Source organism: Martinezella calliandrae (assembly GCF_030272695.1).
GTDB classification, from domain to species: domain Bacteria; phylum Pseudomonadota; class Alphaproteobacteria; order Rhizobiales; family Rhizobiaceae; genus Rhizobium; species Rhizobium calliandrae.
The window spans coordinates 1-55944 of record NZ_JARFYN010000017.1; the positions used below are offsets into that span (position 1 = coordinate 1).

The 55944-nt window shown below is 59.7% G+C and carries 57 protein-coding genes and 1 pseudogene (1 of these 58 only partly in view); 28 read left to right on the top strand and 30 right to left on the bottom strand.

The genetic code is table 11. The features are described from left to right. Nucleotides 1-122 precede the first annotated feature (122 nt). On the top strand, nucleotides 123-299 hold the full coding sequence (locus PY650_RS14710) for a hypothetical protein (protein WP_285880070.1): 177 nt from the start codon (nucleotides 123-125) through the stop codon (nucleotides 297-299). A gap of 316 nt (nucleotides 300-615) precedes the next feature. Beyond that, nucleotides 616-1014: a DUF1236 domain-containing protein gene (locus tag PY650_RS14715; protein WP_285880071.1), complete on the top strand. Its 399-nt coding sequence runs from the start codon at nucleotides 616-618 to the stop codon at nucleotides 1012-1014. Between the two features lie 602 nt (nucleotides 1015-1616). Here PY650_RS14715 and PY650_RS14720 read toward each other — a convergent pair. Further along, nucleotides 1617-2273, bottom strand: coding sequence for a hypothetical protein (locus PY650_RS14720; protein ID WP_285880072.1), 657 nt, complete (start codon nucleotides 2271-2273; stop codon nucleotides 1617-1619). A gap of 413 nt (nucleotides 2274-2686) precedes the next feature. On the opposite strand from PY650_RS14720, the pseudogene PY650_RS14725 reads away from it, so the two are divergent. From PY650_RS14725 to PY650_RS14735, 3 genes and pseudogenes are all read left to right on the top strand, one after another. Next, nucleotides 2687-3064, top strand: a pseudogene (locus PY650_RS14725) (mannonate dehydratase); the annotation flags it as partial. 160 nt (nucleotides 3065-3224) lie between these two features. Beyond that, nucleotides 3225-4880, top strand: a complete 1656-nt coding sequence (locus PY650_RS14730) for an MFS transporter (RefSeq protein WP_285880073.1) — start codon at nucleotides 3225-3227, stop codon at nucleotides 4878-4880. A 200-nt stretch (nucleotides 4881-5080) separates the two neighbouring features. Further along, the gene (locus PY650_RS14735; protein WP_285880288.1) at nucleotides 5081-6085 is read left to right on the top strand and encodes an HlyD family secretion protein; all 1005 of its coding nucleotides are present in this window, start codon (nucleotides 5081-5083) and stop codon (nucleotides 6083-6085) included. A 345-nt stretch (nucleotides 6086-6430) separates the two neighbouring features. Here the strand turns inward: PY650_RS14735 and PY650_RS14740 are convergent, their stop codons facing one another. Then, nucleotides 6431-7342 carry a LysR family transcriptional regulator gene (locus tag PY650_RS14740; protein ID WP_285880075.1) on the bottom strand — a complete coding sequence of 304 codons (912 nt, stop codon included), beginning with the start codon at nucleotides 7340-7342 and terminating at the stop codon, nucleotides 6431-6433. Between the two features lie 96 nt (nucleotides 7343-7438). Here PY650_RS14740 and PY650_RS14745 point away from each other — a divergent pair, with 96 nt between their 5' ends. Both PY650_RS14745 and PY650_RS14750 read left to right on the top strand, forming a co-directional pair. After that, nucleotides 7439-8314, top strand: coding sequence for an aldo/keto reductase family oxidoreductase (locus tag PY650_RS14745; protein ID WP_285880077.1), 876 nt, complete (start codon nucleotides 7439-7441; stop codon nucleotides 8312-8314). A 163-nt stretch (nucleotides 8315-8477) separates the two neighbouring features. Beyond that, entirely contained in the window at nucleotides 8478-9152 is a 675-nt protein-coding gene (locus PY650_RS14750; protein WP_285880079.1) for an HAD family hydrolase, read from the top strand. An 8-nt stretch (nucleotides 9153-9160) separates the two neighbouring features. On the opposite strand, the gene PY650_RS14755 is transcribed toward PY650_RS14750, so the two are convergent. Beyond that, nucleotides 9161-10183, bottom strand: a complete 1023-nt coding sequence (locus tag PY650_RS14755; protein ID WP_285880080.1) for a LacI family DNA-binding transcriptional regulator — start codon at nucleotides 10181-10183, stop codon at nucleotides 9161-9163. Nucleotides 10184-10277: 94 nt separating this feature from the next. Between PY650_RS14755 and PY650_RS14760 the strand changes: the two genes are divergently transcribed. The 3 genes from PY650_RS14760 to PY650_RS14770 all read left to right on the top strand — a co-directional run bounded on the left by PY650_RS14760 (nucleotide 10278) and on the right by PY650_RS14770 (nucleotide 14936). Then, entirely contained in the window at nucleotides 10278-11471 is a 1194-nt protein-coding gene (locus PY650_RS14760; protein ID WP_285880082.1) for a phytanoyl-CoA dioxygenase family protein, read from the top strand. Between the two features lie 98 nt (nucleotides 11472-11569). After that, on the top strand, nucleotides 11570-12391 hold the full coding sequence (locus PY650_RS14765) for an SDR family oxidoreductase (protein WP_285880084.1): 822 nt from the start codon (nucleotides 11570-11572) through the stop codon (nucleotides 12389-12391). 367 nt (nucleotides 12392-12758) lie between these two features. Beyond that, a complete protein-coding gene (locus PY650_RS14770; RefSeq protein ID WP_285880085.1) occupies nucleotides 12759-14936 on the top strand; it encodes a CHASE2 domain-containing protein in 2178 nt (725 codons plus the stop codon). 42 nt (nucleotides 14937-14978) lie between these two features. Here PY650_RS14770 and PY650_RS14775 read toward each other — a convergent pair whose 3' ends face one another. The 4 genes from PY650_RS14775 to queC form a co-directional block, all read right to left on the bottom strand. Further along, nucleotides 14979-15998, bottom strand: a complete 1020-nt coding sequence (locus PY650_RS14775; protein ID WP_285880086.1) for a FecR family protein — start codon at nucleotides 15996-15998, stop codon at nucleotides 14979-14981. Nucleotides 15999-16260: 262 nt separating this feature from the next. Then, the gene (gene queE / locus PY650_RS14780; protein WP_285880087.1) at nucleotides 16261-16998 is read right to left on the bottom strand and encodes a 7-carboxy-7-deazaguanine synthase QueE; all 738 of its coding nucleotides are present in this window, start codon (nucleotides 16996-16998) and stop codon (nucleotides 16261-16263) included. Then, nucleotides 16995-17351, bottom strand: coding sequence for a 6-carboxytetrahydropterin synthase QueD (queD, locus tag PY650_RS14785; RefSeq protein ID WP_285880088.1), 357 nt, complete (start codon nucleotides 17349-17351; stop codon nucleotides 16995-16997). The genes queE and queD overlap by 4 nt, the downstream gene beginning before the upstream one ends. Next, nucleotides 17351-18061 (bottom strand): 7-cyano-7-deazaguanine synthase QueC, encoded by a 711-nt coding sequence (gene queC / locus PY650_RS14790; RefSeq protein WP_285880091.1) that lies wholly within the window; start codon nucleotides 18059-18061, stop codon nucleotides 17351-17353. Before queC ends, queD begins: the two co-directional genes overlap by 1 nt. Before the next feature lie 752 nt (nucleotides 18062-18813). Between queC and PY650_RS14795 the strand changes: the two genes are divergently transcribed. Beyond that, nucleotides 18814-19719, top strand: coding sequence for a hypothetical protein (locus PY650_RS14795; protein ID WP_285880092.1), 906 nt, complete (start codon nucleotides 18814-18816; stop codon nucleotides 19717-19719). A 141-nt stretch (nucleotides 19720-19860) separates the two neighbouring features. Here PY650_RS14795 and PY650_RS14800 read toward each other — a convergent pair whose 3' ends face one another. Next, complete coding sequence (locus PY650_RS14800; RefSeq protein ID WP_285880094.1) at nucleotides 19861-20022, bottom strand: hypothetical protein; 162 nt, start codon at nucleotides 20020-20022, stop codon at nucleotides 19861-19863. 222 nt (nucleotides 20023-20244) lie between these two features. Next, on the bottom strand, nucleotides 20245-21507 hold the full coding sequence (locus PY650_RS14805) for an MFS transporter (RefSeq protein ID WP_285880096.1): 1263 nt from the start codon (nucleotides 21505-21507) through the stop codon (nucleotides 20245-20247). A 224-nt stretch (nucleotides 21508-21731) separates the two neighbouring features. Here PY650_RS14805 and PY650_RS14810 point away from each other — a divergent pair, with 224 nt between their 5' ends. The 5 genes from PY650_RS14810 (at nucleotide 21732) to PY650_RS14830 (ending at nucleotide 26024) form a co-directional block, all read left to right on the top strand. Further along, nucleotides 21732-22637: a LysR family transcriptional regulator gene (locus PY650_RS14810; protein WP_285880098.1), complete on the top strand. Its 906-nt coding sequence runs from the start codon at nucleotides 21732-21734 to the stop codon at nucleotides 22635-22637. Nucleotides 22638-22796: 159 nt separating this feature from the next. Beyond that, a complete protein-coding gene (locus tag PY650_RS14815) occupies nucleotides 22797-23786 on the top strand; it encodes a zinc-dependent alcohol dehydrogenase family protein (protein ID WP_285880100.1) in 990 nt (329 codons plus the stop codon). A 26-nt stretch (nucleotides 23787-23812) separates the two neighbouring features. Next, complete coding sequence (locus PY650_RS14820; RefSeq protein ID WP_285880101.1) at nucleotides 23813-24922, top strand: alkene reductase; 1110 nt, start codon at nucleotides 23813-23815, stop codon at nucleotides 24920-24922. Nucleotides 24923-25239: 317 nt separating this feature from the next. Further along, nucleotides 25240-25536 (top strand): type 2 periplasmic-binding domain-containing protein, encoded by a 297-nt coding sequence (locus PY650_RS14825; protein WP_285880103.1) that lies wholly within the window; start codon nucleotides 25240-25242, stop codon nucleotides 25534-25536. Nucleotides 25537-25817: 281 nt separating this feature from the next. Beyond that, the gene (locus PY650_RS14830) at nucleotides 25818-26024 is read left to right on the top strand and encodes a type 2 periplasmic-binding domain-containing protein (protein ID WP_120704940.1); all 207 of its coding nucleotides are present in this window, start codon (nucleotides 25818-25820) and stop codon (nucleotides 26022-26024) included. A gap of 54 nt (nucleotides 26025-26078) precedes the next feature. Here the strand turns inward: PY650_RS14830 and PY650_RS14835 are convergent, their stop codons facing one another. Together PY650_RS14835 and PY650_RS14840 are read right to left on the bottom strand one after the other, a co-directional pair. After that, complete coding sequence (locus tag PY650_RS14835; RefSeq protein WP_120704941.1) at nucleotides 26079-26357, bottom strand: DUF1330 domain-containing protein; 279 nt, start codon at nucleotides 26355-26357, stop codon at nucleotides 26079-26081. 134 nt (nucleotides 26358-26491) lie between these two features. Beyond that, the gene (locus PY650_RS14840) at nucleotides 26492-27241 is read right to left on the bottom strand and encodes an SDR family NAD(P)-dependent oxidoreductase (RefSeq protein ID WP_285880105.1); all 750 of its coding nucleotides are present in this window, start codon (nucleotides 27239-27241) and stop codon (nucleotides 26492-26494) included. A gap of 211 nt (nucleotides 27242-27452) precedes the next feature. Between PY650_RS14840 and PY650_RS14845 the strand changes: the two genes are divergently transcribed. The 3 genes from PY650_RS14845 (at nucleotide 27453) to PY650_RS14855 (ending at nucleotide 29293) form a co-directional block, all read left to right on the top strand. Next, nucleotides 27453-27809 (top strand): hypothetical protein, encoded by a 357-nt coding sequence (locus PY650_RS14845; protein ID WP_285880106.1) that lies wholly within the window; start codon nucleotides 27453-27455, stop codon nucleotides 27807-27809. A gap of 227 nt (nucleotides 27810-28036) precedes the next feature. Continuing rightward, nucleotides 28037-28225 (top strand): hypothetical protein, encoded by a 189-nt coding sequence (locus PY650_RS14850; RefSeq protein ID WP_205587394.1) that lies wholly within the window; start codon nucleotides 28037-28039, stop codon nucleotides 28223-28225. 435 nt (nucleotides 28226-28660) lie between these two features. Further along, on the top strand, nucleotides 28661-29293 hold the full coding sequence (locus PY650_RS14855; protein ID WP_285880107.1) for a glutathione S-transferase family protein: 633 nt from the start codon (nucleotides 28661-28663) through the stop codon (nucleotides 29291-29293). Between the two features lie 230 nt (nucleotides 29294-29523). Here the strand turns inward: PY650_RS14855 and PY650_RS14860 are convergent, their stop codons facing one another. The 3 genes from PY650_RS14860 to PY650_RS14870 form a co-directional block, all read right to left on the bottom strand. Next, entirely contained in the window at nucleotides 29524-29721 is a 198-nt protein-coding gene (locus PY650_RS14860) for a hypothetical protein (protein WP_285880108.1), read from the bottom strand. Between the two features lie 102 nt (nucleotides 29722-29823). Continuing rightward, the gene (locus PY650_RS14865; RefSeq protein ID WP_162950176.1) at nucleotides 29824-30246 is read right to left on the bottom strand and encodes a nuclear transport factor 2 family protein; all 423 of its coding nucleotides are present in this window, start codon (nucleotides 30244-30246) and stop codon (nucleotides 29824-29826) included. A gap of 500 nt (nucleotides 30247-30746) precedes the next feature. Further along, a complete protein-coding gene (locus tag PY650_RS14870; RefSeq protein WP_285880110.1) occupies nucleotides 30747-31289 on the bottom strand; it encodes a hypothetical protein in 543 nt (180 codons plus the stop codon). A gap of 201 nt (nucleotides 31290-31490) precedes the next feature. Between PY650_RS14870 and msuE the strand changes: the two genes are divergently transcribed. From msuE to PY650_RS14885, 3 genes are all read left to right on the top strand, one after another. Then, nucleotides 31491-32081 carry an FMN reductase gene (gene msuE, locus PY650_RS14875; RefSeq protein WP_285880289.1) on the top strand — a complete coding sequence of 197 codons (591 nt, stop codon included), beginning with the start codon at nucleotides 31491-31493 and terminating at the stop codon, nucleotides 32079-32081. A gap of 65 nt (nucleotides 32082-32146) precedes the next feature. Further along, on the top strand, nucleotides 32147-32863 hold the full coding sequence (locus PY650_RS14880; protein ID WP_285880112.1) for a hypothetical protein: 717 nt from the start codon (nucleotides 32147-32149) through the stop codon (nucleotides 32861-32863). A gap of 310 nt (nucleotides 32864-33173) precedes the next feature. After that, complete coding sequence (locus PY650_RS14885; RefSeq protein ID WP_285880113.1) at nucleotides 33174-34133, top strand: helix-turn-helix domain-containing protein; 960 nt, start codon at nucleotides 33174-33176, stop codon at nucleotides 34131-34133. A 9-nt stretch (nucleotides 34134-34142) separates the two neighbouring features. On the opposite strand, the gene PY650_RS14890 is transcribed toward PY650_RS14885, so the two are convergent. Continuing rightward, entirely contained in the window at nucleotides 34143-34439 is a 297-nt protein-coding gene (locus tag PY650_RS14890) for a putative quinol monooxygenase (RefSeq protein ID WP_120704951.1), read from the bottom strand. Between the two features lie 88 nt (nucleotides 34440-34527). Then, on the bottom strand, nucleotides 34528-34884 hold the full coding sequence (locus tag PY650_RS14895; RefSeq protein WP_120704952.1) for a putative quinol monooxygenase: 357 nt from the start codon (nucleotides 34882-34884) through the stop codon (nucleotides 34528-34530). Nucleotides 34885-35124: 240 nt separating this feature from the next. Here PY650_RS14895 and PY650_RS14900 point away from each other — a divergent pair, with 240 nt between their 5' ends. The 3 genes from PY650_RS14900 to PY650_RS14910 all read left to right on the top strand — a co-directional run bounded on the left by PY650_RS14900 (nucleotide 35125) and on the right by PY650_RS14910 (nucleotide 38010). Further along, entirely contained in the window at nucleotides 35125-36318 is a 1194-nt protein-coding gene (locus PY650_RS14900; protein ID WP_285880114.1) for an MFS transporter, read from the top strand. 62 nt (nucleotides 36319-36380) lie between these two features. Further along, nucleotides 36381-37124 carry an SDR family NAD(P)-dependent oxidoreductase gene (locus PY650_RS14905; protein ID WP_120704954.1) on the top strand — a complete coding sequence of 248 codons (744 nt, stop codon included), beginning with the start codon at nucleotides 36381-36383 and terminating at the stop codon, nucleotides 37122-37124. Nucleotides 37125-37266: 142 nt separating this feature from the next. Further along, nucleotides 37267-38010: an SDR family NAD(P)-dependent oxidoreductase gene (locus PY650_RS14910; RefSeq protein ID WP_120704955.1), complete on the top strand. Its 744-nt coding sequence runs from the start codon at nucleotides 37267-37269 to the stop codon at nucleotides 38008-38010. A 655-nt stretch (nucleotides 38011-38665) separates the two neighbouring features. On the opposite strand, the gene PY650_RS14915 is transcribed toward PY650_RS14910, so the two are convergent. The 9 genes from PY650_RS14915 to PY650_RS14955 all read right to left on the bottom strand — a co-directional run bounded on the left by PY650_RS14915 (nucleotide 38666) and on the right by PY650_RS14955 (nucleotide 48335). Further along, nucleotides 38666-39940, bottom strand: a complete 1275-nt coding sequence (locus tag PY650_RS14915; RefSeq protein ID WP_285880115.1) for an ATP-binding protein — start codon at nucleotides 39938-39940, stop codon at nucleotides 38666-38668. A 202-nt stretch (nucleotides 39941-40142) separates the two neighbouring features. After that, nucleotides 40143-41123, bottom strand: a complete 981-nt coding sequence (locus tag PY650_RS14920) for a helix-turn-helix domain-containing protein (protein ID WP_285880116.1) — start codon at nucleotides 41121-41123, stop codon at nucleotides 40143-40145. A gap of 19 nt (nucleotides 41124-41142) precedes the next feature. Next, on the bottom strand, nucleotides 41143-41910 hold the full coding sequence (locus PY650_RS14925) for an AraC family transcriptional regulator (protein ID WP_162950178.1): 768 nt from the start codon (nucleotides 41908-41910) through the stop codon (nucleotides 41143-41145). 728 nt (nucleotides 41911-42638) lie between these two features. Then, nucleotides 42639-43757: an alkene reductase gene (locus PY650_RS14930; RefSeq protein WP_285880117.1), complete on the bottom strand. Its 1119-nt coding sequence runs from the start codon at nucleotides 43755-43757 to the stop codon at nucleotides 42639-42641. Between the two features lie 148 nt (nucleotides 43758-43905). Then, nucleotides 43906-44835 (bottom strand): ABC transporter ATP-binding protein, encoded by a 930-nt coding sequence (locus PY650_RS14935; RefSeq protein ID WP_120704961.1) that lies wholly within the window; start codon nucleotides 44833-44835, stop codon nucleotides 43906-43908. After that, nucleotides 44832-45470, bottom strand: a complete 639-nt coding sequence (locus tag PY650_RS14940; RefSeq protein ID WP_120704962.1) for an ABC transporter permease — start codon at nucleotides 45468-45470, stop codon at nucleotides 44832-44834. The genes PY650_RS14935 and PY650_RS14940 overlap by 4 nt, the downstream gene beginning before the upstream one ends. Nucleotides 45471-45480: 10 nt before the next feature. Next, nucleotides 45481-46098: an ABC transporter permease gene (locus tag PY650_RS14945; protein ID WP_120704963.1), complete on the bottom strand. Its 618-nt coding sequence runs from the start codon at nucleotides 46096-46098 to the stop codon at nucleotides 45481-45483. A 15-nt stretch (nucleotides 46099-46113) separates the two neighbouring features. Beyond that, a complete protein-coding gene (locus tag PY650_RS14950; protein ID WP_285880121.1) occupies nucleotides 46114-46986 on the bottom strand; it encodes a glycine betaine ABC transporter substrate-binding protein in 873 nt (290 codons plus the stop codon). 8 nt (nucleotides 46987-46994) lie between these two features. Next, nucleotides 46995-48335 carry an LLM class flavin-dependent oxidoreductase gene (locus tag PY650_RS14955; RefSeq protein ID WP_285880122.1) on the bottom strand — a complete coding sequence of 447 codons (1341 nt, stop codon included), beginning with the start codon at nucleotides 48333-48335 and terminating at the stop codon, nucleotides 46995-46997. A gap of 119 nt (nucleotides 48336-48454) precedes the next feature. On the opposite strand from PY650_RS14955, the gene PY650_RS14960 reads away from it, so the two are divergent. Then, nucleotides 48455-48847 carry a hypothetical protein gene (locus PY650_RS14960; protein ID WP_285880123.1) on the top strand — a complete coding sequence of 131 codons (393 nt, stop codon included), beginning with the start codon at nucleotides 48455-48457 and terminating at the stop codon, nucleotides 48845-48847. Between the two features lie 193 nt (nucleotides 48848-49040). Here the strand turns inward: PY650_RS14960 and PY650_RS14965 are convergent, their stop codons facing one another. From PY650_RS14965 to PY650_RS14980, 4 genes are all read right to left on the bottom strand, one after another. Further along, nucleotides 49041-50222, bottom strand: a complete 1182-nt coding sequence (locus PY650_RS14965) for an MFS transporter (protein WP_162950180.1) — start codon at nucleotides 50220-50222, stop codon at nucleotides 49041-49043. Between the two features lie 37 nt (nucleotides 50223-50259). Then, nucleotides 50260-51009 (bottom strand): SDR family NAD(P)-dependent oxidoreductase, encoded by a 750-nt coding sequence (locus PY650_RS14970; RefSeq protein ID WP_120704968.1) that lies wholly within the window; start codon nucleotides 51007-51009, stop codon nucleotides 50260-50262. A gap of 100 nt (nucleotides 51010-51109) precedes the next feature. Then, nucleotides 51110-51958, bottom strand: a complete 849-nt coding sequence (locus tag PY650_RS14975) for an alpha/beta fold hydrolase (protein WP_285880124.1) — start codon at nucleotides 51956-51958, stop codon at nucleotides 51110-51112. A 38-nt stretch (nucleotides 51959-51996) separates the two neighbouring features. Continuing rightward, on the bottom strand, nucleotides 51997-52743 hold the full coding sequence (locus tag PY650_RS14980) for an SDR family NAD(P)-dependent oxidoreductase (RefSeq protein WP_285880125.1): 747 nt from the start codon (nucleotides 52741-52743) through the stop codon (nucleotides 51997-51999). A 160-nt stretch (nucleotides 52744-52903) separates the two neighbouring features. Between PY650_RS14980 and PY650_RS14985 the strand changes: the two genes are divergently transcribed. Beyond that, a complete protein-coding gene (locus PY650_RS14985) occupies nucleotides 52904-53794 on the top strand; it encodes a LysR family transcriptional regulator (RefSeq protein ID WP_285880126.1) in 891 nt (296 codons plus the stop codon). A 269-nt stretch (nucleotides 53795-54063) separates the two neighbouring features. On the opposite strand, the gene PY650_RS14990 is transcribed toward PY650_RS14985, so the two are convergent. Continuing rightward, nucleotides 54064-54984 (bottom strand): VOC family protein, encoded by a 921-nt coding sequence (locus PY650_RS14990; RefSeq protein ID WP_285880127.1) that lies wholly within the window; start codon nucleotides 54982-54984, stop codon nucleotides 54064-54066. Nucleotides 54985-55199: 215 nt separating this feature from the next. Here PY650_RS14990 and PY650_RS14995 point away from each other — a divergent pair, with 215 nt between their 5' ends. Beyond that, nucleotides 55200-55944, top strand: partial view of an MFS transporter gene (locus PY650_RS14995; protein ID WP_285880128.1) — the 5' portion only. Its footprint extends 596 nt past the window's final position; the window shows 745 of its 1341 coding nt (coding positions 1-745); the start codon lies at nucleotides 55200-55202; its stop codon lies off the right edge, out of view.

The following is a 55944-nucleotide window of genomic DNA, read 5'->3' on the forward strand; positions in this document are numbered from 1 at the left end:
AGTCGTGGACTTGCGCGGGAAGCAGGAACCAGACAACAAGGCGGCGGCGTAGCTTTAATCAGCTATGCACTGGTTTGTTTAGGTTCTGGAGAGCGGTTGAAGGATGGACGATTGTATATAGCATGACCGTTTCTGAAGAACGGCTTGAGGATTGCCGCGACGTCATTGAGCCCGACTTACAGGACCTGATCGAACGAACGATCGGCTCTGGCTTCTCCCGTGAGGAGGTGTTGATCGCGATCAGCGAATTGGCGGCCGAGGATTTTGCCGCAGCCGCGAAGTTGCCAAGCGTTCACTAGGGCTTAGTGCTGCAGGAAACGCCGAATCTTCTTTAGATCCTGGGTAAAGGCCAATCGGCTCCTCTCGTTCTCATCCGGCTCCCTGATCCTAAGGCACGGGCATCATCCGCCCAACAGGCTGCGGTCAGCCAGGTCCATTCGTCATACAATCTGCAATAGGTCCTTTAATCGTTGTGGGACCTTAGTCCCAACGAGGTGAGACCAAGGTCCCAATACACTCCGACTGAAGCCTCAAACCCGGAACTGACACGGCTCCCAATTGTTTGTCTTAGACGCCGCTACCCGCGGACGAATAGGAAACTCAAAGGAGAATCTGATGAAAGCGAAGGTACTTGGTATAGCAGCCATCTCGCTTGTATTGGCGAGCGGCTCTGCTTTTGCACAGTCGTCGACCGTTACTGGCGCCGCAGGCGGCGCAGCAACAGGTGCCGTCGTGGGTGGTCCGGTTGGGGCCGCAATCGGCGGTGTTGCGGGCGCTATTGTCGGTACCGCTATCGATCCGCCGCCGCAGAGAGTTGTGACCTACGTAGAAGAGCAGCCAATTCCTGACGATTCCGTTGTCGTTCGGGAAAAAGTCGTAGTCGGCCGGCCGCTGCCGGAAAGGGTGGTGATAAGACAGATTCCGGAAAATCCGAAATACGCCTACGCTGTGGTCAACCATCAACGCGTTATCGTGGAGCCTCAGTCACGGAAAGTGATCCGGGTACTCGAATAATCAACTATTGGAGCGCCTGACTGCTCTCCAACCACCCTCCCAAGACGCGAGCCCGGCGCCTCCCGAGCGCCGGGCGGGCCCGCTGGCCAGAACGACGAAAGACTGAAGGCACGTCTTACAGCATGTGCGCCCGGATCGTGCGCGCTGACAACGATAGCAGGTCCGACCATGCGCAGGTTCCGACCATGCCTTGTCGGACATGCGCAGGTCCGACCATGCCTGGTCGGTTGCGACCACAACCAGCTACAGCTTCGGCTATGACAACGCCGACTATCACTCCAGATCGATGCATCGCGTCCGAGGCAATGTCCACCATCATCTCCATTGCAGGAGCGGCACCGCGCCAACACATCAAGCCCGGCTCATCGTAAAGCAACAGCGCAATTGCCGTGGATTGGCATATATCCTCGAGGCCTGATAAGGCCAACGGCATCGACGTCCATTGAATCGGCCATCAGGACGCAGGATGTCTCTCGCGCTCATTCAACAATGCTGAATATTGAAGCAACGGCTACGGGCTTACACTGGCCCAAAAACCAGTCGGCGCGCGCGAGTTCGGCCTTCCGAACGAACGGAGAGCCGCGTCTCGGGTGCCGCATCTGCTACCATTTGATGCGATAATCCACCCTGACGTCGCCGGTAGGCGTCAACGTCAGGGGATCGTTGAACGAAGCGCTTAGATTGAGATTGGGGGCGATCGGCTGGTTGAACCCCAGCGTGCTGGAAAAGGCGCCATCGCGGTCCTTCACTGCGCCGCTCGCCGAAATCGACGTCCCGGTCGAAGCAAAGATCATGGTCACCCCTTGCGACGCGGTGACGGAAGCTGGCTCTGCCCGCGTCGCCACATAGTTCAGGTTCAGCGAACCCAACGTCTGCATGTCGATATCTTTCGAGAAGATCCAGCTTTGTGAGCGGCCAAGGTACAATGTTCCATCGCCCTTTAGCGTATCCATCCTCAGCGCCACCTCGCTTCGCAATTGGCCCGCAAGACTGCGGCGATCGTCGACTGCTTTTCCCCACAGCGTGGCAAGCTCGGAACCGCGTAGGATCTTTCCGCCGGCCGCGCCTGCGAGGCCGAGATCGGCACCGGCGCTCATCTCCCAGGCCATCGGCAGTCGAAAGCCGATTGTCGTCTGATAGGTTCGCGGGGCAAGCTTCACTGGTGACCAGATCACCAGATCGCTGGCGCCGGCCGTCTCAAAAAGCGGCGTGGTGCATAGCTGAACACAAAGAAAAGTGCGTGTTAAAACAAGTCTCATCGCAAAACCCAATTGTGCTCATGTCAGCGCCGGCACGCGAGGGCGCTGTATCGACAGCCGAATACAATGCGAAAATCGCATTCCGGCCTCGGATTGGTTTGGTTGAAAAGCGCCTGTCTGACGGTGCATTTCCTGCCATTTAGGCATTTGCACCATCGCGCATGGCAAAGGGCCTGCGCGCATCAAGCAGCTTTCATCTGCAAGGTTCCCATTCAAGGGATGGCTTGTAAACCCCACGGACTGAAGTTTTTTGCTGCGGTGCACATTTGCCGCACCTGTCTCGTCTTGGTGACGCGGGCCGGGGCGAGAGCGGTTCTATCTCTGGTCTTCCCGAAGATAGACCCGGTCGGCGCCGGCCAGAAGGGATTCAGTCACGCCAGCATCGCCTCGCGGATCGCCGGGCGCCCAACACCGAGAATGCCGCCGCTGCCGGCATATCCTCCGTCAAATACAACCTCAATATTATCGGCATTCCCCACACCGCATTGGAAATTGGCCGCGGCTAGTCGATGAATGAAGCATTTCGCTGGGAAAATGCCGACCACGACCCGCCGCCCTCGATCGCCGGCATTCTCAGCCAGGAGAAGAATTGGGAGCGCATCGATTATTTTCTGTCGCGCGTCGTTCCGGTTGCCCAGTCCTGTAAGGTGCGGCTTGCCTGCCATCCGCACGATCCGTATGCGCCACCTGGTTATCGCGGGGTCACACATATTCTTGGAACCGTCGAAGGCTTGAAGCAACTCGTGCAGATGCACGAAATTCCCTATCACAGGTTGAACTTCTGCCAAGGCCAGACGGCCGTGCCGCGTGTTGATGATCGACGGGGTTGCCAGTGGCATCGTCTATGTCGTCAAGCATGGCCCGCCGGCATATCGCCCTGTGCTGGCCGTCATCCTAGTAATTCTTCGCATCTTGTATTAGCATTTAATACTCGGTTGGCTTGTCCCTAAAATGTCACGCTATCTGGAACCAATTCCGAACTGGACATCCGACGAGCGGCCGCGAATGCCAGGCTCGCCGTCGACGCCGTACCATTCGCCAACGGCGAGATTGGCCTATGCGTTCGTGGGTGTGCTTGTTGGCATAACCGGCGGCCTCGGCAATGCCATGGTGTTGGCGAACCTGCCGCAGATTCAAGGCGAACTGGGGCTTACGCCGATCGAAGGCGCGTGGCTCCCTGCCGCCTGGGTGATGGTCAATGTTTCTTCCAATCTGATTCTGTTCAAGTGCCGTCAGCAGTTCGGGATACGTCGGTTCGCCGAGCTTGGGTTGATGGCTTATGTTTTGGCGACCGTTCTTCAGCTTGCCGCCCACAACTATCCGATGACCTTATTTGTCCGCGCAGTGACAGGGTTTGCATCGGCGCCCATCAGCGCACTTGCCAATTTTTATGTGATGCAAGCGTTCCCCAAAGCCAAGCTTGGAGCGGGCATGTGTATAGCTCTTGGTGTTAGTCAGCTTGCGACGCCTCTCGCGTGGATCCTGTCTGTGCCGCTACTCGATATCGGCGAGTGGCATGTGCTTTATGTTTTTGAGCTCGGCCTCGGTCTCTGTTCTCTTGCCGCCGTCGTCGTTTTGAAGTTGCCACCCGGTATTCGAATAAAGGTTTTCGAGCCTCTTGATGCCTTGAGTTTTCTGCTGATTTCCCCAGCCTTGGCGCTCATTGTCGCCGTGCTTGCGCAAGGTCGTGTTCAATGGTGGCCGGACCAGCCTTGGATGGCGCAAGCATTGATAGCTGCTCTGCTCCTTCTTCTGTGCGCATTCTATCTCGAGCATCACAGGGAGCGGCCACTGGTTCGCACACGCTGGCTGGGGACATCCGGTACGATACGCTTCACCTTGGGGGCGCTGAGCATTCGGCTGCTTCTGTCGGAGCAGACCTATGCCGCAACGGGATTGATGCGAACTTTGGGAATGGGACCCGATCAAATGCAACCGCTTTATTCGGTGATATTCATCGGAACGCTGACAGGCACCATCGTCTCCGCTCTGCTCTTCGGACCTAAGACGACGCTGCCCCTGATCTCCTCTTCGGTCGTCCTGATCATCATCGGGGGGTTGATGGACCGGCACGCCACGAGCCTGACCCGACCGCACGACCTCTTTGTCAGCCAGTTCTTTGTTTCCTGCGCTGCAGGAATGTTTATCGGACCGTTGCTTCTCTTCGGCGTCAATCGCGCCCTGGCAGAGGGCGCAGATCATATGGTTACCTTTATCGTGCTCTTTTCGATTACCCAGGGGATCGGCGGATTGGCGGGGCCGGCGCTATTCGCCACTTTCCAGCAATATCGCGAGCACGAATACTCGGCGCTTATAACTGCCCATACTCAGAAGACGGATCCGGCCGTCGCATTACGGCTGGCACTCCAGTCGCAGGTCTACAAACCCGTGGTCACGGATCCTGCGCTTCGAAACGCGCTCGGTGTGGCCGCGCTCTCGCAAATAGCCACGCGCGAGTCGAATGTTCGCGCGTACAACGACGTCGTTGTCTTGAACACGTTACTGGCGGTCATTTTCCTCGCTTGGACGATGACGCGCACCATTGTCCTTGCGCGCGTGGCGGCAGGGTCCAGCACGGCCTCAATCGAAGGAGTGCACTCGAGATGAGAGATCGCAAACCAGATGCTTTCGAAGAGCGGCCGTCGATGGAACCGTTGCGTGGCGCTCCGGTGGGCCTGGATCCGTCGCCTGATGGCGGCAAGGCACCAAACTGGCCGGGAGGCGCGGAGGGTTCGGCGACGGCGCCGGAAGCAGCCGTCGCTTTTCCGCCGAAGAAGTTGACCCCCCAGCCCCTGACGGTTGCCGCAATGCTCGTGGTGGCGATCATTGGCGTCACCCTCATCCTTTTCGCGTGGGGGCTGTGGCCCTTCGCATCAAGCATCGTGACGACCGACAACAGTTTTATTCGCGGTAAGATCACCGTCCTGTCTTCGCAGGTGAGTGGCTATGTGATCGATGTGCCGGCACGCGACTTTCAAAGGGTTCATGCCGGCGATACGCTGGTCAGGATCGATGACAGGACCTACAAGCAGCAACTCGAGCAGGCTCTGGCCCAGCGCGATCAGGCGATCGCAAACCTCGCCAACGTGGAACAGACGACGGCGCAAAACCGCGCTGAGATCGTTGCGCGCAAAGCGGATCTTCTGCAGGCCCAGGCTGAGCTGCAGCGAGCAGCGGCGGATACCACTCGCGTGGAAGCACTTGGTCGCCAGGGAGTTACCCCGCAGGCGCAGGCCGAGCAATCACAGGCGACCCTAAGCGCCGCCGAAGCGGGCGTTAAGCGCGCCGAGGCCGCCATCGCGATCGCGGAGCAGACACTGACATCCACGGAGGTTTCCAAACAGGGACTTCAGGCAGCCTTGCGGATGGCCGACGCGCAGGTCAACGTCGCGAGTATCAACCTATCGAATACGGTCATCACCGCTCCGAGAGATGGCCAAATCAGCGAGGCCTCGGTGCGTCTCGGGCAATTTGTGACGTCCGGATCGCAGTTGATGTTTTTGGTACCAGCGGACCTGTGGGTGGTTGCGAACTTCAAGGAGACCCAGACGAACGACATTCGCGTCGGTCAGCCCGTCTGGTTCACTGTCGACGCGCTCAATCGGGCGCGGCTGACAGGCAAAGTGGAAGAATTGTCGCCCGCAACCGGTTCCGAATTCAGCATATTGCGGCCGGATAACGCGACGGGAAACTTCACAAAAATCGTCCAGAGACTGCCGATTCGCATAGCCATCGATCGTGGTCAGCCCTTGGCCGAAAGGCTGCGGCCTGGAATGTCGGTCGTTACGCGGGTGGACACGTCGGAGCGGTAGACGGTTCTGACGAAATCAGCCGACTTGGATGTAAAGGCTGCGATCTGTTGGCGGAGAACAGCTGTCGACGGTGCCAAGTCCGAAAGATACGGCATTTTGGCTCCAGACATTCCCGGGTTCGGATTTAATGTGGAATGAGCCTCGTCCCTTATGATCGCTCATCTGCCTTTTGCCGAGCAGCATGATGATCGGACGCCCTTAGCCGTCACATACAGTGTGAAGCTTGGAATTCAGTCCATCTTTGGTTCGCCCTTAATGGGTCCTGAGCCCTAGAGACCCGATCGGGCTGCCTGCACTTCCCATCACCCCGCGCAGCTGAGACGCCATAGTGCGCGTCTAAAGACCTCAAGCCCGCTGAGCCGGTTTCTTGACGAATTCGATGAAGGCCCTTAGCGGCGCGGGCACGAGGCGGCGTCCGGGATAATAGAGGAACGGGCCCGAGAAGCGCAGCCACCATGGTTCGAGGATAGACTCGAGTGTTCCGCTGTTAAGATGCGGGCGCAGCCAGTCCTCGAAGAGGTATACGATCCCTGTACCGGCGATAGCCGCATCGACGGCAAGATCTGTCGCGCCGCCCAGGCGGACGATTAGTGGTCCTGTGCAATCGACCCGCAGCACCTCGCCGCCGCGCTCGAACTCCCATGGCGTCGTCATCGCACCGCTGGCGAAGCGGCCTAGCAGGCAGGCATGGCCGAGCAGTTCGCTCGGATGCTGCGGCCGGCCATGACGATCCAGGTAGGCCGGCGAGGCTGCGGCGGCGTAGCGCTGGACGCGCGGCCCGATCGGCACCGCGATCATATCCTGCTCCAGCCGCTCGTCATATCGGATGCCGGCGTCGCAACCGGCAGCCAGCACGTCGACGAAGCTCTCCTCGGTGATGACCTCAAGCCGGATGTCCGGATATTCGGCAAGGAATGGGGGAATGATGCTGGGCAGCACCAGTCGCGCTGCGCTGACCGGCACATTGAGGCGTAACGTCCCTGCCGGCCTGTCTCGAAACCTGTTGACGACGTCGAGGGCCTGCTCCACCTCGGTCAACGCCGGGCCGAGCCGCTCCAGCAAGCCTTTGCCCGCCTCGGTCGGAACGACACTGCGCGTGGTCCGGTTGAACAATCTGACGCCCAGCTGCGTTTCGAGGCGACGAACCGCTTCACTGAGAAAGGAGGGACTGCTGCCGCTTGCGCGCGCTCCCTCGCGAAAGCCGCCAGCATGCGCCACCGCCACAAAGGCATTGAGATCACCGAGATCGACTTTCATTGTTCGCCACTTCGCACAACCTGTGCCGGTTGTATCCGATTTTCATGCAGTGCGACAGCGCCTATCTTGCGGTCATCTCTTGGAAGGAGTTAGTTCATGTCCATCATCGATCAGTCCGGAACGTTCAATCTCGGCGAGCGCAGAGTGAAGCGGCTCGGCTACGGCGCCATGCAGCTCGCAGGGCCCGGTGTATTTGGCCCGCCTCGGGATCATCAAGCGGCGTTGGCAGTGCTGCGCGAGGCGGTCGAGAGTGGCGTAAACCACATCGACACCAGCGACTTCTATGGCCCGCATGTTACGAACCACATCATCCGCGAGGCGCTCCACCCCTATCGCGACGATCTGATTATCGTCACCAAAATCGGCGCGCGGCGCGGCGGGGATGGATCATGGAACCCGGCCTTTTCCGGCGAAGAGCTGACGAAGGCAGTTCACGACAATCTCCGTAATCTGGGCCTGGATGTAATGGAGGTGGTCAACCTTCGGATCATGTTCGACGTGCATGGCCCTGCCGAAGGGTCGATCGAAGCGCCTCTGACAGTCCTAGCAGATCTCCAGCGGCAAGGTCTGGTCCGTCACATCGGGTTGAGCAACGTCACGCCCAAGCAGATTAACGAAGGCCGCGGGATCACCGAGATCGTCTGCGTGCAAAACCAATACAATCTGGCTCATCGAGCTGACGATGCCCTGATTGACGATCTTGCCCGCGACGGCATCGCCTATGTGCCGTTCTTTCCGCTCGGTGGGTTCACGCCGCTGCAATCGTCCACGCTGTCCAATGTCGCCGCACGCCTCGGCGCCACGCCCATGCAGGTGGCGCTTGCCTGGCTGCTGCGTCGCGCGCCGAACATCCTTTTGATCCCCGGCACCTCGTCCGTCGGTCATCTGCGAGAGAACCTCGCCGCCGCCGGGCTCATGCTGCCGGATAATTTTGTCAAGGAACTGGACCACATGGCGAGCATCGCCTCCTGAGGCTATCGATAAATCGCGGCCGATCCGATGCTACGCCAGGTCCTCGCCCGTGGCGTAGCGCAGGCGCCAAACTCGAGGGCGCAGAACACAAAAATCCTCTACCGCATCCCTTCCCCATTGATGCCTTTCGCGCCGCCCCTAGATCCAAAACATGGAGAGCACGATGCGCATCGAACATGCCTTTCTATTCGACCTCGACGGCACGTTGGTAGACAGCGTCTATCAGCACGTGCTTGCCTGGAAAGAGGCCTTGGATGCCGAGGGCATAGATCTCTCGATATGGCGTATCCATAGGAAAATCGGCATGAGCGGCGGACTGTTCACCAATCAGTTGCTCCGTGAAACCGGCATTGAGATAACTGACGAGAAGAATGAGCGCTTGCGGCAGCTTCACGCCGAAGCCTATCGCCGCCTCGGCGCCCAGATACGACCTCTGCCCGGCGCAAGCGAACTCCTTCAATGGCTTTCGGACGCGAAGATTCCGTTCGCGATCGCCACAAGCGGTCGCATGGAAACGGCAGCGGTCAATATTGCCGCCTTGGGAATTGACCCGGAGGCGTTCCCGATCGTTACCCGAGACAAGGTCAAATATGCCAAGCCCGACCCCGACCTCTTCATCGCCGCAGCAGAAGCCCTCGGGGTTGCGATAGAAAGTTCGGTTGTCGTCGGGGACGCCATTTGGGACATGCTTGCGGCGACGCGTTGCAAGGCGCTCGGGGTCGGGCTGCTGAGCGGCGGCTATGGCCGCGAAGAACTCAAGGATGCCGGCGCGATCCGCGTCTATGAAGATCCGGCCGACCTTCTCTATCACATCGATGAAGTGGGAGGACGGCGCTAAGCGACGAATTAGTTCCTCGCAGGCATATTGTAGGGCGTGATAATTTCCACTGCCGACAGCAGCGCCGGCGCGACACGCTCTTTCACCAGCCCGCTCATAATTGCCCGAAATGCCGAACGAGCGTCTGTTCGCAGGTCGTGATGCAGCACAAAACCGATCTTACCCGCGGCAAGCAGTGCACGATTGTCGGCATCGAGATCATGCGCGACAAAAATGCGGATGTCCCTGCCGGCCTCCTCGAAAGCGGCAAGCACGGCCCTGTTTCCGCCACCGATCGAATAGACAGCATTGATTGCTGCATCCGCCGCTATAGCACGCGCCGCAAGGATTCCGGTGGCCGTGTCAGCGCCGTGACCTTCGCTGATCTCGGTAACGCCGATCTCAGGAAAGCGCTCGCGGAGAACGCGGCGAAAGCCGATCTCCCGCTCCTCCTCGCCGCGAAACCGGCCACTCGACAACGTCACAAGCACCCTGGCGGCTGCTCCAGCAAAGCAGTTGCCGATCAGGTAGGCGGCCGTCTCGCCGGCGGCACGATTGTCGGCGCCAGCGTAAACCGCACGGGTAGAATTCGGCAGGTCCGTCACCAAGGTGACAACGGTGATCCCCGCCTCGGTCGCACGCTCGACCGCAACCACGACTTCGGGAACATCGGGAGCCTTCAAGACAATTCCATGGGTGCCTCGCAGTCGAATGCGATCGAGCAGTTGCGCCAATTCGATGGGCTTCATGACTTCAGCGAAATGAAAACGGCAGCGGAAGACCGTCGGCAGAAAGGTCGTCACTTCCACTTCGAAGGCGGCCCGGACTGCATCGGAAAAACGCTCCGGTGTCTCCATGACGATATCGATCGCCAGCGTCCGCCCGCTTGCCGCAACACCCGCCTGCTGTTTTTCCAGCTCGGCGATCGCCGCCTTCACCCGCATCGCGGTCTGCCGGCGAACACCTGCCCGTCCATTTAGCACCCGGTCGACGGTGGCGGTGCTGAGGCCGGCTTGAAAAGCGATGTCCTTGACGAGAAATGGATGTGACACGCGGTTCGATCTGATGGTTTTTTGATGGATTTATGATCTATAACACACCTGCATCTGCCATATAGTGCCTTCATCAGGGATGGAGGAACATCTGATGAAAGCCGACAATCTTCAGAAATTGCGGGCTGTTCGCGTCTGGTTGACCGAGAATGCGTGCGACCTCGGCGAATTCCGCGCGGCTGCCGAGAACACAACTTTGCTTTCTAACTATCCGACCGCCGATCACGTCGAGAAAAACGTTCTGATCTACGATAGCCGCAAGGTCCTGGCCGATATCGCCGATCCCCAGAGACGCCGCGCCGTGCTCGCCGAAATCTGCGAGGCAATCGGGGACGGCCCCGGTGTCGCCGTCTTCAAACATGCCTACGAGGATCTTTCCGTCATCGACCGCGCCAGCGCGATTTTCGAGGACATCATCGAGGCGCAGCACCGCACGGCCACCGGCGGCGGGGATCATTTCGCCAAGCCGGGCGCCAATGATCGCATTTGGAATTCGCTGGAAAAGCATTGTCTCGCTGATCCCCAAAATTTCGCGGAATATTACAGCAATGCCATTGTCGCGATTGCCAGCGAAGCCTGGCTCGGACCGAACTACCAGATGACGGCGCAAGTAAACCGCGTCAATCCGGGCGGTGAAGCACAATCCGCGCACCGCGATTACCACCTGGGTTTCCAGTCGTCGAAATTGATCGAGCAGTATCCGGCCCATGTGCACAGGCTCTCGCCGGTTCTGACCTTGCAGGGCGCGGTTGCCCATTGCGACATGCCGCTCGAAAGCGGACCGACGCTTTTCCTGCCGCATAGTCAGACTTACGTGCCAGGCTATCTTGCATTGAAGCGCCAGGAATTTCGCGATTATTTCGATCGCAACCATGTTCAGCTTCCGCTCGAAAAAGGCGATGTCGTCTTCTTCAATCCCGCACTTTTCCATGCGGCCGGCAACAACCGCTCGGCTGACATCAAGCGCGTGGCAAATCTACTACAGGTTTCCTCTGCCTTTGGCCGCGCCATGGAGACGGTCAATCGCGAACGCATGTGTGCCCGCCTGTTTCCGGCGCTGAAGGTGCTGAAATCTGAAGGCAAGCTCTCCGATATGGAAGTGTCGAACGCCATTGCCGCCTGCGCCGAAGGCTATTCCTTCCCCACCAACCTCGACCGCGACCCGCCGCTCGGCGGCCTTGCGCCGAAGACGCAGGCTCAACTGATGCATGAGGCGCTGCAGGAGAACTGGAGCGACGAAGCTTTTACCGAGGCTCTCGCTAAGCAGGCCGAGAAAAAACTGACCTGACTGCGCCGGAGGCGCCGGGTCATACACAACACCAAAGCCTCTTGCCACGCGAGGCGCTTTTGCAAGGTCACACCGGACCAATTTAGGGAGGAAACCACATGAGCACAGACCACAGCCGTCTCGACGGCAAGATCGCGATCGTCACCGGCGGCACACAGGGGCTCGGCGCCACCATTGCTCGTCTCTTTGCCGACCGCGGCGCCAAAGGCATCGTCATCTGCGGCCGCAACGAAGTAAAGGGCAAAGCCAAGGCTGAGGAGATTTCGGCCGCAACAGGCACCGAGGTCGTCTATGTCAAAGCCGATCTCGGCAAGGTCGAAGAGGCACGCAATGTCGTGCATGTCTGCGACCAGACCTTCGGTCGCGTCGATGCGCTGGTCAATGCCGCCGCCATCACAGATCGTGGCACCATTTTGGACACCAGTCCCGAGCTTTTCGACGCCATGTTCGCCGTCAATGTCCGGGCGCCATTCTTCTTGATGCAGGAAACCGTCAAGGTCATGCGGCGCGAGAAGATCGAAGGCACGATCGTCAACATCGGCTCGATGTCGGCCAAGGCCGGCCAGCCCTTCATCGTCGCCTATTGCGCTTCCAAGGGCGCGCTGGAAACACTGACGAAAAACACCGCCTACGCGCTGCTGCGCAACCGTATTCGCGTCAACGGCCTCAACATTGGCTGGATGGCCTCAGAAGGCGAAGACCGGATCCAGAGGCAATATCACGATGCGCCGGCCGACTGGCTGGAAAAGGCCGCAGCGAGCCAACCCTTCGGTCGGCTGGTCGACCCGCAAGAGGTGGCCCGCGCCTGCGCCTATCTGTCGTCGCCCGAATCCGGTCTCATGACCGGCTCGGTGATCTGTTTCGACCAATCGGTTTGGGGCGCTTACGACGGATCACCGCACCCGATGGCCGCGCTTTGAACAAAACGCGAAAACTATCGGCGCGCGGGAATGCGCGCCGACTTCTTTGAATGCCGTTCCAGATTGTCGTGCGGATATGACGCACGCGTCCCTGCCCCGTCCAAGAGTCATCATTTCTATTTCAAAGTTCATCCGGATCTGCAAACGACAGGATCGGCGGCTGTGCCAGCGCGTCTAAGAGACTCATGCTAGACATGGTCTCGTGGAAGCTTTGTTCTGTACCTCTCGATGCTTTGCTCATTGCGTCATTCACAGGAACAAGGCAGCATATTCTTCATTGGCGCGGCGGCAGGCCAATAGACCCTAGTATTTCTTTCGCAATGCTACTTATCGCAGTGACCTTGGCACGAAGGGGACTGACATCGCAATGGTGACACGCGCTCAGCAAATCGGCGTCATTATCGGCTTGGCGATTGTCGCGGCACTGACAATTCTGCGGGCAAGCGATCCCCAGTTGCTAAAGCTCGCCCGTGAATTGACATTCGACCAGTATCAACGCCTGGTGCCTCGCACCTTCGAGAGCCAGCCTGTGCGGGTTGTCGACATTGACGAAGCGTCGCTGCGAGAGTTCGGCCAATGGCCATGGCCAAGAAATCGGATTGCCGCCCTTGTGGACAGGCTCTCCGATATGGGTGCAGCCGCTATCGCTTTCGATGTTCTTTTCGCCGAGCCCGATCGCCTTTCGCCTCGCAATGTCATTCGTGACGTGACTGGCGTTGATCCCGCGTTGCTTGGGCAATTACCTGATAATGATGAGATTTTTTCGCAATCGCTGTCCGGAAGGCCCGTGGTGCTGGGCTTCGGCCTATCCAACGAAGGAAACTATCTGCCGCCCGTCAAAGCCGGATTTGCGTACACGGGTGAAAGTCCTTTCGGCGCGCCGCCCGCGATCAAGGCCGCAACTCCGCTGCAGCCGCAGCTGGAGGCAAATGCAGCGGGCATCGGGCATATTAGCCTCAATCCGGGCACGTCATCCGCGGTCGTACGCGCGGTTCCGCTTTTCCTCAGTGACGGCAAGCAGCTTTACCCCAACCTTGCGATCGAGGCGCTGCGCGTTGCACAGGGGGCCTCCACTTACATATTGGACAGTGCGCCAGACGCGCCGAACACGATGACGCGGGTCAAGGTCGGGGAATTCGTGGTGCCAGTCACCGCGGCGGGCGAGCTCTGGCTCTACGTGAGCCGCGACACCAAGGAAAGATATATTTCCGCAAGCAAGGTGCTCACGGCCGGAGACGTCTCCGCCGATATCAAAAACGCCATCGAAGGCAGCATCGTGTTCGTCGGGACATCTGCTGCGGGTCTGCAGGATATCCGCACGACCGCCCTGGATGAAAACGTGCCGGGTGTCTCCATCCATGCGCAGGTTGTCGAGCAAATCCTTTCAGGTCGCTTTCTTTCCCGACCGGATTGGGCAAATGGACTGGAAATCCTGTCCATCGCGGTGCTGGGCAGCCTTCTGGTGATCCTGACCACTTTCGTCACTCCAGCCGTCGCGCTCGCTTGCGGTCTGCTGATTACGCTTCTCGCTCTCGTCGCCTCCTGGGTGGCCTTTCTCTATGCGGGACTTCTCTTCGACCCGCTGGCACCGATCGTTGCGGGATCGATCACGCATTTCGCCGCGACCGCCTTCCGCTTTCTCGTGACCGACCGGGAGCGGCGCGACGTACGACGGGCTTTCGGCCATTATCTTTCACCTTCTCTGCTTTATCGCATAGAGCATACGCGTGATGCCCTGCGTCTCGGAGGAGATGAGCGCGAATTGACGGTCATGTTCGTCGATGTCAGAAACTTCACTCAGATCAGTGAGCAGATGACACCGAGCGCCTTGGTTGCGTTTCTCAACACGCTGCTCGATGCGTTGAGCCACCATGTCATCGCGAATGACGGCACGCTCGATAAGTTCATCGGGGATTCGATCATGGCCTTTTGGAACGCTCCCATTGATGTGCCCGACCATGCTTTCAAGGCCGTGCGTGCAGCCCTAGGCATGCGTGAAACGCTTGCGCGCCTTAACAAGAGCGATGCGTTCGGTTTCGGGGATGAACGACAGGTCAGCATAGGAATCGGCATACACACCGGCCTTGCCTGCGTAGGCAATATGGGCGCTGAGACACGCTTCAACTACTCCGCGGTCGGCGATGCCGTCAACATTGCAGCGCGAATCGAATCCACCTGCAAGGACATCATTTTCGACATTCTGGTGTCCGAACCCACGGCAAGCTTGCTGTCCGATTGCGCGCTGCTCGAAGCGGGAGCGTTGACGCTGAAAGGCAAGAGCATGCGAACCAACCTGTTTGCTGTGGTCGGCGATGCGCGTCTGGCAAGATCTGGCGAATTTGTTGAGCTTCACGCAGCGCACAAGCGGCTTGTCGAGGCCTTGCGAACACATCAGACGGGGACCCGCAAACTCATCGGCATCGCAAAACTCAAGGCGCAGGCCGCGGCAGCGGGATTGCTGCAGGAGTTCTATGGTCAGATCTCGCGCAGAGCCGCGCACTTCGCCGACGAGCACGCCGATAGAGCCGATCATGCCGACACATAATACGCATCGCGATCTCTGAGACTATTTCCTTGCGCTCTAAGGCTACCGATGATGATGCCCGCCATCATTGTCGCCATGATCATTGCCTTGGCCGTTACTGTCGCCGTTGCCCCAACTGTGATCGCCCCAGTGATGGTCATGATGATGATCGTGATCATCATCATGATCATCATGCTTATCCGGCCTGTCAGGCGTGCTCGGCGGGCTCGCAACATCCGGCGTACTGGGAGTTTGCTGCGGACCCGGCGCGGCCGGCGCCTCGGCGCGCGGTGATTGAGGCGTGCTCGGCGTGCTAGGCGAACTGGGAGTATCGGGCGACGACGGCGCAGGACTATGTGCCGGATCGCTGTGTGGGGATGTACCGTTTGGCCGGTCTCTCATCGCGGTCGATAGGCCACAATCGCCGCCGCCGGCAAAGGCCATTCTACCCGAAAGCGTTTGATCGCCAGACAGGAACGGTAGGGCTCGCTGGTTGCCGAGCGTCTTGAGAATATCGCGATTGACCCGGCGCGGATCACTTATCTCGCCATTGCGTTTGGCGACCACGCAATCGCATTGCGCCCTCAAATTCCTGCAGCCGCCCGCACCGCAAAATTGAGCGGCGCCGTTCAACAAAACGACCGCCGTCGTGCCGTTGGGGCCGACATAGAAATCAAACGCTGTTCCGCGCACACCGATCGTTCCGGCCGGCGTCACGATTTGATAGGCCGAGTGGTTCGAATTTCCGCTCATCCAGCGGAAAGTACCCTTCGCGGCGTTAATGGTGAGCTTTTTAACGGAACCCGAGTCGTCGAAGACGAACTTGTCGATGACCACCGAGGAGCCGGCTCCGACAGCCAATTTCGTGCCATCTCGAAAGGTGAACTGACCGAGGCCGGAAATGGATGTGCGAATTCGCTCGTCCCGATGGACCGGATCATCGACCGCCATGGGACCGCTCGCGCCGGAGACTTCAGTTTTGATCAAGACCGCCTCGCCGACCTTCTCGTCGGCTTTCGAAGGTAGCGGAGCGAACAGCGTGACGCTCAGCATAGCAATTGCGGCGTCACGCAGATACACCATCCAGACCCCCACAAAGATTATCTATGTGTTACCATAGGATAGCCGTTGGGGCCCATCATCCATTCTGAGTATAATATATGTAGCCAGCGCTACTGACTGGTATGTTTGCGCCTGAAACTGAACTCCAAAATAGTTATTTTTGCGCTTCTTTGGAAACTCTTCCTCGCAACTATCACGTTTGTATTATTGGAGTCGGGTTTTCCGTTTCAGTGGAGGTCGCCCTCAAATCGGCCGTCGTTTGTCGAGATTTGACACGCCAACGCTAAACACCGCGTTTGTTACCCCAAAGCAGAACATGCAGTTGCGGTAGTACCCGTGCCTCGAACCATCCATCATTCGTCACCTTGTCCACGAGCCACCGCATCCGGTCCATGATGCCGTCTATATCGATCATCGCGTCGTCCTGATCGGGCGGAGGCGGCGTGTGGTTGCCAGGCTGCAGATAGATCGACAGACGCGGATAGCGGGTTGAGGCATCGCGCGCATAGGCATAGTCGCGGTCATCGAAAACGACGATCTTCAGTGCGATCTGCGGTCTATCGCCCGCCTGACGGAGACAGTCGTCGAATGCATCCCAATCCGTTACCATACCGCTCGAAGGCGGCTTCGGGCTAAGCACCAGCACATCGAGTTCGGCGAACCACTCTTTCGCGATGCTCGCCTGGGTTTCCAACGCAAAGCTGTAGCCTTGATCATGGCCGCGGGCGATCAGCGGACCGAGCGGCTGGATCGCCGGATTGCCGCCTGAAAGCGATACCGTCAGTGGTCTGCCTCCGGAAAGGCGGGTCACCTTTTGCCAGATCTCGTCTACCGACATCTGCTGCCATTGATCGCGATTGTCGCTGTCGACCGCATGCAGCGTATCGCACCAGGAGCAGCGGTAATCGCAGCCGCCCGTCCGCACGAACACCGTCGGAAGGCCGATCAATATTCCCTCGCCCTGGATTGTCGGCCCGAATATCTCGCTGACGCGAATCCGGGTTTCGCGCGCCTCGCTCATGGTCGATATTCCGCCCAGGTCTTCGGTGTCTCGCTGACACGCACCGCCGAAGTCTCGGGCAGCCTCTGCTTGCACCAATCATAGAAGTGCTTCGCCAGATACTCAGACGTCACGCGGTCATGACCGAGAACCTCGTTCAGGTGCCGATGGTCGAAACGCTCGTCGATGTAGCGCTTCAGCGGCGCGAGCTCGTGATAATCGCGGACAAAACCGTCAGCATCGAGCTCGGCAGCCGAAAGCTCCACCTCCACGATATAATTGTGCCCATGCAGCCTGGCGCACTGATGGTCGGCAGGAAGGTGTGTCAGTTGGTGTGAGGCCGAGAAGTGGAATTGCTTGGTGATGCGGAACATCACTTCACCTCCTCGGCCGAAAAGCCTGCCGTCGCCGCAACCCAGAAATCCGGATCGTCATATACCGTCGGATCTTCAACGCCAGCGAGATGGAAGGCCTCGCGCCGTTCCACGCAGGTGCCGCAACGGCCACAGTGATGTATGCCGCCCTTGTAGCAGGACCAGGTTTCTTTAAACGGCGTGCCGCTTTTCGCGCCGTCGGTCACGATGTCGGCCTTGGAGATGTTGACATAGGGTGCATAGAGCGAAACGCTGGCGTAGCCGTCCAGGGCGTGGTTCTGCATCTGCTGAAAGGCATCGATGAAGCCAGGCCGGCAGTCCGGGTAGATGAAATGATCGCCGCCATGAACGGCAACGGCGACGGCGTCCACTTTCTGCGCGGCGGCAAGGCCGAAGGCTATCGCAAGCATGATTGCGTTGCGGTTCGGAACGACGGTCGCCTTCATCGTTTGCTCGGCATAGTGTCCATCCGGCACCTCGACGTCGCCGGTCAGGGCCGATCCGGTCAGGTGCCTGCCGATGGCGGTGATGTCGATGATATGATGCGGTACGCCGAGGCGCTTGGCGCAGGCGGCGGCAAAATCCAATTCCTTGCGATGCCGCTGTACGTAATCGAACGAGATGAGTCCGATGAGTTGATGTTCCGCAGCGACCTTGTGGGCGAGCGAAACGGAGTCCAATCCGCCGGAGCAGACGACGATAGTCTTCATAGTTTGGATCCCTTGTTTTGACCGGGTGGGCTGCGACCGGTTATTTTAGCTTTCTAAAAGCTATGCGTGGGTCAGTAGCAGCAGAACCCCCGGGAAGCAAGGTGCATGCAATCCCACAAATGAGATTCGCGCTGACGCCGTCAGGATTAAACCTGGAGAAGTGTAGATCTCAGTCAAGATGGGGGATAGCCGCAAGGGTTGCCCTTGTTGGCGCTCTCGCTTTGGCGGATGCCGCATGACACTAGCACAGGATTCGACAGCCCGATATTTTCGACGCCTGCTTCGGGGTAGACGATGGGGCGCCGATCCTCAGCAAACCTTCGCGTACACCGCGACAATGCCGGTTAGCCGCTGTCGCAGGGCCGCCTCATCGAAACAAATGTCGACAATGCTCTGCTTGAAGCCATGAAGACGAGACCTGCGACCACCGTCACCGTGACCACTCTGGACAGGAAAAGCATGCCGATCAAACTAATGCTCGACGCCCTTCCAGGAGCATTCGCAGCGATGAAAGCGGCAGACCGGGCGGCAAGTCATACTGCCTTAGCCAAAGCAGTCGCCATCCTCTTGGATCGCAATCGCGACAGGCACAAGTACCTCACGTGATATCTTGTTTGGAGCGTTACGCTTGCTTCTTAAGATTAACAACGCATCTTGGAAGGCAAAGAAAACCAGAGTATTTATGCGGGGTGTATCGAATATTAGGACTAAGCTTTAGCCCGTTCTAAAGTAATGAAAGAGTGCTGGCGCTAATGGCTTTCACGGCAAAAGAACTCAGTCGAAACGAGAACTTCCTATCCGCTATATTACACAGCGCGAATGAACTGATGGCGATCTACAATGAGAATCCTCGCATCGCCTCGATTTTCGCCGCACAGCAAAGATGGCTTCTAGCGCATGCCGGCTATGCCCTGTTTCTCGGCTATCCGGATCATCCTGTGCCGGGACTCTATGCGGGTCGGTTTGTCGATTTCGCGGTCAGGCACAAAATCGCGAGCCGTAACACCGCGGCGGCGTTCCTGAAGGAAATGGTTGCCTATCGTTACGTTCGACCGATCGCCGGCAGTTCCGACCGCCGCATTAGGTTGCTTGAACCGACCGAGACGACCAACGAATACATGGCCCGATGGATCTATACGCATTTGCTCGTCCTCGATACGCTGGACGGCGGCAACAGGATGACCAGAACGACCGCTAGCGCCGGCTCAGTGCTGCGAATGCAGCCTGTGATCGCCAAGATGATCATGGACAGCGAAAGCCTGAGGAATCCCGGCGTGACCTTCGCCCTATTCAACTGGGCGACCTCCGGCGGCGCGGTGATGGACTATCTCATCTCTCGAATCAGCAAGATCGATTCCACCTCGGACAGAGTCTTGGTCGGCGCAATCTCACCGAAAGTCATCCAGAGCCAATTCATGATTTCAAGTGCTCATCTGAAGCGGCTTTTGAAGCAGGCAACAGAACTCGGAAGCGTCGGTTGGGTCGGCGTTCCGGGCAAAAGCAGCTTCTGGCTTTCCCGAGACTTCGTCTCGGAATATTGGAACTACCAAGCCGAGAAATACGCAATCGTCGACACCGTCAGCCAGGCAGTCCTCGGCCAACTGGGCGATCCAGCCGAATCTGGCGAAGAGTTTCTCGCTCTCGCAATTTCCGCGTAAGAGTAGCAACCCTCAAAGCGAAGCGGCTGCCACGCCTTCCGATCGAATATCGGGCAATTGTTCCGTGAAGTGGGTGCTTGCCCCGCATTTCAAGACGGCTCTGGCACCATCTGAGGACGGCCGGGGCAAGGATCGATGAGCTCAGCGCTCGTCGGCGGGCGTGGGGACGATCTCGTCGGCTGGGTCGATCTCCGGGACAGCCTTAAACGGTGAGCGCTCGACCTGTACCAGCCGCCACTCGCTTTCCAGACGATCGACTACATGCGCGGGTATTTCCGTCCGGACGGTATCACGCTCTTGCATTAAGGCCTCCCTTATAAAGACATTAGCTGAATGCCACGCGAGAAATGCTTTGTAAATCACAGCATTAAAAAGTTTAAACGATTGAATTTATTTTAATCGATTAAAGCCTCCCCGCTGCGTCCAACCCTTGCACTCTTCCTGTCGCGAATCGAACAAATCAAGAAATGAGCCGAACGCTGCGTCGCCATTGCGATGTCGGCGAGAGTGGGCCGGGTTGGTGGATCAGGTCCGGTCGCGCCGCCAAGCGAAGGCCGACACGGCTATAGCGCAGAGCATGCAGGCCGCGCCGGCGGCGCCGATCCAGGCTACCGAAGCCAGCGTGATAACAACGGACCCCAAGATTGCGCCGAGTGAGAAGCCGAGATACATGAATGAAGCGTTGAGCGAGAGAACGACCGGCGTATGGCTGAGGCCGGCAACGCCGACAAGCCGTGCCTGCTGTGGCGGGAAGAAGCTCCAGGCGCTCAGACCCCATAACGCGACCAGCGGCAGGATCGCCAGGAGTGCGTGGGGCGCCCAGATCAGCGCTACCATTGTCAGACTCGCGAAGGTCAATGCCGATATCGGCAGGGCAACAGCCTGAGCCCTTCGAGTGCCAAACCGATCATTGGCGTGGCCACCGAGCGTCACCCCACCAATGGCGCAGATGCCGAGCAATGTCAGAACGAGACCAGCCTGTTCGGGTGCCAGGTCCGCAGCAGACACCAGGAAAGGCGACACATAGGTGTAAACAACGTAGGCGCCGGTCGCCCAAAGAGTCGTTGTCAGCAACGCCGAAAACACGCCGGGCATCACGGCGACCGAGAGGCGTTCCCTCAGCCCAGCGGGCGCGCTGGCTGCGATTTCGCGTGGAAGCCTGATGCCGAGCACCGAGAGAGCAATCGCCGAAAGGCCGGCAACGCCGACGAACGTCGCCCTCCAGCCAAAATGTGCGCCAACAAGGGCACCGGCCGGAACACCGAGCGCGACCGCGACGGTAATGCCGCCATTGACGATTGCCAGAGCTCGGCCGCGATATGCGGCAGGCGCCAGCGCGCTAGCGACGGCATTGGCGTTCGGCACATAGAGTCCGGCCGCAAATGCAAGCAGGACGCGAGCGCCCGCCAGCCACCAATAGCCGGGGGCCGCTGCCGCAATCAGATTGGCAACGACAAACCCGGCGAGCGATACCATCAGAAGGCGGCGCCTCGGCCAGGCCGCCGTCAGCGCGGTCAGGATCGGTGAACTCAAGGCGTAGGTCAGAGCGAAGATCGTCACGAGCTGGCCTGCAGCTTGAACGCTCGTGCCCAAGGAGGTCGCGATCGACGGCAGGATCGCCGCAATCATGAAACCCTCTGTGCCAACGGCGAAAGTGCCAAGCGCCAGCGTGTAGAGTGTGCCGCGATCATAGTCCGGTTTGGCCAGCGCAGCCTGGTTACGGCAATGCTTGGCGCTTCCGCTGGTCGAGGTATCTGCTGTGACTGCGCAGTCGGAAGAACCGCTCATCCCGTTCTCCTGAAGATCGTTGCACTGGGCGCCGTACTGGCGGCCGGAACGTCGTCGCGCCGAGGCCGTCATAGAGGCCACCTGCACGGCGTTCTGCTTTGCACAGTCAATTTGGACGGGACAAAATAGATCCGCTAGCGGCTGATTTAGGCTAACTTCTATGTATATAATACATTAATCGCGTGGAGCCGCAGTTGGCGGGCTCTGAAAGGAGCCGATGTAATTTGATCAAGGATAATTTCGCCCTTCGCCTCTATACGCGCGTCGCCCGTCTCGGCAGCTTCTCTGCCGCGGCGCGGGAGTGCGGCTTGTCGCAATCCCAGGCGTCGCGGATTGTGGCCGATCTGGAGGCCGAGCTCGGTGTCAGATTGTTGTCGCGTACCACGCGGGCCGTCGTGCCGACCGAAGCCGGCGGAGAATTCCTCGCGCGGGTCGAGCCCATTCTCGCGGCGTTAGACGAGGCGGAGCATAGCGTGCGCGAGGGGGGCGAACTGCGCGGGCTTCTGAGGATGAGCATGCCGACCAGCTTCGGCATTCGCGATGTCATCCCGCGCCTGGCCTCTTTCGCCGAAAGGCACCCGGATCTGCGTATCGAGCTTCAGCTCGGCGACCGGCGGCAGGACCTCGTCCGGGATGCCGTGGATGTCGCCATACGGCTTGGTCGGCTTCCCGATGCTACTGCTACGGCGAAGCGGATCGCGACGATTCCGCGTGTGGTCGTAGCCTCGCCTGAATATCTTGACCGATTCGGTGCGCCCGAGACACCAGACGATCTCGTTCGGCATCGCATTGTCGGCGGCACCGCCGCTGCAGTGCCGACAGCCTGGCGGTTCGAACGACATGGCCAGGAATCGGCCATAAAGCTCGATCCGCATTTCTTGACCGACGAGAATGAAGGGGCCATTGCGGCAGCGGTTGCGGGATTCGGCATCACCTCGACAAGCGGCTGGGCCTGCCGCCGCGAGTTGGAGAGTGGGGCGCTGGTGCGCCTGCTTCCCGATTGGACATTGGCCGGCATCCCCGTCCACGCCTATTTCCCGATGGGGCGAGCGACACGCGCCGCAGCGCGTGCCGCGATCGATCATCTCGTCTCTGCCTTCGAACGCAGTCCATCGGTCGTGCCCGGCTGAATGCCTTCAAGATTGGACGGCAATGGCGCAAATACTGGGCGCTCCTCTTCTGATTGATGTATTTCATGCATAGAAATTAGCGGAATTTTGAAGCTACCGGCCAGAACCGCCACAGACGATGTTCGCCCTCACCAACAATCAAAGTGAGGGCTTTCGATTATGACCCGCTCCGTCCGCATCCACGATTTCGGTGATGCCAACGTCCTCCGCATCGAAAATGTCGAGGTCGGGGAGCCGGGCAGAAGCGAAGTCCGCCTTCGTATCCGCGCGATCGGCCTCAACCGCACAGAGATTACTCTCCGTTCCGGTCGGTCGCCTGCGAAACCGCCGTTGCCTACCGGTCTTGGCTTCGAAGCGGCCGGCGTTATCGAGGCGCTTGGTCCGGATGTCACCGGATTTTCGGTTGGCGATCGGGTTGCCCTCGTGCCGGCCTACGGCGCCGCGCAGTATGCGCTCTATGGCGAAGCCGCGATCGCGCCGGCCCGCTCGCTAGTGATGATCCCGGACGATGTAGGCTTCACCGAGGCCGCCGCGACCTGGACCGCCTATGGCACGGCCTGGGGCGGGCTGGTGGCTGTCGGCGCGCTCAAGGCCGGCCAGAGTGTGCTCATTCCCGCTGCCTCTAGCGGCGTCGGCCTAGCTACTATCCAGATCGCTCATCGGCTGGGTGCGCGTCCGATCGCGCTGACCCGCACCTCGGCGAAAGCGAACGATCTTCGCCACCTCGGTGCCTCAGCGGTCATCGCAACCACCGAGCAAGACGTCGTGGCCGAGGTCAAAGCCCTCACTGGGGGCAAGGGCGCGGAACTAGTCTTTGATCCGGTCGGCGGTCCTGAGTTCGCGACGCTTGCCAAAGCCACCGCCGCTGGTGGCACCCTCGTGGTCTACGGCGCTCTCGACATACGGCCGACGATCGTGCCGCCTTTCGAGATCTTCGCGCGCGATCTGGCGATACGGGGCCTCGCCCTGACCGCCCTCACGCGCGATGACCCAAAACTCGCATCGCTGAAGCAGTTCGTCAGCGAAGGCCTAGTCCAGGGCGCCTTCCATCCGACGATCGCGCGCACCTTCACCTTCGACCAGATCGCCGATGCTCACCGCTTCATGGAAGCCGGCGAGCAGATCGGGAAGATCGTGATCACCCTCTGACCCCTCGCTTTCAAAGGAAATCTCTGATGACTACCCAGCCTCTGTTCACTCATTATCGCATGGGCGATCTCGTTTTGCCGAACCGGATCGTCATGGCGCCACTCACCCGCATGCGGGCTGGCACACACGACCATGTACCGACGGCCCTACAGGCGGAACATTACGCCCAGCGGGCGAAAGCGGACCTAATTGTCACCGAGGCGACCGCGATCAGCCCAGACGGGTTCGGTTGGGCCGACACTCCTGGCTTATGGACCTCGGATCAGGTTCGTGGCTGGCGCCGCGTCACCGACGCCGTCCATGCCGCGGGCGGGCGTATCGTCGCCCAGCTCTGGCACACCGGCGCTATCTCTCATCCCAATTTACGCGGCGGAGCGCTCCCACTGTCGGCCTCTGATGTCAATCCGGAGCAAGTATCCGTCACCGCTGCCGGGCGCGTGCCGACCGTGACACCGCGTCCAATGACCCGAGATGAGATCCGGCAGACCGCCGCCGACTATGCCCGAGCGGCGCGCAACGCGCTGGAGGCCGGCTTCGATGGCGTGCAGATTCTGGCCAACTATCTCTATCTGTTGGCTCAATTCCTGAACAAGACGACCAATCGGCGGACCGACGATTATGGTGGCGAGATTGAGGACCGTGCTCGCATTCTGTTCGAGGTTGTCGAGGCCGTCCTCAACGAAGTCGAGCCGTCGCGTGTGGGAGTGAAAATCAGCCCGATGCACGAAGGGGGCCCCTTTGCCGCAAATGACGAGACGCTGCCGATGGCAGAATACGCCATTCGCGAACTTAACGGCTATGGCCTCTCGCATCTCCTTCTGATGGGCGCCACCACCGACTTCACTGGCACGCCGCTTGAGCCGCTGATGGGCGATGGAATGTTCCGTCATTTCCGCCCGATTTTTAAAGGAACGCTCATCGCGAACGTCCAGATGGATGCCGAGCGCGGTAATCGGCTGATAAACGGAGGCCTCGCCGATCTCGTGGCGTTCGGTCGGCCGTTCATCGCCAATCCGGACCTAGTCGAACGTCTGAGGACCGGCGCGCCGCTCGCCGAGATCGACTGGACGACCGTCTATGCATCGGGTCCCAACGGCTATTCCGATTACCCGGCTCTGCAGCCGGCGAACCTCTGAACCATCACCCAATCCGAACACGGAAGGAATTGACCATGTCCAAAACCACACCGGAAGAAAACAAGAGGCTTATGTTCGAAGCCTCCGACACGCTCTTTAACAAGCGCGACTATGCAGCCTCCGAACGCTGTTGATCGGATCACTACATCCGGTATAGCGCCCATATCGCGCCCGGACACGGGGGACTGTTCAACCTGATCGGCATGCTCCCGGACACGCTGCGTGACGAGAACCAACTCATCGTCGCCGTGGGCAATTACGTGATTGCCCACGGCCGGTTCTAGGGCAACGCCCGACCCGCCGCCGATATCGTTCGAATGGAAGACGGTGAGCTCGCCGAGCACGGGGTATGCTCCAAGACGAAGCACCAAAACCAAACCGCCACCAGCAAGGTGTTTCTCGACCATGCGCGCGCAGCGCTCGTTCAAGTTGAGGCGACGATCGAGGCGACGCGACGTGCGGCAGTGCCAGCCAAAGCGTCTTTGGGTCTCGACTTCCTAACCGGCTACGAATTTGACTGGCTGCCCGCGATCATCCGCATCATGTGTGACGAGCTACGCCATGTTGAGATTGTCATTCTCAGCCCCTCATCGCCCGATCTTGTAGACGACTGATGCGGGGCAGGAATGATCTTGCCTCCCCCGGCATGAGCGCAATGCGCCGAGAATCGTCTCCACTCGGCTGACCGACGAGCCGCCTATCGTGTTGATGCCAGTGGAGTACCATCTGACGGAGCGCAGCACCATCACCCCGATAACGTAACGGGCGGGCAATTTGTCGGTGTTCTCCATGACAAATCGCCAGCGTTGAGAGCGGTGGCTGACGCCTAGCGGATCAAGCTCGGTATTGATCTCACCTCTGATCAATACCGAGCTTGACCCGCGGAATTGCTCCGATGCCGCTCTACGCGCTCGATCTGTCGCCTTCCACCGTCGTCAGTAGACCGCTTGCCGGCGTACCGCCGACGATCGACCTCTCACTCGGCGACAAAGAAGCCAACACGTCGCCCCTTCCAAAAGCCATCGAATCAAAGATCGGCGAACTCAAATTCGCCGATCCTTGGCTCTTGCGTTCCCTGAGGGGCGACCGGACATGGGCGTAGCGTAAGCGGAGACGCTGCGGAACCACGCCTAATTCAGCCGTGCTTCTAGATGCATCAACCCAGAAGCCGGAAACGGCAGTCGATGCCGAGCGCGCGGTCGCCGAATGTCGCCTGATAGCCGGGAGAGTTGTACCAAGCCGTCGCGGTCTCGCGATCAGCGAAACGAATGATGGCACCGTTCGTAAAGGCTGGCTCGCCGGTCAAAACATCCCAAGCGCCGCCAGCGATAAACTCGCCGCCATATTCCTTCAGAACGGGACCCGCTGCGGTGGAGTAGCGATCCTTTGCCTCGGGGTCCTTCACAGTCAGTTCGACTACAACATAAGCACTCATTTCGTTCTCCGATCTTCAAATCTAAAGGGAATCGTTGTTACTGAGTCGTCTGGAGTTCGACTCGCTACCCGGCTTAGGAAGCCGAGTGTGCGGTTATGGCGGGCCGGGCTACAGCCCGGCCCTGGCTTTCTGGGTCAGCCTGCTGACTTACCGCCGTCGACGGTCAGGATATGACCGGTGACGAAGCTGGCGTCGCCCGAGGACACGTAGAGGATGGCCCGTGCGATCTCGTCAGGCTGGCCGACCCGCTTCTGCGCATTGAGGCTGGCGAGATACGCCTTGACGTCCTCGCCGCCTCCAGTGAAGCGGTCAAGCATGCCGGTCTGGATCGGCCCCGGCGCAACCGCGTTAACCCGGATTCCCTGCGTCCCGACTTCCAGCGCGACCGACTTGGTCAAGCCTTCCACGGCATGCTTGCTAGCGGAGTAAATCGATGCGCCAGCACCACCTTCATGACCGAAGGTCGACGAGATGTTGACGATGCTCCCACTGCCCTGAGCCTGCATCACACGCAACTCATGCTTCATGCTGAGGATCGTGCCGAGGACATTGGTATCGAAAGTCGCGGCATAGGTTTCCGCGGTCTGCTCGACAGCCGGGCCGGGTTGCCCCTCGGTGCCGGCGGCATTGACGGCGATGTCGAGCCGGCCGAAGCGCTCGACGGTCGCATCGACGAGCGCACGAACATCGTCCTCATGACGGACATCGGCGCGAACGAATTCGGCCTCCGCACCGACGGTGCGCAACTCGGCGACGAGAGCCGCCCCAGCGTCGTCATGGCGGCCGGAAGCAACGATCTTAGCTCCCTTCTGTGCAAAGGCGAAGGCGGTGGCGCGAGCGATGCCTGTGAGGGCGCCGGTGATCAGGACTACGGGCGTATTCATATTCATTTCCTTTCGAAGCGGCGTTCTAGTGGCCATGCCTGAGTGGTCTGGATTGGTAGCCGCGTGGTTTGGGACGTGAGTAAATTCGGCTGGAAAACCTAGCCGGTGAAAAGGAAATAGGACTTGAAGGCTCCCGTGAGAAAGACTTTGTTTCTTGGACTCCATGCCTGAGAGGTATGATCGTGGATTTACGCCGCCCCCCGATATTTCATTGCCGTCGCCGAGGAAGGCAGCCGGAACACGCGCCGATTGCACGCTATTATCGGCGGAGCAACGGATAGAGGGACGAAAAGGGCGCGATCTTCACATTGGGAAGGTGCGCCTGCCATCGCTTGTGATTCTTCGCGATACCATTCTGGCGAGCGCAGGCGCCGCCTTGCTGGCAAAGTTCGTAGCCGCTGACGACATCGAGGTGGGCCGACCCGCCTACTGGGGAACACATGCCAGCCCATTGGTCGAGATCTGGGCGCTCCAGAGCTCGCGCCGTCTCATCGGCGCTAAGGCTCGTGCTTTCCTGGACGTGATCGAAAAGGCATTCCCGGAGAAGATCCTTATCCCTCCAACCTGAGGGAGGGGTGGATCGCGGCGAAAGCTAAGCCGCCAACCTTGGAATGGTACACTCGAGCGATCTTAAGAATCGGGGCTGGTCGATATGACGACCGATTAGCAGACAGGTATTCAAACTCCGTGTTGGAGATTCCAATTTTTCGATGAGCTTCGATGTTGCCGCGCCGCTGCTTGGCAACTTAGGACAGATCGGCCGCCCACGGGGCCGCCCCTGACTGAGCGCAAGCTATGATGGTCGCGCCGTCCGGCAAGACCACGTCCGATAAAGGCCGTGGATCAAGCTTCGCCCGTGGCCGCGTGACAAGCGTGCTGGCCAATCGTCTCATCATCAGCCGCACCCAGTTCTGTGCAGTGAAGGCCTACATGTTCGCTCCCGAAACCGACAACGCCGACGTAAAGAGATTTACCGATCATTGAAAGGACCGCCGGTACCGTCTCTGGTGCGGCGGCGCGTCCACGTCAACGTGAACGCCCGAACCGCTTCCAACCGATGGAGGATCATGTTCCGAGTTGATCAGCGGGCTGAGCCAAGCCAGCTTCAACTCACCTACGTTCCAGCTGGGTCTACCGGCGTGGTTGATACCATACTCCGAAAGCATGGACGATCGACCTACAAAGTCTTTTCCAACGCAAACACGGCTGCCTATGTTGATGCTTACAGGGCGTCGAGATAGCGATGCCCCCTAACGCAGAGAAAGGGAAATTATCATTTTTCTTCAATCATCTGTGGTTTCGCTGCTGCTATCATCTTTTTTGTACTCACACCCTCCAGAGGCCCGCAGCCCGCTCGTCTGTGGTCACCTCTCGTCATACCTGCTTCGCATCAGCGTGGCATCAGAAAGGAACAATGAAATGAAACTCTACCACTCCAAGGGTTCACCCAATTCACGTCGCGTCCGCATCCTAATCGCTGAGAAGGGTCTCGACGTCGAACTTGTGCCAGTAGATCTCGGGATCCGGGAGCAGGCGTCAGACGCTTATAAGGCGATCAACCCGCGTCAGGTCGTCCCGACGCTCCTTCTCGACAATGGCATCGCGATCGGCGAAGTACCGGTCATCCAGCGCTACCTTGAGGAAGTTTCTCCGGAAAAGCCGCTCTTTGGAACGACGCCGGAAGAACGGGCCGTGGTCGGCATGACTGACCGCCGCATCGAGGCGGAGGGCTTCGCTTCAGTCATGGAGGCGATCCGAAACACCGTGGCCGGGCTCAAGGATCGGGCGATCGCCGGCCCGCACAGCTACGCTCAGATTCCCGACCTAATTGTTCGCAGCAAGCAGCGTGTTGCGAACTTCTATTCCGACCTCGAAGCGTCACTCAAGACGTCTGCCTACGTCGCCGGCGCTGATTTCTCTATTGCCGACATTACAACACTCGTGACGATCGATTTTGCGACGAACGCAATCTCGATGCCAATCCCGGAGACCGCGGTGGCGGTGAGGGCCTGGTACGAAAAGGTCGCGGCACGTCCCTCATCGCAGGCCTAGTCGGTGGTCCTGTCGGGAGGTTGGTCGGCGTACGCAAAAAGTCCGACCTCTCGACATCCAAGGAAGTCAGCGCAGCACGAGACACGCGCTTGCATTGCATAAAAACAATATAGCTCGTTTTGATTGCGAGCCTTCTGCATCGAGCCTTTTGAAGATTGAAACGGCCCTCTGTCGGAGTACTTCGCAGTTCCGCCATGTCGTACGTTTGAGTGTGGCCTTGACACCTTGAGTTAGGGATTCGTTATCGTTCCCAACCGGTCGCTCAGCACTCCACCGCCAACAACGAGGGAGGCAAGAGCGAGCAGGCAGGCGCTCGAGAGCCATTGCACGGCGGAAAGCGGCCCGGCAAGATCCAACTGGATGGTCGGCAGCGCGACGTTCACGATAGAGGCGTCGACAAAGTCGATACTGTTGCCGAAGATGCTCACCAGCAGTGTCAGGGAGTTTCTCGAACTGGTAGGAAGCCACCCATCGGGGGTGGCCGCCTCATGAGGCAAGCTGTTTTCCGTTCCGATCGTGATGAGGTTGGCTTAGGCGGCGGCGCGGGTCAGGCCGTGGGGAATCTTCAAGCTGTCGAGAAGAGCCTGCGGCTCGAAGTACGCTACCCAGATGTTTATGGCTTTACCGTCCCGGACTGTCCAGTGCTCCGAGATCTTAATCATCTCGTCCCGACCGGTGAGACCGAAGTTCACGAGCGCGATGGCGTTCTCGCCGTTGGCGAAGAAGACGTCGTAGCTGAAGCGGCCGAAGTCGAGAACGTCCGGCAGGTTGGGGAGCACCTGCTCGCGAAAGAACGCGCCTCCATGATGGACGCCGCCCCACGGGAGGTAATTTGGTGCAGTGGTGACGAAGTCATCGTGGAGATACGAACCGAAGTCCGTGAGGCGCTTTTCGACGCCGGCCTGGTAATAGGCGTCCACGACTTCAAGCGTGTTCTTGGTGGTCGAGATCATGTCCATTCCTCGGTCCTTTCTGATCGATCTGGAAGCAGAATCCGGACATGACGCAACGCGTCGTCAGGTATTCTCGATGAACGATGTAGGCCCTGACGGCACTGTTTTATTGAAAGCTTGTGCAGGTTTTGAAGTTTCGCGATCAAAATTCGGAAAACGAAAGCACTACGACTGCAATCGTTGCTTACTCGACCTCACGGCACTATCCCGTACTAGGACTTTTGAGGATTCGAGCATGGACAATTTCTCAACCACCCTATGGGCGCTGGTCGAGTGGGGACAGCCTGCGATGGCGCTCCTAGGTGTAGGCAGCCTCACGATAGGCACCGCTACAACGGTAGCATATGGCCTCTTCAAGTGGCTCGGCGAGAAAAGTGGATCGATCAGAAATTGGCAAATCAGCTCGAACTGTTCAAAAGTGAGCAAGCGCGGGAGCTTGAACACTTGCGATTGAAGATCAACCGCGCTTTTCGAAGAAAGGGGGCGAACTATTGGGCGCCCTACCTACCCGACAAAAGCATCGGTGTGTTCTCGATGACTAATTCCAACTGCGCATGCTCGCGGCTTCCGATTTTCGGAATTCTCTCGAAAGCCCTTCGTAAGACCTCGACGCCGTTGATAGTCCCAGCGGTCAGCATGAGGTCCGCGAAATCCACGACCCAGGCCCACAATTCCGGGCGCTTGAGTATGGAGGCCGAGACTGCCATGTAAGTGTCGAAGCTCCCTTCTCGCCCCAGCTCAATGAGGTGTGGCTGCGCTTGCAGGCGATAGTCAAAATGCCCGAGGGACATCTCGTCCGATCCCCCGTTAACGCTACCCCAGTGCAGCAGATCAGCAGCCATTCCGGCGCTGAAGACGAGAACCATGGCCGAGCGGGATTCCTTAGTAAGGATTTCGGCGGTCTGCCACCTCACATGACCGCGGCCATGCTCGCTTTCCTCGATGCTCATTACGGTGACATGGAAGCCGCATGCCATTGCCATAACCGCATGGCCAGCTTCATGGTAGGCGGTGATGGTGGACTGGTCTCGTTGCGATGCCATTTGTGTTCTTCCAGTGAGTCGGTGCTTCCAGTGTCTCACAATGGATGTCGGCCATCTTCAAAATCCGCAGTTTCTTTCAATCAGGCCCGGCCCCGTTAGACTAACTACGTTACACAGAATGCGGTTCAGCGCGAGCTGATACCTGGAGGCGATGCGATGAACATCTCAGTTGTCGCGGGAAGACCCCGCCCATTTCTCGGAATGCCGATTTTGAACGCACACCAGCCTATGAAGATCGTCGGTCTCGCCGGCAGCCACAGCAAACCGTCGAAGACGCTGGCACTTGTCGACTACATCTGCACGAGAGCCGAGACCCAGTTCCGTCTTGAAAAGACGACGTTCGACATGATGGGCGTCGGTCCCTCCCTCGGGACGTCGATGAGCTTTGGCGACCTCGACGCACAGGCGCAGTTCGCCGTCGATCTGATGCTGGCTGCCGACGTTCTCGTAGTCGGAGCGCCGACGTACAAAGGCAGCTATCCTGGCCTTTTCAAACATCTGTTCGACTTGCTCGATCCAGCCAGTCTGCGTGGCAAGGTGATCGTTATCGCGGGTACGGGCGGCGGCGACCGACACGCCCTAATCGTCGAACACCAGCTCAGGCCGCTTTTTGGCTTCTTCATGGCCCATACCGTGGCGACGTCTATCTACGCCTCCGACAAGGACTTCGAAGCTTACACCGTCCGATCGGAAGCCTTGGCGAGCAGGGTCGACGAAGCGATGAGCGACATCGCCGCCTTCGTCAGACCGGGCACGCCAAGGCGTCTGCTTGATCTCGGGCCGCTTGCCTAGACTTGAGGGGAACTAAATTGCGATCGGCGCCGGGGGGCGAACGAAACGCAATCCGGAGAAAGTAGATGAATCATATGCCGTTGTCGTTTCCGATCGGCGGGCAGCGCCCGGCCAAATACGAGATTGAGGACCGTATCCGCAGATGGCGGGCGGGGCCCGAGCTCTTTGCCGTCCAAACAGTGACGCAACTACGCACTTGGTCGGATGATGCCTTGGACGCCTTGGGTGAGATACCTCTTCCCATGAACTACAACGCCGAAACGGACCGGTTCGAGGTTCTCACCTGGGCTGAGGCGGTGCGCGTCGTCGGGGACGAACTCGACGCTCTCGAAAACCCTGATCAGCTCTCCGTCTTCGCGGGTCCCGCGATCTCGAAGGAGATTGCGTTCCTGCTCAAGATCTTCCTCAGGGCTTTCAGATGGCGATCGGTGCCACCGACCGTCGACACGCGGGATACTCAGCTTCTGGAGCCACGCCATCGACATCTGGTAAGGGCTGTTTCTCATGTGGGGGAGCGCTCTGCCGGCAAAATGCTTGTCGACGCCCATAGCTCGGAACTTGATCTCGCTGTCCACATCGACGCCCGCGTCAACCGCAACCATTTGGTCGCAGCCAAACATTCGGTGATTCTACCGGCGTTCGAGTTCCTTGAAACCCCGGCGACGGAAAGCGACCATCGGCTGACTTTCGCAGAAATCCATCGCGAACCGTGCCTCGCCTATCTTCCTTACCAGGCTGTGACCGCAAGGCGGGACCCGAAATCGTCGCGACGATCGCCTTGACCACGGCCCGCACTCGCGGCGCTTTCGAGTGGCAGCGCATGGCCGACGACTTCGACGAGATCCGCGCTGAGATGGCGAAAACACGCTCCTCGACCTCATGCCTGGGGTTACGAGGCGTAGCGGTCGGCCGCTGACGCGATTCTTCGCTCGCCATGCCTGATGGGCATGCCGGTCCATCTTACAAAGTCTTTTTCAACGCATAGGAGACGACCTAAACCTCTCCCCGGCTTATAGACACCATGTCGCACGCACGATCGCCGGCACCGCTGGTGATGCTCTCGCGGCATGCCATCCTGAGAGGATAGGTGTGATGAACGTCGTTACGAGAAACACTTCGCCACGCGCGATGGTCCTGCCGCCCTCCCTTGGTTACGTCTTCTCTGCTCCGTCTGACGAGTATCGCGAGATTTGTCGCCACAATGGGCCTACTTACCAGGGAGCGACCGTCGAGAAGCGGCACGCGCACTCATGGGACGGCGTTTCCGCATCGCTCGACAACGTCGTCGCCGAGGGCGGCTACGGGGTATCGCTCGACAGCGAGCATCCAGTCATCGTCATCGTTCTTGAAGAGGTCGGAGGGGTTCTACAGCTCTTGGATAGAGCGTCGGTTCCCCGTCACACGGCGGCTGAACATGGTACGATCAGCGTGGTTGCGGCAGGGGCGCAGGTCGACATCGCGACAAAGGAATTGCGCTATCTCCGGCTTCTCACTTTGAGCGTGGACCCTTCGATGTTCACGCGCCCGGTTCGCGACGCGGTCTCGTTCCTGAATAAAACCAGACTGTCGTTCGGCGATCACGACGGCCTCGCACTGGCAGAACTGATTGCTGAAGAACTTCGCGCGCCAGGGGTGAACGATACCCTTTATCTGGAGAGTCTCACGTCAGCCCTGCTGGTGGCGCTATCGCGCGTAGACGCCCAAAAGACGAAACCTCGCTATGTCCGCGGCGGCCTGGCTCCGACACATTTGCGTCGGGCCCAGGAACTTATGCTTCAAGAGGACGCCCAGCCGCTGAAACTGCAGGACGTCGCCAAGGAGCTCGACATATCCCAAGCGCATCTTTCCAGAGCGTTCAAGATGTCAACTGGGCAATCTCCGCATCAATGGCTCATCGAGCGCAAGATCGCGAAGGCCAAGGCCCTCCTGGTCGAGGGAGAAATGGCTCTTTCGGAGATCGCCTTAAAGTTGGGCTTCTGCGACCAGGCCCATTTCACGAGAGCCTTCCGAAAGAGCACCGGATTGACGCCGTTGGCATGGCAGCGGTTGTAAAAGCGGCCGTCAGGCCGCAGTCAGCACGTTGACAGTAATTCTCGCCAGGGCCGGTTTGACTGTGGCAAGAAACGCGTTGAGATGAGCGGACTTCATGTGGGCGTCGAGCTTTTCCGGCGCTTCCCACTTCTCGATCACCAAGAACCTGTCCGGCCCAATCTTGTCTCCACCGTCGGCGTCGACGACGGGTTCGTATTGGATGCAACCGTCTTCCCTCAGCGTCGCTGGGCGCATCTTCTTGAATTCTTCGAGAATGAAGTCCCGTTTTCCGGGGTTGGCAGCAAGCGTCGCGACGACGTGTATCATTGAGGCGTTCCTTCAGTTATTGGTCGCGTGCACCTATACCTGTAGAAACCGCGCGTGGATTGCAGGTTCTTGATCCAAAGGCGTGGCCTCAGGCGACCTCGAGGTCCTGGTTTTCCAGCAGAGCGTTGCACTCGACCGCGCCGAGATCGTCCGATAGCTGCCGTTCGTTCACAGTCGCGACGGCGATGTGTTCTCCGAGCGCAGACAGGAATGTTGCGATACGGGCATCTCGCCGGCGCGTCTCTAATGAAAGTTTCGAGGCCCAACGAATGACGATGGTTATTTCGGGGCCATGTTCCAGTGGCGGGTTCAAGGCGTCGGTGACGAATCCAAAGTGCAAGCAGTCCGGATCCAGCCGGACAGGTTCCACGACCGCCTCGAGATACCGAAGCACCACCCCCATTCTCTGCCGTCTGACGCGAACAGTCGCAACGATCTCGATCATGTTAGCGTCCCTCGTTCGATTGGTGAAGCCAAGCCGGTTCGAGGGCCGGCTTCTTGTACCATTCTGAGGTGAAGTCCAGACGAAGGCTCAGGCCTTCTCGCCGACGCGCAGGCTTCATGCTCGAATTGTTCTACGAATGTCAGCATTGCGCAATAAGGACGACCGTCTGGCCCATATTTCGCGTTAGCAACCAACAGGGTTCATGCGAATGATCTCGCTCTTGTAACCGGCAGCTTTGCTATGAACATCACTTTCGGACGCTCCGCGAGCTTCCTCATCTCGGGAGCGGTTGTCGCCCATACTCTTTGGACGAGCGCCGCCCCTGCAATGACGTACCCAATCTACGCCAGGGAATGGCACCTTAGTCCCGCGGTGACCACCGGGATCTTCGCGATCTATCCGGTCGTGGTCGTCCTCGTGCTGATCCTATCTGGCGACATCTCGGATTATATCGGACTGCGGGCCACGATGCTTTCCGGCCTTCTCTTCTCGATAGCGGGAGTGCTGCTCTTTGCACTCGGTCCGAACGTTGTCTGGATTTATGGAGGCCGCACGCTGATGGGGGTCGGCGTCGGGCTTTCGGCCACGCCGTCCGCCGCCGCCATGGTCGAGTTCGCCAGCTTGCGCGGAAAGTCTTCGGCCAGCGCCGCAATAGCCGCCTGTCAGGGGGTCGGCCTCGTGGCTGCGGCACTGGTGGGCGGTGCGTTGATCCAATATGCGCCCTACCCCACCCGTTCAAACTTCTGGGTCTTGTTTGCCGTTCTGTCCACGATCTTTGCGTTCACGGCCGGTCTGCCGAGGCACACTCCGAGTGAAGAGAAAGGGCCGTGGAAAATCCGGCCCGTCTCGGTGCCGAAGTCGCTGCGGCCGGTCTTTGCGGTTTCAGCCTTTGCGATGTCGCTGTCGTATGCCCTGGGCGCGATCACGCTTTCCCTGGGTGCGCAGATCGCCATCGAACTGGTAGGATCGACGAACTCCCTCGTGAACGGCGCCATCATAGCGTTGTTCTCTTCGACGTCGGCGGTCGTCTCGGTCGCAGGGCGCAAGCTGCCTCCCAGCCTCGCTATCCTGCTGGGCTCGATCGCTTGCATCTTATGCGGCGGGTTTCTTGTCCTCTCCTCGCTCTCCCATTCGCTGGCCCTCTTCACGTCGTCGATGATCACAGCGGGCATTGCCTACAGCATGCTGTTCTCCGGAGGGCTCGGCCTGATCTCGGCGCATGCCCCCGCCCATCACCGTGGCGGCGCCATATCCGCGCTTCTCCTGTCGGCCTACCTCGTTCAGGGCTGCATGGCCTTCGTACTCGGCCTACTGGCCACGGCAGCGGGCCTCACCATCGCGATCGAAGCCGGAGCCGCGGTCCTTGGGGTCATCGCCTTTGCAACTATCACCCTGGCGCTCGCGACCGGCCCGGGCAGAAGCAGCGCCTACTAGCACGGGCGGACCTACACAACGGTCCGCCTTCACCTCAACCTCGAAATATCAGGAAAACTGCTATGTCCCAGACAGTTCTCATCACGGGTGCCCTTTCCGGCATCGGCCGCGAAACCGCCATCGCTTTCGCACAGGAAGGCTACAACGTCGCCGTCTCCGGCCGTCGCCAGGAGGCCGGTGAGGAGTTTGCAACCGAGCTTCGCCGGCTGGGCGCGGCGGCCGAGTTCGTGCTCGCCGACGTTTCCATCGACGAGGGCGTCCGAAAGATGGTGGACATGGTCGTCCATCGTTTCGGTTCGATCGACATCGCCATCAACAACGCTGGAACGGAGGGCAAGCCGGGACCGATCGTCGAGCAGACGCGGGAGTCCATTACCTCAGTATTCGAGACGAACGTCGTCGGCGTCCTCCTGAGCCTGAAGTACGAGCTCAAGGCAATGATGGAGCAGAAGCGCGGAAGCATCATCAACATCTCGTCGACGATGGGCCGGACCTCGTTCCCAAACCAGGGCGTCTATGCGGCGAGCAAGCATGCGGTCGAGGCGCTCACCAAGACGGCCGCCCTGGAAGGAGCGCCGTTCGGTATCCGGGTCAACACGGTCGCTCCCGGACCGACCGATACCAACATGCTTCACCGTCTTACCGGGGGTGCGGACGGCATCGCGAAGATGACCGCCGGTATTCCGCTTGGTCGTGCAGGAACGCCACGGGAAGTGGCGGATGCATGCGTCTTCATTGCGTCCGACAAGGCGAGCTTCATCACTGGCCAAGTGCTCGGCGTGAACGGGGGCCGGCTGTTGGGCTAAACCTTGCCACGCTCTTCGATCATGCTCGTGAAGCATGGCTACAAACATACAAAGTCTTTCACTAACTGTCTGCGAAGTCATACCTTTCTGTTCAGGGAAGCCACTCCGGCATTGCCTCCATATATAGAAAGGAACTATCGCTATGGCTAAGTTTTCAGGTAAGACTGCGCTCGTTACGGGCGCGTCGCGTGGCATCGGTCGCGCAGCAGCACTCGCTCTCGCCGAAGGTGGCGCGAAGGTCTTCGTCCACTACAGCCAAGGCGTCGACGAGGCCGAGGCCGTCGTCAACGAGATCCGCAGCAAGGGCGGCGAAGCAGAGAAGTTCAAGGCTGATCTTTCCGCCGCAAATGGACCGCACGAGCTCGCCGAGCAGGTAAAGAAGGCGACCTCGAAGCTCGACATCCTGGTCGCGAACGCGGGTATCTCCAAGGCCGCCTCAATCGAGGAGACGCGGGTCGAGGATTTCGACAGACAGTTCGCGGTGAACGTGCGCGCGCCGTTCTTCCTCGTGCAGCAGCTCCTTCCGATCCTTAGCGACGCCTCGAGCGTGGTGCTCGTGTCCTCGCTGGCTGCGCGTGCGGCGGTCGGCACTCTCTCGGCCTACGCTGCAACCAAGGGCGCGATCGACACCCTCGTCAAGCATTTCGCGTCGGCTCTGGGCGAGCGCGGCATCCGAGTGAACGCTGTTGCTCCCGGCGTCGTGGCGACGGACATGTCGAGCTTCGCGAAAACCGACGCCGGCAAGGACTTCACGCTAAGCATCCAGGCGATGAAGCGCGTTGCCCAGCCGACAGACATCGCCGGTGCTATCGCTTTCCTGGCGTCCGATGACGCACAGTGGGTCACGGGGGATACGCTCCGCGTCGACGGCGGCTCGAAGCTCTGATCTGAAAGAACAAAAACAGGCGCCCTTCCACATGCGGGAGGGCGCCTGTTTCACGGACGTCCTGTCCTACCGGCAAGGCGCCGGGCGATCACGGCTCCGTTGGCGGACGAGCGAGCCGAATCCTTGGAGGTCGAGGGGGGCAGCCTCGGGACGCCGCGTAGCCTGGGCCACGAAAACGAGGATAGGCGCAACTGCATTGAAGGCATTGAAGGATTCGAGCTCATTTTGTGGAAAGCCGATGGAAACAGTCGGGACTTCACGGCTATGCCCAGCAGCGGCAGTCGTCGCTTCCGAGCCGAGTTGCAAATCTGCTGGCCGGCCGCATCTCGGTTTCATGATACTAGATGCGCCCTCTGGCCCACCGACTGGCGGAGCAAACCCGGTACGGGGGATCTCACCGGAAGAAATGTAACTTCGGAACGCTAATCTCGCTGCGCATTTTTATGAGCGCCTTCATAGCTTGAGCGGAATCGCCCAGTTCACGGTGATTGGAAACCACAAGTCGGATCAGGACGTGGTCCGTCCCTATCCGAACCATCAGGTCACCCGGAACGTGCCGGCTTCTTTTGGTAGTAAGGCGAGGCCATCGTGAAGGAGCGCGACGTCGTGGGCGTATCTAATCCATCGACAGGGTATCCCAGGCAGGCCTTCGGAGTTACGCGTTCCGATCGTAGAGGTTACGGTCTTTTTCACGGAGAAAAAGCTGAACGAGATGCGGGACGCTGACCGCGCCTCCGGCCCGTCGCACTAGGCCAGCGAAGATCAATCTCGTGATAGCGGCGTGGTCGCTGGAAGTCTTTCCTCGACTAAGCATAAGCAGCTCCTTCCGATCCGCCGGACGAAGGATCGCATAGCTCCATTCCAGAGCCGCGCTCATGCTCCGATGACGCGGATGCGCAGTTCGCCTGCCGCCCGAGAGCACATCGATGCCACCCTCCGCCTGAGCAAGCACTCCATCGAAGCCCAGCTCCAGAACTCTTGCTGCTGCAAGTTCGATAGCCAACGGGTTCCCGTGCACCAGTCTGCAGATCTCCAACGTTGCAGTAATCTCCTCGTCCGTGAACGAATTGCTCCCCACCACCGCGGCGGCTTCTTCCAGGAAGAGTTCAACAGCCGGCCCGTCGTCGTCGACGGGCAACGGATCGATCATTTGCACGACCTCCCCGTCGAAACCCAATGCGACTTGACTGGTTGCAATCACGATCGATTCCGGGGATCGTTGACGGATCGCCGAGACCAGGCGCACGGCGATGGGTACGACATGCTCGCAGCCGTCGAGGACAAAAACCGCCCTCTTCCCAGCCAGAGTGGTCTCCATGTCGTCCAAGCGGCCGCTGTCGTAGGCGTCTTCGATTTTGAGGGTGTCCTGTTGCCTCCCATCCAAACGCCAAACCGACATCGCTTCGAAATCGAAGACGATCGTCCCGTCTGGATATTCGCTCGCAATCCGTTCGGCTGCCGCGAGCGCAAGCGCTGTCTTCCCAACGCCACCGCCTCCGCTCAAGGTTACGTTCCCACGTATTTGGAGGTTCGCCACGGCTTCCTGAAGGTCGTCTTCCCTTCCGACAAGTCGAGTCAACGGAGCCTGCTCGAGGATGATCGGCGGCGCTACGTCGAACTGCTGGATTTCGCCTGAGAAACGGTAGCCCTCGCCCTGAAGGGTCACGACATAGGACGTCTCCAGGCCGTCCTGCTCGAGAGCTCTTCGAAGGCGCGCGACGTGGACGCGCAACAATCCTTCAGAGATTGGCTCCCCAGGCCAGATGGCTTCAGAAAGTTCGGCGGCTTTGACGACGGCACCGCCCTGGCGGATCAGAGTGACGAGGATGTCGAACGCACGCGCTCCGACCGGCACCGGTCTGCCTTCATGCTGGAGCCGCCTCCCCGGAACTGAAAGAACATAAGGTCCGAACCGGAACTCTTCCGCCACCGCAGTCTCCTTGACAGGCGGAGGAACGCCGGCAACTCGCCATATGTCCAACAATCATCTGGTCTGGGGACTGCGCAAGAAACCACCTGCGCCACTTTTTCCAGAGAATACCGCCGCTTGAAGGCGTTTTCTCACAGCCTGCTGAGGCCGTTTAGAAGATTTTTGAAGCTTTAGAATGAAACAATACAAAACGGATCTGCGATTATCTCGCCCGCTGATGCCGACGCCGCCATTGCCCAGGCGGCATTCCGATCCTGCGTACAAATTCCCGTCCAAGATGGCTCTGGTCCGAGAAGCCGCAGGCCAGCGCAACGGCGTTCAGCGGCTCCGAGGTGCGGTCGAGCATATCCTTGGCCATCGCGATCCGAAGCTCGGACAGCCAATGGTGCGGCGGCATTCCCATGGTTTCGCGGAAGGCTCTGACGAAGTAGCTCGATGACAGCCCGCATTCCTCGGCGACCTTTGCCATGGAGACTTTGGAAAGCTCCGCCGCGATGAGCTCTTTTGCACGCTTCTCCTGCCACGGAAGGAGCCCGCCCCTCTTGCGAGGACTTGCAATGGCAGTCTCATTGTAGTTGTGAAGCAGATGCGTCTGTACGGCGATGCCGAGCTGATCGAGGAACAACTGCGGCGCCCGGTCGGGGTACTGGAAGCAGGCCGCGACGGTCGAAGCGATCCCAGAGATGATCGGATCGATGGTGCCGATCGGCGGACGGGTGATGCGTACGCTCTGCTTGTGCCCCATCTCGCGAGCGGCGTCCTGAAGGCTATGGCGAGGAAAATGGAAACGGATCATATCGAACCGCGTGTCCATCTCCATCATCTGGAGATCCGCGAGGTCGTAGATCGCGATACCGGACAATGGGATGTGGTGCTTTTGCTCGTTCGCCCGGCCCGGTGCGATCCGGAGAAGCCCGTGGGAGATGCAGTTGACGTGCAACGAGTAGGCGTCTTCGGCGCTGATGTCCCCGAGCGAAAAACTTGGCGGGGCGATGAGCCTTGCGAATGCGACCGCCGCGCCCGTAGCAGACTTTGCGTTGAGCCTTCCGGACAACGCTACACCAAACCTCCTGACGGCAAGCTCGCCCACCCCGCTATCCCGCGTCAAGCGGTCGCCGTCGGCGAGGCTATCGCCACCCTGGTTTTCGGTTCTGTCGCTAACGTCGAGCTGAATCCCGGTCATAACCTTTCATGGCATATTTTCAGGTCAAATGCGACCTCTGCCATGCCAGAGGCGTCGTTCCGACCGCTTTCAGAAATGTCCGGGTCAGGTGCGCCTGATCACAGAAGCCCAAGGCTATTGAAATCTCCGCTATTGGAAGCGTCTTGTCGAGCAGCAACTGCTTGGCTTTGTCGATGCGAGCGGCGATGAGCCACTGATATGGCGACTGACCGGTCGACGACTTGAAGGCACGTGAAAAATGCGCCAGCGAGACGCCCGTCAGCTCGGCGAGCGCCTGTAGCGATATAGAATCGGCAATATGCTCGATCATGAAGCCTTGCGAGCGACGGAGCTGCCATGGGGCCAGTCCGCCTCGCGAAAGCTGCTTCAACGGCTTCCGACGCCAGCGTGTCAGACCTACCATAAGCGCAAGGATGAGACCCTCCCCGTACTGGCCGCTGTTCGTGCCTGGATCGCAACTCTCCTCCGCAATCAGCCGGCAAAGGTTCTCGATGCGTTCATCTGAAACCATATGATGCGGAAGCGCGAGTTCCCTGCGCGAAGACGGTCCGCCCGCATCAGAAATTCGTGACAACTCACCGGCGTCGAGCTCAATAACGACCCTCCTGAAGAGCCTGATGGTCGCCGCGCTTCCGGAAGCGAAGAAGCCCTTTGGCAGAAACGTCACGGGTCCCCTTCCTGGCTCCGCTGCCTCCGGGTCGCCCCGGTCCATGCCATGGAACTCTAGCTTCCCGCCGACCTCGTCCATCATGAAGACCAGCGTCGGACCTACGGCGTCGATGCTCATGTCCGTCTCGCCGTCACACTGCATGTCGTCGACAGTAACCTTCGCGAGTCCCCACGTCTGCGTTCGGCGCTGCAGAAGCCTTCCGGTGTCCTGGAGCTCCATCTCCGGCTGTTGCCGCGGAGCGTTCCCGACCAGAGACACTGATGCTCGCCGAGACGTTCTTGCGCCAATGTTCGTCGGTTGGGGAGCATCTAGTATATCGAGCATCGCAGCACCTCTTCGGATTGCGACGCAGCATCGGACCAACGCCGACCCGAGCCAAGTTAATGCCCGCTAACGTCCGTTAAATGAGCATCGGCTCACTTTGCGAACAAAAGCGGCTTTGGCGGCCGTTTTCGTGATGGCAGACCCACAGTGATGGGTCGACGGTGTTGCACGCTGCCAAGTGCCGTCTCGTTGCGCTCCTGGGGGCACATGCAAGGTCGGACGATCTCTTTTAGACGTAGCCAAAATTGGGTTTGATGGAAGCCGCATCGAGGCTCGAATTAGGCTTTGACGAAAGCGAAAGGTCGTGGATCTACGACTCGAAAGCAGGGGGCACCCGGGCCGTCTCACATTCACCTAGTCGCCAACGTCCGGATCACTTGTTGTCGAACCAAAATTCGTCCGGACAAAGCCGCTCTGCCGCAAGCGTCTGATCCGCAAATCTTTCAGCCAATCAAAATCGGCTTCAACAGTCTTCGATGAATATCTTTACGAGTAGGGCCGCATGAAGCGGCCCATCTCTTTCACTCTGCGGCTTCCGCCTGCAGGAACGGGTAATCGACATACCCCTTTTCCGTTCCACCGTAGAAGGTGTCGCGGTCATAGCTGTTCAGGGCTGCGCCGGTGCGGAGGCGCTCCGGCAAGTCCGGGTTCGCGATGAAGCTTCTGCCAAACGCCACCAGCTGGGCATCGCCGGCCCCGATGACTGCCTCGGCCTTCGCACCGTCGTAGCCGCCGGCCGATATGATCGGCGCCTTGAAGAGCTTGCGCAGTCGGTTGGTGGCGATCGGATGTTCCATCCCCTCAACGTCCTGCGATCCAACTACGCGCGGCTCGACAATATGAAGATAGGAAAGCTCGCGCTGATCGAGGCTCCGCACAACGTGGTCGAAGAGCGCGTCCGGATCGCTGTCGCCCATTCCGTTGAAGACGCCGCTGGGCGAGAGCCGGACGGCATAGTGGTTTGCGCCCCAGACCGACTTCACGGCGGCGGCAACGTCAAGGAGGAACCGGGCGCGGTTTTCGATCGAGCCGCCATAGCGGTCGCTGCGCTTATTCGAGATGTCCTGCAGGAACTGGTCGGGCAGATAGCCGTTCGCCGCATGGATCTCGACTCCGTCGAAGCCCGCGGCCTTCGCTCGAATGGCCGCGGAGCGGTAGAGCTCGATGACTTCCCCGACTTCCTTCTCCGAGAGCGCGCGTGGAGGCGTGGCCGGAACCCAGCCGTTCCTGGTGAACGCGAGACCGTCGTACGGAATGGCGCTTGGGGCGACGGGGATATGACCGTTGCTGATGTCAGAATGGGCCGTACGGCCAACTTGCCAAAGCTGTAGGTAGATGAACCCGCCCTTCGCGTGGACGGCGTCGGTGATCCTCGCCCAGCCTGCGACCTGTGCGTCGCTGTAGATGCCAGGGGCGCCAAGGTAACCCCTATTGTCCGGCGTGATCGTCGTGGCTTCGGTGATGATTAGCCCGCCCTTTGTGGCGCGCTGGCTGTAATATTCGAGCATGAGGTCGGTCGGCACATCACTGTCATGGTCGGCACGCATGCGCGTCAACGGGGCCATCACGACACGATGCTGAAGATCCATTTCGCCGATACGAACGGGCGAGAAGAGATGCGTGGTACTATCGCTTGTCATTGGTCGAATCCTTTTGGTGGGAATGCGTGCCGTCGGCACGACACCGCGGGAATTCTTGTGGAAGCAGGGGCGCCTGGATTGTCTGAAAGTCGCGCCGTAGAATATTCCGAGCGTCAAAACGGACGATCGATACTGGCCGGAGTGAGCATTAGACTTTCATGATCTGGCGCTTCGAAATCGATCCACGAATGGCGCCATCGACGTTGACCGCCAGCTCTTCGACGCCGTCCGAGATCATGCGCGACAGCGCTTCCCGAAGGTTGGAGTTCGCCGTGATCGGGCGTCCGCTGTTTTCGATCGAATTCTGAGACATTACGTCCACGACCCTGAAAAGGCTCAACCTTCGCACCGCACGGTCAGCTCCCACAAAGTCTTCGACGAAATCGTTGGCCGGCTTCGAGAGGATCGCCTCGGGGGTATCGTACTGGATGAGCTCACCCGCCTTCAGGATGGCCACTCGGTCGCCCAGCTTGATGGCTTCGTCGAGATCGTGCGTAACGACAACGACGGTCTTGCGCACCTTCGAGAGGACATGGGTCAGCTCCTCCTGCAACTTCGTCCGGGCAATGGGATCGATGGCGCCGAAAGGTTCATCCATGAGAAGGACGGGTGGATCTGCGGCGAGGGCCCTCGCCACGCCGACCCTCTGCTGCTGCCCGCCGGAGAGCTGCTTGGGATAGCGCGAGCCGAATTCGCGTGCGTCGAGCCCGATCGTCTCGAATAGTTCCTCGACACGCTCGGCGATCCGCGCTCTGCTCCATCCGAGCAGCGACGGGACGGCGCCAATGTTCTCGGCGACCGTCATATGTGGAAAGAGACCCACCTGCTGGATAACGTAGCCGATCCGACGTCGCAGCTCGGACGGGTCCGCCGCCGAAATGTCCTCGCCGTCGATCTCGATGCGGCCGGACGTCGGCTCGATGAGCCGGTTGATCATCCGGAGCAGAGTGGTTTTGCCGCACCCCGATGGCCCGATGAGCGCCACAGTCGACCCTTCCGGCACCGAGAGGGTGACCCCTCTGACCGCAGGCGGGGAGCCCTCGCCGTAGCGTTTGAAGACGTCCGTAAGTCTGATCATGAAGCCCTCCGGCTGAACGCCAGGCGTTCCACGAGTGAGAAAAGAAGTTCGGAGCCCAGGGCCAGAGAAGCGATCGGGACTGCGCCGACGAGGAGCTTCACCGGATCCATTGCGCTGATGCCCGTGGCGATGAAGTCTCCAAGTCCGCCTCCACCGATGAAGGGTGCGAGTGTCGCGCCCGAAAGGACCTGAACCGCCGCCGTCCGCGTTCCGGCGAAGATGGCAGGATACGCGAGCGGAAACCGAACCTTCATCGTGGTCTGACGCCTCGTCATGCCGATGCCGATCGCCGCCTCTACTGCGGCGGGGTCGGCGTCGCGAAGTCCAATGAACGAGTTGATTAGGATCGGCGGCAGTGCCAGGACCGTCAGCGCGACGACCGATGGTGCAAGGCCAATGCCCATCAGCGGCATGGTAAGGGCGAGGATGGCGAGACTCGGAATTGTGCGGAGCCCATTCACGACCGCGATCCCTATCGACGCGATCTTTGCCGAGCGGACGATCGCGGCCGCCACTGGCACGCCGATCGCAAGCGCTATCAGCATGGCGATTGCGGACATCTCCAGGTGACGCGTGAGCGCTATCCGGAAGTCGTCAGGATGGTTTCGTACCCACTCGATCGCGGCAAGGAACATCGGCTAGACCTCATCGCCAGCGCACGAACAGTTGCTCGGCAAGTTGCAAGGCCTTGTCGAAGAGCAACGCAAGCGTCGAAATGAGCACGCAGCCGACGATGATCTTCTCGGCCCGGTTCTGGTCGAGGCCGGTGAGAATGATGGTGCCTAGGCCGCCGCCGTCGATGAACGCCCCGATCGTCGCGATGCCAATGACGGTAACGGACGCGATGCGAAGGCCCGAAATGACGAACGGCGCCGAAAGCGGAAGTTCGACACGAAGCCATAAGTCCTTCGGGCGAAATCCCAACCCCCTCGCCGCCTCCATGGCGTCCTGCGGCACGGCGTTCATACCCGTCACCATGTTCCGGAGGAGTATAACCAGGCTGTACGAGGAGAGCCCTACGATAACGGGCTTCTGCCCCAAACCGAGGAAGGGGATGAGAAAGGCGAAGAGCGCCAGACTTGGGAGCACGAATAGAAGGTTGGTCAGCACCAGCGCGACTGCGTAGGCGCGCGGTCGGTGGGCGCAATAAACTGCGATCCCTGCTGCGACCACGAATCCGATCACCACCGACACCCCGGAAAGCCAGAGATGCTGTGCAGTCGCCAGCAGGATTTCCGGGATATGGCCCAAGGTCCACTTCATGCGCCCATTGCCCTGTTAGAAGCCATTTTCCGAAAGGAACTTGGCAGCCACATCCGCCGGTTCCTCCTCGTCGCGATCAACTTCGGCGTTAAGTTCGCGCATCCTCTCGCTGGTCAGCAGCGGGTCGACCTTGTCGAGAACCTTTGCGATCATGGGGTCTTTTGCGACGGCGTCCTGCCGCACGAAGGGAACGAGATAGTAGGGCGGAAACAGATGCTTGTTGTCTTCCATGACGACGAGGCCTTGGTCCTTGATCTGCCAGTCGGTACCGAACCCGAACGAAACGTCGAGGTCGCCGCTCTGGAGAGCGGAATACCTGAGGCCGAGCTTCGCCAGAACCTTGTAGTCCTTGAACTTGATGCCGTAGATGTCGCGCAGACCGATCAGGCCGTCCTTGCGATCCTCGTAGCCGGCCTCTGCGCCGAAGACGAGCTTGTCAGACACGGGACCAAGATCGCTCAGGGTCTTCAAATGATATTTTTGAGCGGTCGCCGGCAGCATCATGATTGCGTAGCCGTTGTCGATGTTCGAGGACTTCAACAGGGTGACCTTGAAGTGGTCCTCGTAGTACTTCTTGACGGTCGCATAAATGTCCTCGGCGCTTCCCGAAAGATCGCCCTTCACCACGTCCGCGAGAGCCGTTCCCGTGTACTCGGGGTAGAGGTCGATGTCGCCGGACAGCAGCGCAGTGTGCGCGATCGCGGTGGTCCCGAGATTGAAGCGGCGCTCGACCCTGACCCCAGCCTTTTCAAGCGCCTGAGCGTAGATCTCGGAAACGATGAATTGCTCGGTGAAGTTCTTACTTCCGATCTTCACCGCGTCGGCGGCGTGCGAGACGCCGGCGGCAAGGACCGCGATCCCGATCGTCAATACGTACTTGATGTTCATGGTGACTCTCACTTGTCGGAACTGTCGAAAAGATTGGCAGGCTTCTTAAGCCTGAGGCGGTCCCGGAAAGTTCCGGCCTCGTACTCAGTGCGGAACAGGCCGCGACGCTGCAGCTCGGGCACGACCTCCCGGCAGAATGTCAGCCAGTCGCCAGGCAGTAGAGGGAACATGAGGTTGAAGCCGTCGGCCGCTCCGCTGACAAACCATTCCTCAAGCTGATCCGCGACCTCGATCGCGGTGCCGGCGATCGTCGGTACCGCGCCCGTGTTGGCGAGGGTCGTCGCGATCTCCCGGATCGTCGCCCCGGTCTCGGCCATCTTTCGAACCCGGTCGAGCGCGGTGCGGCCGCCGTTGTAGGTGGCGTCGTCGGGGAGCTTCGGCATCTGGTCGTCGGGCGAATAGCCGCTCAGGTCCACGCCGCTCCAGCTAGACAAGAGATCGAGCTGCATCCGGTCCGGAATGTAGGTTTCGAGGAACGCCTGGCGCTCAAGCGCCTCCGAACGGGACTTCGCGACCACTGGCAGGATCCCAGGAAGAACCTTGAAGCTCTCCGGCGCTCTGCCGCGGGCGGCGAGCCGCCTGTCGATGTCGGCGCGATAGGCGGCACCCTCCTCCTTGCTCTTGAGGATCGCAAAATGGAGATCGGCATGCTGGGTAGCGAAATTCTTGCCGTCATCCGAAGAGCCTGCCTGCACCACGACCGGATGACCCTGCGGGGGCCGTGGAACGTTGAGCGGTCCCCGCACCTTGAAGTGCTCACCCTCGAACTTCAGGGAATGAACCTTTTCGACGTCGGCGAAGTCTCCGGACGCCTTGTCGAAGAGCATAGACCCGTCTTCCCAGCTATCCCAAAGGCGCTTCACGATCGATATGAATTCGTGGGCTCGCTGGTAGCGGGTAGCGTGCTCTGCATTGCCGTCGCGTCCGAAGTTCATCGCCTCTTCCGGCATTGCGGACGTCACCAGATTCCACGAAGCACGGCCACTGCTGAGATGGTCTAGCGAGGCGACCTGGCGCGCGACGTTGTAGGGCTCCCAGTATGAGCTCGATATTGTGGAAATCAGGCCGATGTTCTTCGTGACGGCTGACAGCGCCGACAGGAGCGTGATCGGCTCGAGGCGCGGGTTGGCGAAATGCGCCAGGCCGCTCGGGAGTATGTCCCAAATGGCCACGTGATCGGCGATGAAGATTGCGTCGAGCCTCGCGTCCTCGGCGGCCGTCGCGAGCTTCTGATAGAAGGAGAGGTCGAAGATCTCGGTGGTCGGCGCTTCCGGATATCGCCATGACATCCTGTGGTCGCCCTGGGGGTTGAAGAAGAAGGCGCTCAGGATCATGTAGCCGCTGGACATAAAGAATCCTTTCAAGGGCTCGAAATCTATCGATTGAGTGGCTTTTAAAATTGAAGAAAAAGAACGCCTTGGAACAAAGCTGACGCTAAGTGATCAGCCGAGCATTACGAAGACTATCGTTGCTGGAACATCGCCCAGGTTTCGCTAGCCGTGACGCGCTCCTGCTGAACGACGATGTCGCCGGCGTGGATGTCGCGACGGTCGCCGCCGTCAAATTCCAACATCAGCACGCCTTCCCGCACAATCGCGTAGTCCAGCGTAGGCGTAGTGTGCATCTTCGAGCCGTCGTATTCGAAAGTGTCCGCGAGGCCCGGAAGTCCGTTCGCCTATTCCTGCCCGATCTCGGCCGGCGCCGCCGTCGTCTTCGCCCGCTCCGCTGGCGGCGGGAAGTCGACTATCTGCGCGAGGGAACCGTTGGCTCGACGAAGTGCGGACTTCTGGGTTTCTTCGTCCCCGGTCAGCGGCTCTCCTTCGGCGATCCCCTTTGCAGACCAGACATAAGCCTGCTGTAAGCCCTTCACGGTCTGGAAGAAGTACGCTTCTCGGCTTTCGTCCCGGACGAATACCGACTTTCCGTTTTTGTTGCCGGTCGCGACGCCGCGATGGATCTTTCAGTTGCTAGTCATTCGAATTCCTCCGGCCGTACCCGGCCTCTATTAACCATGAAATGGACGCCGCCTCTTGGGTGTACGGCGTCCTCGCAATTCAGGCCGTGGCGTCTGCCTGGGCGTGAGTGTGAACTCGGCCAAAAAGAAGGATCGAGACCAGGGAGAGCGCGGACATCACGCCGCCAAAGTACATCGCGTCGAAGAGACCGAAGCCGTCAACCACGAGACCGCCAACGAACGAACCGACCGCGATGGAGATCTGGAAGTTTGCGACGAAGAGGGCCATGCCGCCTTCGGCGACGTGGGGCGCCGCCTTGGCCATCCACATCTGCAGGGCGACGGGCATCGCTCCGTAGGACAGGCCCCAGATGGCGAGTAGCAGGAGAACACCTGCCTGAGATACGCCGACGACCGGCAGAAGAAGCATGGGCAGCATCAGGAAGACGATGGTGACCATGAAGGTCTTGTGGATGCTGTGCGAAGCGCCCGCCCCGCCGACGAAGTTGCCGAGAAGCCCGATCGCGGTGTAGCCGAGAAGGATGGAAGAGATCGCGGCGCCGCTGAAACCGGAAACCTGAGCGAGGAAGGGCGTGACGTACGTGTACGTTGCGAACTGGCCGGTGAGCACGAGGAACATCGCGATCAATCCAATGCGACCCTGCTGTGTCTGCGCAATGCCGAGGAGGTCAGACGGACGAACGCGCTGCTGAACTTCGAGCTTAGGCAAAGAAATGACCTGCGCCAGGAACGCGAGCACTGAAATCGCAAGTGCTGCACCGAAGGCCGCGCGCCAGCCCACGAGATCACCGATGATCGCGCCGGCCGGGCCGCCTATCAGCATCCCGAGCGAGACGCCTGCGAAGATGATCGAAGTGGCCCGCCCGACACTGCGTTCGGCGACGAGACGGCCGCCAAGACCCGCGCCAATGGCCCAGAAGCCGCCGAGACCGATGCCGAACAGCACGCGGCCAACGATGAGCGCAGCAAAGCTGGGGGCGAGCATCGAAACCAGGTTCGACAGGACCAGCAGGAGGGACAGGCCGAGCAGCACCAGGCGCCGATCGTGATTCTTGACGGCGACCGTCACCACCGGGGCTGCGACCGCTGCAAGCACGCCGGGCGCGGTGACCATCAGGCCCGCCGTGCCCTCCGAGACGCCGAGGCCTTCTCCGATATAGCGGAGCACGCCGACTGGAAGGAACTCGGTGGTGCAGAAAACTGTGGCGCTTAGGGCTACGGCGAAGACGCCGAGCCAGTTTGATTCTTTCTCCTGCGACATGGCAGAATCCTTTCCTTTTTGACGTTCGAGGAATTCGCTAGAGTTGCGAACCTCCATCGACCGGAACGACCTCACCGGTGATCCAGCGGGCTTGGTTTGAGGCGAGAAATGCGACGACGCGGGCGACGTCCTCTGGACTGCCGATCCGCTTGAACGTCTGCATGGCGAGTGTGTGCTCACGGCCCTCGCCCGTCTTCACAAAGGCGGCGGCGTCGGTTTCTATGACGCCGGGAGCGACCGCGTTGACGCGGATGCCGTGCGGACCGAAGGCCCTGGCCAGATACTTTACCGTGGTCTCGAGAGCGCCCTTGCTGGCGGCGTAGGCCGCGAAGTCGCCAATGGTCGCCCTAGCGGCGAGAGACGAAACGAAGATCACGTTGCTGCCGGTGCACATAATGGGCCTGAGCTGCTGCACTAAGAAGAGCGGAGCCCGGACGTTGACCGCGAAGAGCTTGTCGAACTCCTCGACGGCCAGGTCGTCGATCGACGAAGGCAAGAAGACGCCAGCATTCGCCACCAGGATGTCCAGGCGACCACCGATAATCTCCTTTGCCCGCTTCGCGAGCTTGTGGGGACCGTCTGGCTGGGCCAGGTCCGCGTTAATCTTCTCAGATCGCGAACCCATTGAGCGGATCTCTGCCACCACCTGGTCGGCTTCCCTCGCATGCCTGCCATAGTGGACCAAGACCTGCGCGCCCTCCTTGCCGAGAGCAAGGGCGATCGCCTTTCCGATACCACGGGAGGCGCCGGTCACGACAACGGTTTTCCCTAGAAGACTTCTTGCCATTGCGCGCTCCTTCCTTGGTTGTGGGACGCACCAAGCCTTCCTGGCCATCCGCGTGGATGGCCAGGGCGTCCTGCCTAAGACTTGCTAGTGGGGCCGGCTCTTAGGCGGCGTCGAGGAACGTCGAGACGTGGGTCACGAACAGTTCCGGGTACTGGTACTGCGAGCCGTGGTTGCTGTCCGGATACAGGATGAGTTGGGCGTCGGGGATGTTCTGCTGCAGGATGTATGAGTTCACCGAGTAGATGATTACGTCCGTGCCGCCGTTGACAACCAGGGTCGGCTGCTTAATGGCCTTCAGGTAGTCGTAGGGGTTTTCACGCGGTGCTCCCCACTTGCCGAGAGCTTCGATCTGTGCGGGAGCGACTTTCTCGTTCACTTCCGGGTCGCGGCCTTCGCTACGCAGACGAAAGCGCTTGAGGAACTCGCGGCCTGCAGCCTGGCTATTTTCGGACGGCGTGAAGAAGACGCCCAGCCAAAGGTCGTCGGGGTTCTCGTACGCCGCACCGAAGACTGCCTGGGCTTCTGGAGTCAACGTCGCCATGCCCTCGCCGCTGCGGGGACCGGTACCGACCAGGATCAGCTTGCGGACGAGGTCAGGCTCGGCCAGCGCGATTTCCTGGGCGACGAGACCGCCGAGAGAGAAACCGAGGACGTCCACCTTCTTGAGGCCGAGGGCCTTGATGAAGGAGACTCCGTCCGCGGCCATACCCTCGATCGTCGTGGGGACTTCTCCCGAGGTGCTCGAGATGCCGGCGTTGTTGAACAGGATGACTTCCCTGCCCTTCGCGAGACCGTCGGTCACCAGCGGATCCCAATGATCCATTGTCCCGGTGAAGTGCATGTTGAGCACAAGTGGAACGCCTTCCGGTTTCCCGAAGCGGCGGTAGGCGAACTTGATACCGTTAGCTTCGACGTACTGTGTCGGAGCGGTCTGATGCGTATTGGTCATAGCAGTGTTCCTCGTTGAGTTCTTACTGGGTCTATCTGTCAGCCGGCGGTCTTGCCGCCGTCCACGGTGACAACCTGTCCGGTGATGAACGACGCTTGTTCCGAAGCCAGGAATGCGATCGCATGCGCCATCTCGTCAGGCTTGCCTATGCGGCCGAGCGGAACGCCGGAGGCGAGTTTGGCCTTGTTCTCATCGGTACCGGTGAAGCGGTCGAGCATGCCGGTGTCGGTCGGGCCAGGGGCCACCGCATTTACGCGTACGCCGGAGTTCGCGACTTCCAATGCCGCCGACTTCGTCAGGCCTTCGACGGCGTGCTTGCTCGCCGAGTAGATGGACGCGTAGGCGGCGCCTTCATGACCGTAGGTCGACGATATGTTCACGATGCTCCCTGCGCCCTTCTCCTGCATGGCGCGGATTTCGTGCTTCATGCTAAGCAGCGTGCCGAGGACGTTCGTGTCGAAGGTCGCAGCATAGGACTCTGCGGTCTGAGCAGTAATCACGCCCGGCTGCCCTTCCGTGCCGGCGTTGTTGACGGCGGCGTCAAGCCGGCCGTAGAGGGCCACGGTGTGGTCGACAAGGTTGCGGACTTCTTCGTCGTGGCGGACGTCGGCGCGAATGAATGTAGCAGTACCGCCGCTTGCCTTGATTTCCTCCGCGAGGGCATGCCCTGCAGGTTCATTGCGGCCAGAGATGACGACCTTATTGCCTTGTTTGGCGATTTCAATTGCGGCCGCGCGGCCAATGCCGGTTAGCGCTCCAGTGATGAGTACAACACGTTCTGACATTGGATCAAATCCTTGAAAAAGTTAGCTCTGAACGGCCTGAGCGATTTCCATCTAGGAGTTGTCATCGCCTCCGCTGGATATTGATTTAAGCTCCTTCCTCACTATTGAAAAAGACTTTGTAAGTTGGTAGATATACCTGCTAGGCATGGGAGCACGGTAGGTGGAACTACGACATCTTCGATACTTCGTGGCAGTCGCCGAAGAAGGTAGCCTCACGCTGGCGGCCGAGAAACGGTTACACACGGCGCAGCCCTCCCTGTCGCGCCAAATCCGCGATCTCGAATATGAAGTCGGCGTCCCGCTGTTTTCGCGCAGCGCGAAGGGCATCGAGATGACGCCTGCAGGAAGAGCGTTCCTCGACCATGCACGGCAGTCTCTTGCCGAAGCGCAAGCCGCCGTCGAAGCCGCAAGGCGTGCCGCCGAGCCCGACAAGCCCGTCTTCTCGATGGGGTTCCTCACCGGCATGGAGGTCGAGTGGCTCCCGATCGCTTCGCGCATCCTTCGCGACGAGCTGCCGAACATCGAGATCCGAGTCGTAAGTCAGTACTCGCCTCAGCTCGCCGAAGACCTGCATCGCGGAAAGCTCGACGTCGCCTTCCTGCGTGCCGAGGGAAAACCGAACGTCGAGTACAAGCTGGTCGCAAGCGAGCCGCTCGTTGTCATGCTTCCGAGCGATCATAGGCTCGCAGCGCAGGACGCAATCGATCCCCACGAGCTCGTGGGCGAGATTTTCATCGGAATGTCGGACATCCCGCACGTCCTGCGGGACGTGATCAACCGCTACTTCGACAAGGTCGGAATCTCGATCAAGCCGACGCATCTCATCGACAATTTCGCGATGGCGATCTCGCTCGTCGCCTCGACGCGCGGCGTCTGCCTGCTTCCGGCTTATGCGGAAAACTTCCTGTCGTGGTCGGTCGTCAGCCGTCCTTTGAAGGGCGAGGTCCCCTCCATCGATCTGATGCTCGGATACAATACTTTGAACACGTCGCCACTTCTGAAGCTGTTCCTCACGCGGATGGAGAATCAGGGAACGGCCGTCGCAAGCTAATCGTCTTTCCGGCGTTGGATCTGCAGTCACGGCGGCCTCGTGTATGTTCCAGTTGGGCATCCGCTAGGTAGTGGCGGCCGCTCACCGCGACGCGGAGACCATGGCGCGGCGGAGAGCGGCCGGTCATGATCGAGGGAGGGCGCGCGACCATGACGATGTCCGGTATGCCGCCTGACAAAAACACATAGCTTCACTGGGAGATTGGACGTTCTAAGCCGTTTTGTGAGATCCTGCGCAAACGTCGAAACAGCATGGGACCGCTTGAGACCTCATTTGGGACGCATCGTTCCGAGCCTCCGCTCAATCCGCGACCGCTGGGTTTCAAGCCACGGCGGCAGCACGATCGACGGTCCGGCGGGATTGTCGTCCAGTATGAGGCCGCTCGATGTGTCTGCCGCCAGCCCGACACGAACACCGCACGGGATTTCGAAATAGATTGCCTTGAAATAGTATCGGTCGAGCACCGGCGTCACGTCGAGTCCGAACGCCACGACGCGGTCGCGGAACATCTTCAACCGCTGCAAGTCGCTCACCTTGAACGCGACGTGCGTTGCGACGCCCGCGCCATGCGTCCCCCGTCCGTGACCAGGCGCCGACAGCAGGTCTATCACGGGTCCGCCAAAAGTCGTGGTGTCGGCAAAGCGCGTCACCGCGCCCTCCCGATCGACCTGGGCGAAGCCGAGTATTTCCCTGATGAACCGCGCCGTATGCTCGAAACCTTGCAGATGGAACTCTACTGACTTCAGCTTTCCGATAGCGAGGCGTTTGTCGGCTATGGCGGAATGGCCGCCGCGGTCGCACTCGACGAGCGAGATCGACAGACCATCCGGGTCGGAGAAGCAGAGGCAGCGCTCGCCGAAGCTGGAGGCGAACCCGGTGACGTCGACGTCGCGCCTAGCCAGCAGCTCCGCCCATTGTTCCAGCGTACCGGCATGGACTATGAACACGAGATTGCTGATCTGGCCTGTACCTTGCACTCCCTGGGGTGACGCCGGATTGACGGTGAACGTGATGATCGAGGCCGGAACGCCAAGCGATCCCCCAAGCTGGATCTCAAGCATGGTGGTCTGGTCGTAGTTCACCGTTCGGCGTAGCAGGCGCATTCCGAGGCCGGCCGTATAGAACTCGGTCGTGCGCTCCTCGTCCGAGCAAACGGCCGTCACATGGTGAAAGGCCAGTTCAGTTGGCATTCTGATTGTAACCTCGCGGTGCTTACCAGAATTGAGCACTACCACAGGGCGTCGGAGTGCCGCGACACAATTGATTCGTCGAAGCAAATTTGAGGTTGGAATGTTATACGTCGGCGGGAATCTTCAATTGCCGCCCGCAATTAACACTGCGTAACTTTCCCCTGAGCATGGACTCCTATAACCGGTGTTAAGAGCGCTATCGCGAGGAGAGGCGAGTGAATTCGACGACACGCGACTGCAAGGACACTGATCGCCTATTCGAAGACTTTGACAATCAACCTGTAACAAGGTTGCACGTCTTTGCCCTGGTGGTTTGTGGCCTTGGTTTTTCTTTTGACCTTGCTGAGATAGCCTTCGGGAATACCCTGTCCGCCGTCTTTTCCGCTCCGCCCTACTCTGTCGGAAGTTCGGAACTCTCCGTTCTGCTTGCCTCGGTCTATATCGGCGCGGTGGTCGGCGCACCGCTGCTCGGACTTCTCGCCGACCGGTTCGGAAGGCAGCCGGTTCTTTCGGGAACCATGCTTCTCTTGACCGTCGCCTCCGCACTGGCGGCGTCCGCGGCTAGCATCGGGGCATTGACTGCGTCGCGCGCTCTTGGCGGCATCGCGCTCGGCGCCTATCCGCCGCTGATGTTCGCCTACCTCACGGACATCCTACCGGCCGCAAGGCGTGGCAAGCTTGCGGTCGCCAGCACCGCCATCGGCTATATCGGCCCGCCGACCTTTATCTTTCTCGTGCGCAGCCTCGGGGAATCTTCTCCTCTCGGAATCGAAGCTTGGCGATGGGGCTTTTGGATCGCTGGGGCTGGTTCGCTTCTGTGCTTTTTTCTTTTCATCTGTCTACCGGAATCGCCTCGCTGGCTTGCCATGAAAGGACGGCTGCCAGAAATGGAGCAGGCACTCGAGAAGTTTCGCCGATCCGCCGTCATGCTGGCGTCTATGCCACCGCGACCCGGTCGAA

Coding starts and splice junctions, on each gene's coding strand:
- PY650_RS14885 (WP_285880113.1), top strand. CDS start 33,174: ATGAACGTCGTTACGAGAAACACTTCGCCACGCGCGATGGTCCTGCCG.
- PY650_RS14945 (WP_120704963.1), bottom strand. CDS start 46,098: ATGAAGTGGACCTTGGGCCATATCCCGGAAATCCTGCTGGCGACTGCA.
- PY650_RS14975 (WP_285880124.1), bottom strand. CDS start 51,958: ATGACCAATACGCATCAGACCGCTCCGACACAGTACGTCGAAGCTAAC.
- PY650_RS14730 (WP_285880073.1), top strand. CDS start 3,225: ATGTCACGCTATCTGGAACCAATTCCGAACTGGACATCCGACGAGCGG.
- PY650_RS14955 (WP_285880122.1), bottom strand. CDS start 48,335: ATGTCCAGCGGCTACATGATCCTGAGCGCCTTCTTCTTCAACCCCCAG.
- PY650_RS14910 (WP_120704955.1), top strand. CDS start 37,267: ATGGCTAAGTTTTCAGGTAAGACTGCGCTCGTTACGGGCGCGTCGCGT.
- queD (WP_285880088.1), bottom strand. CDS start 17,351: ATGTTCCGCATCACCAAGCAATTCCACTTCTCGGCCTCACACCAACTG.
- PY650_RS14950 (WP_285880121.1), bottom strand. CDS start 46,986: ATGAACATCAAGTACGTATTGACGATCGGGATCGCGGTCCTTGCCGCC.
- PY650_RS14830 (WP_120704940.1), top strand. CDS start 25,818: ATGCCGCTCTACGCGCTCGATCTGTCGCCTTCCACCGTCGTCAGTAGA.
- PY650_RS14880 (WP_285880112.1), top strand. CDS start 32,147: ATGAATCATATGCCGTTGTCGTTTCCGATCGGCGGGCAGCGCCCGGCC.
- PY650_RS14795 (WP_285880092.1), top strand. CDS start 18,814: ATGGCTTTCACGGCAAAAGAACTCAGTCGAAACGAGAACTTCCTATCC.
- queE (WP_285880087.1), bottom strand. CDS start 16,998: ATGAGCGAGGCGCGCGAAACCCGGATTCGCGTCAGCGAGATATTCGGG.
- PY650_RS14900 (WP_285880114.1), top strand. CDS start 35,125: ATGAACATCACTTTCGGACGCTCCGCGAGCTTCCTCATCTCGGGAGCG.
- PY650_RS14800 (WP_285880094.1), bottom strand. CDS start 20,022: ATGCAAGAGCGTGATACCGTCCGGACGGAAATACCCGCGCATGTAGTC.
- PY650_RS14835 (WP_120704941.1), bottom strand. CDS start 26,357: ATGAGTGCTTATGTTGTAGTCGAACTGACTGTGAAGGACCCCGAGGCA.
- PY650_RS14970 (WP_120704968.1), bottom strand. CDS start 51,009: ATGGCAAGAAGTCTTCTAGGGAAAACCGTTGTCGTGACCGGCGCCTCC.
- PY650_RS14775 (WP_285880086.1), bottom strand. CDS start 15,998: ATGGTGTATCTGCGTGACGCCGCAATTGCTATGCTGAGCGTCACGCTG.
- PY650_RS14765 (WP_285880084.1), top strand. CDS start 11,570: ATGAGCACAGACCACAGCCGTCTCGACGGCAAGATCGCGATCGTCACC.
- PY650_RS14715 (WP_285880071.1), top strand. CDS start 616: ATGAAAGCGAAGGTACTTGGTATAGCAGCCATCTCGCTTGTATTGGCG.
- queC (WP_285880091.1), bottom strand. CDS start 18,061: ATGAAGACTATCGTCGTCTGCTCCGGCGGATTGGACTCCGTTTCGCTC.
- PY650_RS14740 (WP_285880075.1), bottom strand. CDS start 7,342: ATGAAAGTCGATCTCGGTGATCTCAATGCCTTTGTGGCGGTGGCGCAT.
- PY650_RS14805 (WP_285880096.1), bottom strand. CDS start 21,507: ATGAGCGGTTCTTCCGACTGCGCAGTCACAGCAGATACCTCGACCAGC.
- PY650_RS14710 (WP_285880070.1), top strand. CDS start 123: ATGACCGTTTCTGAAGAACGGCTTGAGGATTGCCGCGACGTCATTGAG.
- PY650_RS14895 (WP_120704952.1), bottom strand. CDS start 34,884: ATGATCGAGATCGTTGCGACTGTTCGCGTCAGACGGCAGAGAATGGGG.
- PY650_RS14770 (WP_285880085.1), top strand. CDS start 12,759: ATGGTGACACGCGCTCAGCAAATCGGCGTCATTATCGGCTTGGCGATT.
- PY650_RS14935 (WP_120704961.1), bottom strand. CDS start 44,835: ATGATCAGACTTACGGACGTCTTCAAACGCTACGGCGAGGGCTCCCCG.
- PY650_RS14735 (WP_285880288.1), top strand. CDS start 5,081: ATGCTCGTGGTGGCGATCATTGGCGTCACCCTCATCCTTTTCGCGTGG.
- PY650_RS14925 (WP_162950178.1), bottom strand. CDS start 41,910: ATGAGCATCGACGCCGTAGGTCCGACGCTGGTCTTCATGATGGACGAG.
- PY650_RS14980 (WP_285880125.1), bottom strand. CDS start 52,743: ATGTCAGAACGTGTTGTACTCATCACTGGAGCGCTAACCGGCATTGGC.
- PY650_RS14840 (WP_285880105.1), bottom strand. CDS start 27,241: ATGAATACGCCCGTAGTCCTGATCACCGGCGCCCTCACAGGCATCGCT.
- PY650_RS14920 (WP_285880116.1), bottom strand. CDS start 41,123: ATGACCGGGATTCAGCTCGACGTTAGCGACAGAACCGAAAACCAGGGT.
- PY650_RS14965 (WP_162950180.1), bottom strand. CDS start 50,222: ATGTCGCAGGAGAAAGAATCAAACTGGCTCGGCGTCTTCGCCGTAGCC.
- PY650_RS14760 (WP_285880082.1), top strand. CDS start 10,278: ATGAAAGCCGACAATCTTCAGAAATTGCGGGCTGTTCGCGTCTGGTTG.
- PY650_RS14855 (WP_285880107.1), top strand. CDS start 28,661: ATGAAACTCTACCACTCCAAGGGTTCACCCAATTCACGTCGCGTCCGC.
- PY650_RS14870 (WP_285880110.1), bottom strand. CDS start 31,289: ATGGCATCGCAACGAGACCAGTCCACCATCACCGCCTACCATGAAGCT.
- PY650_RS14940 (WP_120704962.1), bottom strand. CDS start 45,470: ATGTTCCTTGCCGCGATCGAGTGGGTACGAAACCATCCTGACGACTTC.
- PY650_RS14720 (WP_285880072.1), bottom strand. CDS start 2,273: ATGAGACTTGTTTTAACACGCACTTTTCTTTGTGTTCAGCTATGCACC.
- PY650_RS14865 (WP_162950176.1), bottom strand. CDS start 30,246: ATGATCTCGACCACCAAGAACACGCTTGAAGTCGTGGACGCCTATTAC.
- PY650_RS14850 (WP_205587394.1), top strand. CDS start 28,037: ATGATGGTCGCGCCGTCCGGCAAGACCACGTCCGATAAAGGCCGTGGA.
- msuE (WP_285880289.1), top strand. CDS start 31,491: ATGCCGATTTTGAACGCACACCAGCCTATGAAGATCGTCGGTCTCGCC.
- PY650_RS14990 (WP_285880127.1), bottom strand. CDS start 54,984: ATGCCAACTGAACTGGCCTTTCACCATGTGACGGCCGTTTGCTCGGAC.
- PY650_RS14905 (WP_120704954.1), top strand. CDS start 36,381: ATGTCCCAGACAGTTCTCATCACGGGTGCCCTTTCCGGCATCGGCCGC.
- PY650_RS14890 (WP_120704951.1), bottom strand. CDS start 34,439: ATGATACACGTCGTCGCGACGCTTGCTGCCAACCCCGGAAAACGGGAC.
- PY650_RS14930 (WP_285880117.1), bottom strand. CDS start 43,757: ATGACAAGCGATAGTACCACGCATCTCTTCTCGCCCGTTCGTATCGGC.
- PY650_RS14820 (WP_285880101.1), top strand. CDS start 23,813: ATGACTACCCAGCCTCTGTTCACTCATTATCGCATGGGCGATCTCGTT.
- PY650_RS14825 (WP_285880103.1), top strand. CDS start 25,240: ATGGAAGACGGTGAGCTCGCCGAGCACGGGGTATGCTCCAAGACGAAG.
- PY650_RS14815 (WP_285880100.1), top strand. CDS start 22,797: ATGACCCGCTCCGTCCGCATCCACGATTTCGGTGATGCCAACGTCCTC.
- PY650_RS14745 (WP_285880077.1), top strand. CDS start 7,439: ATGTCCATCATCGATCAGTCCGGAACGTTCAATCTCGGCGAGCGCAGA.
- PY650_RS14750 (WP_285880079.1), top strand. CDS start 8,478: ATGCGCATCGAACATGCCTTTCTATTCGACCTCGACGGCACGTTGGTA.